The 55,344-nt window shown below is 48.4% G+C and carries 49 protein-coding genes, 3 pseudogenes and 1 riboswitch (1 of these 53 cut by a window edge); of the genes and pseudogenes, 28 read left to right on the forward strand and 24 right to left on the reverse strand.

Annotated elements, in window-relative coordinates; translation table 11 throughout:
* Together AC6EJC_RS20945 and nfsA are read left to right on the forward strand one after the other, a co-directional pair.
* A protein-coding gene (locus tag AC6EJC_RS20945; protein WP_444955629.1) for a heavy metal translocating P-type ATPase crosses the window boundary here: on the forward strand, positions 1-1,417 show its 3' portion. 1,049 nt of this gene lie to the left of the window's left edge; only the last 1,417 of its 2,466 coding nucleotides appear in the window; its start codon lies beyond the left edge, outside the window; the stop codon is at positions 1,415-1,417.
* A gap of 285 nt (positions 1,418-1,702) precedes the next feature.
* Positions 1,703-2,446, forward strand: coding sequence for an oxygen-insensitive NADPH nitroreductase (gene nfsA / locus AC6EJC_RS20950; RefSeq protein WP_444955630.1), 744 nt, complete (start codon positions 1,703-1,705; stop codon positions 2,444-2,446).
* A 181-nt stretch (positions 2,447-2,627) separates the two neighbouring features.
* On the opposite strand, the gene AC6EJC_RS20955 is transcribed toward nfsA, so the two are convergent.
* From AC6EJC_RS20955 to AC6EJC_RS20970, 4 genes are read right to left on the reverse strand one after another with little or no spacing between them, the layout of a single operon-like run.
* The gene (locus tag AC6EJC_RS20955; RefSeq protein ID WP_444955631.1) at positions 2,628-3,470 is read right to left on the reverse strand and encodes a TatD family hydrolase; all 843 of its coding nucleotides are present in this window, start codon (positions 3,468-3,470) and stop codon (positions 2,628-2,630) included.
* Positions 3,463-4,413: an ABC transporter ATP-binding protein gene (locus AC6EJC_RS20960; protein ID WP_444955632.1), complete on the reverse strand. Its 951-nt coding sequence runs from the start codon at positions 4,411-4,413 to the stop codon at positions 3,463-3,465. The genes AC6EJC_RS20955 and AC6EJC_RS20960 overlap by 8 nt, the downstream gene beginning before the upstream one ends.
* Positions 4,414-4,456: 43 nt before the next feature.
* Positions 4,457-5,233 (reverse strand): ABC transporter permease, encoded by a 777-nt coding sequence (locus AC6EJC_RS20965; RefSeq protein WP_444955633.1) that lies wholly within the window; start codon positions 5,231-5,233, stop codon positions 4,457-4,459.
* Entirely contained in the window at positions 5,230-5,523 is a 294-nt protein-coding gene (locus AC6EJC_RS20970; protein ID WP_016818835.1) for an MTH1187 family thiamine-binding protein, read from the reverse strand. Before AC6EJC_RS20970 ends, AC6EJC_RS20965 begins: the two co-directional genes overlap by 4 nt.
* Between AC6EJC_RS20970 and AC6EJC_RS20975 the strand changes: the two genes are divergently transcribed.
* Positions 5,522-6,007, forward strand: coding sequence for a hypothetical protein (locus AC6EJC_RS20975; RefSeq protein ID WP_444955634.1), 486 nt, complete (start codon positions 5,522-5,524; stop codon positions 6,005-6,007). The genes AC6EJC_RS20970 and AC6EJC_RS20975 overlap by 2 nt on opposite strands.
* Positions 6,008-6,014: 7 nt before the next feature.
* On the opposite strand, the gene AC6EJC_RS20980 is transcribed toward AC6EJC_RS20975, so the two are convergent.
* Positions 6,015-7,058 carry an ABC transporter substrate-binding protein gene (locus AC6EJC_RS20980; protein ID WP_444955635.1) on the reverse strand — a complete coding sequence of 348 codons (1,044 nt, stop codon included), beginning with the start codon at positions 7,056-7,058 and terminating at the stop codon, positions 6,015-6,017.
* A 195-nt stretch (positions 7,059-7,253) separates the two neighbouring features.
* Positions 7,254-7,363: riboswitch (TPP riboswitch) on the reverse strand.
* A gap of 268 nt (positions 7,364-7,631) precedes the next feature.
* Between AC6EJC_RS20980 and AC6EJC_RS20985 the strand changes: the two genes are divergently transcribed.
* The 6 genes from AC6EJC_RS20985 (at position 7,632) to AC6EJC_RS21010 (ending at position 15,131) form a co-directional block, all read left to right on the forward strand.
* Complete coding sequence (locus AC6EJC_RS20985; protein WP_134904078.1) at positions 7,632-8,066, forward strand: pyridoxamine 5'-phosphate oxidase family protein; 435 nt, start codon at positions 7,632-7,634, stop codon at positions 8,064-8,066.
* A gap of 222 nt (positions 8,067-8,288) precedes the next feature.
* Entirely contained in the window at positions 8,289-10,391 is a 2,103-nt protein-coding gene (locus AC6EJC_RS20990; protein ID WP_444955636.1) for a bifunctional 2',3'-cyclic-nucleotide 2'-phosphodiesterase/3'-nucleotidase, read from the forward strand.
* 269 nt (positions 10,392-10,660) lie between these two features.
* Complete coding sequence (locus AC6EJC_RS20995) at positions 10,661-11,722, forward strand: EAL domain-containing protein (protein ID WP_444955637.1); 1,062 nt, start codon at positions 10,661-10,663, stop codon at positions 11,720-11,722.
* A 399-nt stretch (positions 11,723-12,121) separates the two neighbouring features.
* Complete coding sequence (locus AC6EJC_RS21000; RefSeq protein WP_444955638.1) at positions 12,122-13,135, forward strand: zinc-dependent alcohol dehydrogenase family protein; 1,014 nt, start codon at positions 12,122-12,124, stop codon at positions 13,133-13,135.
* A gap of 31 nt (positions 13,136-13,166) precedes the next feature.
* Complete coding sequence (locus AC6EJC_RS21005; protein WP_444955639.1) at positions 13,167-14,324, forward strand: SMP-30/gluconolactonase/LRE family protein; 1,158 nt, start codon at positions 13,167-13,169, stop codon at positions 14,322-14,324.
* 18 nt (positions 14,325-14,342) lie between these two features.
* Positions 14,343-15,131, forward strand: coding sequence for an SDR family oxidoreductase (locus AC6EJC_RS21010; protein WP_444955640.1), 789 nt, complete (start codon positions 14,343-14,345; stop codon positions 15,129-15,131).
* A 299-nt stretch (positions 15,132-15,430) separates the two neighbouring features.
* Here the strand turns inward: AC6EJC_RS21010 and AC6EJC_RS21015 are convergent, their stop codons facing one another.
* On the reverse strand, positions 15,431-16,522 hold the full coding sequence (locus AC6EJC_RS21015) for a hypothetical protein (protein ID WP_444955641.1): 1,092 nt from the start codon (positions 16,520-16,522) through the stop codon (positions 15,431-15,433).
* 269 nt (positions 16,523-16,791) lie between these two features.
* Here AC6EJC_RS21015 and AC6EJC_RS21020 point away from each other — a divergent pair, with 269 nt between their 5' ends.
* Positions 16,792-18,492: a glycoside hydrolase family 13 protein gene (locus tag AC6EJC_RS21020; protein WP_444955642.1), complete on the forward strand. Its 1,701-nt coding sequence runs from the start codon at positions 16,792-16,794 to the stop codon at positions 18,490-18,492.
* Positions 18,493-18,715: 223 nt separating this feature from the next.
* Here AC6EJC_RS21020 and pdaA read toward each other — a convergent pair whose 3' ends face one another.
* Positions 18,716-19,513, reverse strand: coding sequence for a delta-lactam-biosynthetic de-N-acetylase (gene pdaA, locus AC6EJC_RS21025; RefSeq protein ID WP_444955643.1), 798 nt, complete (start codon positions 19,511-19,513; stop codon positions 18,716-18,718).
* A gap of 160 nt (positions 19,514-19,673) precedes the next feature.
* Here pdaA and AC6EJC_RS21030 point away from each other — a divergent pair.
* Positions 19,674-19,829: pseudogene (locus AC6EJC_RS21030) on the forward strand (LytR/AlgR family response regulator transcription factor); the annotation flags it as partial.
* A 422-nt stretch (positions 19,830-20,251) separates the two neighbouring features.
* On the opposite strand, the gene AC6EJC_RS21035 reads toward AC6EJC_RS21030, so the two are convergent.
* Positions 20,252-22,054 (reverse strand): alpha-glycosidase, encoded by a 1,803-nt coding sequence (locus AC6EJC_RS21035; RefSeq protein WP_444955644.1) that lies wholly within the window; start codon positions 22,052-22,054, stop codon positions 20,252-20,254.
* Between the two features lie 150 nt (positions 22,055-22,204).
* On the opposite strand from AC6EJC_RS21035, the gene AC6EJC_RS21040 reads away from it, so the two are divergent.
* The 6 genes from AC6EJC_RS21040 to AC6EJC_RS21065 all read left to right on the forward strand — a co-directional run bounded on the left by AC6EJC_RS21040 (position 22,205) and on the right by AC6EJC_RS21065 (position 28,173).
* Complete coding sequence (locus AC6EJC_RS21040; RefSeq protein WP_444955673.1) at positions 22,205-22,879, forward strand: response regulator transcription factor; 675 nt, start codon at positions 22,205-22,207, stop codon at positions 22,877-22,879.
* Positions 22,879-24,309 (forward strand): sensor histidine kinase, encoded by a 1,431-nt coding sequence (locus AC6EJC_RS21045; protein ID WP_444955645.1) that lies wholly within the window; start codon positions 22,879-22,881, stop codon positions 24,307-24,309. Before AC6EJC_RS21040 ends, AC6EJC_RS21045 begins: the two co-directional genes overlap by 1 nt.
* A 59-nt stretch (positions 24,310-24,368) precedes the next feature.
* Entirely contained in the window at positions 24,369-25,286 is a 918-nt protein-coding gene (locus AC6EJC_RS21050; RefSeq protein WP_444955646.1) for an ABC transporter ATP-binding protein, read from the forward strand.
* Entirely contained in the window at positions 25,283-25,999 is a 717-nt protein-coding gene (locus AC6EJC_RS21055; protein WP_444955647.1) for an ABC transporter permease, read from the forward strand. The genes AC6EJC_RS21050 and AC6EJC_RS21055 overlap by 4 nt, the downstream gene beginning before the upstream one ends.
* Positions 25,999-26,727, forward strand: a complete 729-nt coding sequence (locus AC6EJC_RS21060) for an ABC transporter permease (RefSeq protein WP_444955648.1) — start codon at positions 25,999-26,001, stop codon at positions 26,725-26,727. Before AC6EJC_RS21055 ends, AC6EJC_RS21060 begins: the two co-directional genes overlap by 1 nt.
* An 804-nt stretch (positions 26,728-27,531) precedes the next feature.
* A complete protein-coding gene (locus AC6EJC_RS21065) occupies positions 27,532-28,173 on the forward strand; it encodes a sensor histidine kinase (protein WP_444955649.1) in 642 nt (213 codons plus the stop codon).
* Between the two features lie 98 nt (positions 28,174-28,271).
* On the opposite strand, the gene AC6EJC_RS21070 is transcribed toward AC6EJC_RS21065, so the two are convergent.
* The gene (locus AC6EJC_RS21070; RefSeq protein WP_444955650.1) at positions 28,272-29,228 is read right to left on the reverse strand and encodes an L-lactate dehydrogenase; all 957 of its coding nucleotides are present in this window, start codon (positions 29,226-29,228) and stop codon (positions 28,272-28,274) included.
* Between the two features lie 536 nt (positions 29,229-29,764).
* Between AC6EJC_RS21070 and AC6EJC_RS21075 the strand changes: the two genes are divergently transcribed.
* The 3 genes from AC6EJC_RS21075 to AC6EJC_RS21085 all read left to right on the forward strand — a co-directional run bounded on the left by AC6EJC_RS21075 (position 29,765) and on the right by AC6EJC_RS21085 (position 31,786).
* Positions 29,765-30,586, forward strand: coding sequence for a MerR family transcriptional regulator (locus tag AC6EJC_RS21075; RefSeq protein WP_444955651.1), 822 nt, complete (start codon positions 29,765-29,767; stop codon positions 30,584-30,586).
* 143 nt (positions 30,587-30,729) lie between these two features.
* The gene (locus tag AC6EJC_RS21080) at positions 30,730-31,563 is read left to right on the forward strand and encodes a serine/threonine protein kinase (protein ID WP_444955652.1); all 834 of its coding nucleotides are present in this window, start codon (positions 30,730-30,732) and stop codon (positions 31,561-31,563) included.
* A 103-nt stretch (positions 31,564-31,666) separates the two neighbouring features.
* Positions 31,667-31,786, forward strand: coding sequence for a YjcZ family sporulation protein (locus tag AC6EJC_RS21085; RefSeq protein WP_340953961.1), 120 nt, complete (start codon positions 31,667-31,669; stop codon positions 31,784-31,786).
* Between the two features lie 177 nt (positions 31,787-31,963).
* Here the strand turns inward: AC6EJC_RS21085 and AC6EJC_RS21090 are convergent, their stop codons facing one another.
* The 4 genes from AC6EJC_RS21090 to AC6EJC_RS21105 all read right to left on the reverse strand — a co-directional run bounded on the left by AC6EJC_RS21090 (position 31,964) and on the right by AC6EJC_RS21105 (position 36,015).
* On the reverse strand, positions 31,964-32,143 hold the full coding sequence (locus tag AC6EJC_RS21090; protein WP_444955653.1) for a hypothetical protein: 180 nt from the start codon (positions 32,141-32,143) through the stop codon (positions 31,964-31,966).
* Positions 32,144-32,235: 92 nt separating this feature from the next.
* Complete coding sequence (gene gntK / locus AC6EJC_RS21095) at positions 32,236-33,783, reverse strand: gluconokinase (RefSeq protein WP_444955654.1); 1,548 nt, start codon at positions 33,781-33,783, stop codon at positions 32,236-32,238.
* Positions 33,784-33,824: 41 nt separating this feature from the next.
* Entirely contained in the window at positions 33,825-35,186 is a 1,362-nt protein-coding gene (locus AC6EJC_RS21100) for a GntP family permease (RefSeq protein WP_444955655.1), read from the reverse strand.
* 133 nt (positions 35,187-35,319) lie between these two features.
* Entirely contained in the window at positions 35,320-36,015 is a 696-nt protein-coding gene (locus AC6EJC_RS21105; RefSeq protein WP_444955656.1) for a GntR family transcriptional regulator, read from the reverse strand.
* 193 nt (positions 36,016-36,208) lie between these two features.
* Between AC6EJC_RS21105 and map the strand changes: the two genes are divergently transcribed.
* The gene (map, locus tag AC6EJC_RS21110) at positions 36,209-36,955 is read left to right on the forward strand and encodes a type I methionyl aminopeptidase (protein ID WP_023986734.1); all 747 of its coding nucleotides are present in this window, start codon (positions 36,209-36,211) and stop codon (positions 36,953-36,955) included.
* Positions 36,956-37,100: 145 nt separating this feature from the next.
* On the opposite strand, the gene AC6EJC_RS21115 is transcribed toward map, so the two are convergent.
* Positions 37,101-37,598 (reverse strand): CcdC family protein, encoded by a 498-nt coding sequence (locus AC6EJC_RS21115; RefSeq protein ID WP_444955657.1) that lies wholly within the window; start codon positions 37,596-37,598, stop codon positions 37,101-37,103.
* Positions 37,599-37,763: 165 nt separating this feature from the next.
* Entirely contained in the window at positions 37,764-38,240 is a 477-nt protein-coding gene (locus tag AC6EJC_RS21120; protein ID WP_444955658.1) for a disulfide oxidoreductase, read from the reverse strand.
* Between the two features lie 234 nt (positions 38,241-38,474).
* Here AC6EJC_RS21120 and AC6EJC_RS21125 point away from each other — a divergent pair, with 234 nt between their 5' ends.
* A complete protein-coding gene (locus AC6EJC_RS21125; RefSeq protein WP_444955659.1) occupies positions 38,475-39,101 on the forward strand; it encodes a nitroreductase family protein in 627 nt (208 codons plus the stop codon).
* A 105-nt stretch (positions 39,102-39,206) separates the two neighbouring features.
* Here the strand turns inward: AC6EJC_RS21125 and mprF are convergent, their stop codons facing one another.
* Positions 39,207-41,849, reverse strand: a complete 2,643-nt coding sequence (gene mprF / locus AC6EJC_RS21130) for a bifunctional lysylphosphatidylglycerol flippase/synthetase MprF (protein ID WP_444955660.1) — start codon at positions 41,847-41,849, stop codon at positions 39,207-39,209.
* Between the two features lie 214 nt (positions 41,850-42,063).
* On the opposite strand from mprF, the gene AC6EJC_RS21135 reads away from it, so the two are divergent.
* Positions 42,064-42,825, forward strand: a complete 762-nt coding sequence (locus AC6EJC_RS21135; RefSeq protein ID WP_444955661.1) for an AAA family ATPase — start codon at positions 42,064-42,066, stop codon at positions 42,823-42,825.
* 355 nt (positions 42,826-43,180) lie between these two features.
* Entirely contained in the window at positions 43,181-44,404 is a 1,224-nt protein-coding gene (locus AC6EJC_RS21140) for an MFS transporter (RefSeq protein ID WP_444955674.1), read from the forward strand.
* A 66-nt stretch (positions 44,405-44,470) separates the two neighbouring features.
* Here the strand turns inward: AC6EJC_RS21140 and bioC are convergent, their stop codons facing one another.
* From bioC to bioA, 5 genes are all read right to left on the reverse strand, one after another.
* Positions 44,471-45,337, reverse strand: a complete 867-nt coding sequence (gene bioC, locus AC6EJC_RS21145) for a malonyl-ACP O-methyltransferase BioC (RefSeq protein ID WP_444955662.1) — start codon at positions 45,335-45,337, stop codon at positions 44,471-44,473.
* On the reverse strand, positions 45,327-46,058 hold the full coding sequence (locus AC6EJC_RS21150; RefSeq protein ID WP_444955663.1) for an alpha/beta fold hydrolase: 732 nt from the start codon (positions 46,056-46,058) through the stop codon (positions 45,327-45,329). Before AC6EJC_RS21150 ends, bioC begins: the two co-directional genes overlap by 11 nt.
* Complete coding sequence (gene bioF, locus AC6EJC_RS21155; protein WP_444955664.1) at positions 46,043-47,257, reverse strand: 8-amino-7-oxononanoate synthase; 1,215 nt, start codon at positions 47,255-47,257, stop codon at positions 46,043-46,045. Before bioF ends, AC6EJC_RS21150 begins: the two co-directional genes overlap by 16 nt.
* A 67-nt stretch (positions 47,258-47,324) precedes the next feature.
* Positions 47,325-48,044 (reverse strand): dethiobiotin synthase, encoded by a 720-nt coding sequence (gene bioD, locus AC6EJC_RS21160; RefSeq protein ID WP_442436701.1) that lies wholly within the window; start codon positions 48,042-48,044, stop codon positions 47,325-47,327.
* Positions 48,041-49,411 (reverse strand): adenosylmethionine--8-amino-7-oxononanoate transaminase, encoded by a 1,371-nt coding sequence (gene bioA / locus AC6EJC_RS21165; protein ID WP_432421682.1) that lies wholly within the window; start codon positions 49,409-49,411, stop codon positions 48,041-48,043. Before bioA ends, bioD begins: the two co-directional genes overlap by 4 nt.
* A 176-nt stretch (positions 49,412-49,587) precedes the next feature.
* On the opposite strand from bioA, the gene AC6EJC_RS21170 reads away from it, so the two are divergent.
* Positions 49,588-50,640, forward strand: coding sequence for a lactonase family protein (locus AC6EJC_RS21170; protein ID WP_444955665.1), 1,053 nt, complete (start codon positions 49,588-49,590; stop codon positions 50,638-50,640).
* Positions 50,641-50,758: 118 nt separating this feature from the next.
* Here the strand turns inward: AC6EJC_RS21170 and AC6EJC_RS21175 are convergent, their stop codons facing one another.
* Both AC6EJC_RS21175 and AC6EJC_RS21180 read right to left on the reverse strand, forming a co-directional pair.
* Positions 50,759-51,715 (reverse strand): ArsR/SmtB family transcription factor, encoded by a 957-nt coding sequence (locus AC6EJC_RS21175; protein ID WP_444955666.1) that lies wholly within the window; start codon positions 51,713-51,715, stop codon positions 50,759-50,761.
* Positions 51,716-51,989: 274 nt separating this feature from the next.
* Complete coding sequence (locus AC6EJC_RS21180; protein WP_444955667.1) at positions 51,990-52,958, reverse strand: hypothetical protein; 969 nt, start codon at positions 52,956-52,958, stop codon at positions 51,990-51,992.
* Positions 52,959-53,101: 143 nt separating this feature from the next.
* On the opposite strand from AC6EJC_RS21180, the gene AC6EJC_RS21185 reads away from it, so the two are divergent.
* The 3 genes and pseudogenes from AC6EJC_RS21185 to AC6EJC_RS21195 form a co-directional block, all read left to right on the forward strand.
* Positions 53,102-53,575 carry a GNAT family N-acetyltransferase gene (locus tag AC6EJC_RS21185; protein WP_444955668.1) on the forward strand — a complete coding sequence of 158 codons (474 nt, stop codon included), beginning with the start codon at positions 53,102-53,104 and terminating at the stop codon, positions 53,573-53,575.
* Between the two features lie 85 nt (positions 53,576-53,660).
* Positions 53,661-54,293 carry an NAD(P)-dependent oxidoreductase gene (locus AC6EJC_RS21190; protein WP_444955669.1) on the forward strand — a complete coding sequence of 211 codons (633 nt, stop codon included), beginning with the start codon at positions 53,661-53,663 and terminating at the stop codon, positions 54,291-54,293.
* A gap of 34 nt (positions 54,294-54,327) precedes the next feature.
* Positions 54,328-55,242: pseudogene (locus AC6EJC_RS21195) on the forward strand (NAD(P)H-hydrate epimerase); the annotation flags it as partial.
* Here AC6EJC_RS21195 and AC6EJC_RS21200 read toward each other — a convergent pair.
* Positions 55,242-55,344 (reverse strand): annotated as a pseudogene (locus tag AC6EJC_RS21200) (stage V sporulation protein AD); the annotation flags it as partial. The pseudogenes AC6EJC_RS21195 and AC6EJC_RS21200 sit on opposite strands and share 1 nt — an antisense overlap.

The following is a 55,344-nucleotide window of genomic DNA, read 5'->3' on the forward strand; positions in this document are numbered from 1 at the left end:
TGGAGTGGTCGTGGACGGACGTTCGGCAGTGGACGAATCCATGCTAAGTGGTGAGAGTCTTCCGGTTGAAAAAGAAGCGGGTTCTGCAGTTACAGGGGCTACGCTCAATAAAAATGGGGTACTTCGTATCCAGGCTGAGCGTGTGGGTGGTGATACGGCATTAGCCCGTATTATCAAGGTCGTGGAAGATGCGCAGAATTCCAAGGCACCGATTCAACGGATTGCCGATCAGATTTCTGGTATTTTTGTTCCCATTGTTGTTGCTGTCGCTGTGTTGGCCTTTATCGTCTGGTTTTTCCTTGTGACACCAACTGATTTTGCAGGCTCACTGGAGAAAATGATTGCAGTTCTCGTCATTGCTTGTCCTTGTGCGCTGGGATTGGCTACCCCAACGTCCATCATGGCAGGATCAGGACGGGCCGCTGAATACGGTATTTTGTTCAAGGGCGGCGAGCATTTAGAAATGACCCGTTCGGTCAACGCAGTTGTATTGGATAAGACAGGTACGGTTACGAACGGCAAGCCAGAGCTTACGGATGTTATTGTTGGAGCAAGCAGCTTGGCTGAAACGGATTTGCTGCGTTTGTTGGGTGCGGCAGAAAAAAGCTCGGAGCATCCGCTGGCGGAAGCCATTGTAAAGGGGATTGCAGATCGAGGCATTGAGCTGGTAGGGCCGACGGATTTTGAAAATATTCCGGGTTATGGTGTGAAGGCTCATGTGGATGGCAAGCAGGTATTGGCGGGTACACGCCGATTGATGAGCAGGGAAGGCATCGCGATAGATGACTCTGCCGAGCAACATATGAATGAACTGGAAAGCGCAGGGAAAACAGCGATGCTTGTTGCTGTAAATGGCACCTATGCCGGACTAGTGGCCGTAGCGGATACGATTAAAGAAACGTCACGTGAGGCAGTTGCCCGTCTGCGAGCGATGAACATTGAAGTCATCATGATTACGGGTGACAATGAACGAACCGCGCGGGCCGTTGCCGCCGAGGCCGGAATTGAACGGGTGCTGGCGGAGGTGCTGCCTGAAGGCAAGGCTGAAGAAGTGAAACGACTTCAGGAACAGGGGTTGATCGTAGCCATGGTCGGGGATGGTATTAACGATGCACCTGCGCTGGCTACTGCTAATATTGGGATGGCGATGGGTACGGGAACGGATGTGGCAATGGAGGCTGCCGATATTACCCTCATGCGCGGTAACCTGAACAGCATTCCTGACGCGATCGAAATGAGCCACCGGACCATGACTAATATACGGCAAAATCTGTTTTGGGCGCTCGGGTATAACGTGATCGGCATTCCGATTGCCGCTTTGGGCTTCCTTGCCCCATGGTTGGCGGGAGCGGCTATGGCGTTTAGCTCTGTTTCGGTCGTGCTGAATGCGCTGCGTCTGCAGCGGGTGAAACTGTAAATGTATTGATGTATTAGGCAGGACTCCTGCTGTCGGACCTTTGCAGCGAGATAAAGTTTTTATTAGAGCAAGTACGCACAATTTTGGTTTTCTGCGTGCTTGCTTTTTTGTTGTGTTTCAGTTGTTTTAACCCATGCTGTCGACCTTCTCGCGTTAGGTTGCTTATCATTCGTGAAAGTTTCATAATATTTGTAGAGTGCCATGCAAGCATGCAATAACTTCTTCGTACACTCACAGCTTGACGCAGATAAAGAGTTTATATTATGGATTAGGAGTGAGGCAGTCATGAATGATACGATTTCCTTGTTGATGAATCACCGGTCTATGCGAAAATTCAAGTCAGACGCCGTTACCGACGAGCAGCTCGCAGCTATTGTGGCAGCTGGCCAAATGGCTTCCTCGTCCAGCAATGTGCAGGCATATACCGTTATCGCTGTTACAGAGCCTTCTTTGAAAACAAAGCTGGCCGAGTTGGCGGGGGGGCAGGCTTACGTTGAACAATGCCCGGCGTTTCTGGTATGGTGCGCAGACCTGTATCGTTTGAAGCAGGTCACGATCCATCATCAGCCAGGTCAGCCTTCCTATGAAGGGTCCGTCGAAAATTATACGGTTGCGACCATTGATGCCGCGTTAGCTGCACAAAATGCAGCGATAGCCGCTGAATCACTCGGCTTGGGCATCGTCTATATCGGGGGCATTCGTACTAAAATAGCAGAGGTATCCGAGCTGTTAGGGTTACCTGAACTGGTATATCCAGTGTTTGGTATGTGTATTGGTGTCCCGGATCAGGAAGGGGGCATACGCCCACGTCTTCCACTGTCCGGTGTTTTGCATATGAACGGTTACGACAAAAATCAAACGATGAAAGCCGTGGAGCTATATGATCACACATCGTCTGAATATTTGAAGGAACGTACAGGGGGACAACGCTCCACCCCTTGGTCCGAGCAAATGGCGGCAAGATTGACCGAGCCCGCACGTTTGCAGATGAAGCCGTTTTTGGAACAGAAGGGTTTTTTGAAGCAATAAGAGTGGAACAGCGATAAAAATAACTCAGCAACTATACAAGTGGCATGAAGCCATACGCTACTTGAGAAATACAAGAACCTCCTTTTTACGCATGATGGAGTCCCGCGTAAATAAAGGAGGTTCTTTGCTTTTGCTACAATTTGTGGTTGTAACCTTTCAGTAAATAGCCTATATGCCTTTATCAATCAAATAGTGAGAAGAAGCGTCTCGTATTTTCATAAAATAATTGACGTACGGCAGATTCATCTTGATTTGTCAGCTTGCTATACGCGCGAATGACGTCGGCAGTCATCCGTGGATGTGTCTGTTGTCCGGTAAAAGGTCCCTCGAACGACCAGGGGCCGTCTGTCTCTGCCATGATCTGATCAGACGGATACTGTCTTGCCAAACTGCGGATTTCTTCTTCGTACAGGAGATCCGGCGTGAACGAGACATAATATCCGTTCCGGGCCATGCGCTCGGTCGTGGCGGCAGAGCCTTTGAACCAATGGAAATGCGCCTGTGTGACGCCGTGACGTTCCAGAAGGTCGCAAGCAGTATCGGCGTCCTCATAAACGGCGTGCAGGACAATGGGCTTGTTATGCTCGCACGCAAACTGGATAAAACGCTCCAGTAGTGCTATGTAGGGAGCGAGGTCAAAAGGAGTTCCGCTCTGTGAGGCTTCCAGCCGATTGTAATAGGGCAAACCGACTTCACCCACGGCGATCATCTGCTGTACATGTTCGTCCATCCAGTCGAACAAGAGGTCAAGCTCAGCTTGTGGTGGAAGAGCCTGTTCGGGATGAAAGCCGAAGGCCGATCGTACCAGCCCGGGGTGACGCTCAGCTAAGCGCAGATTGGCTCGGCTGGATTCAAGATGCATTGACACGGCGATCACGGCTTCGACGCTGCTATCGGCAAGCGAAGCGAGCAATAGCTCCTGTTGTTCAGGCGGGTAGCTGTCTACATGAATGTGCGCGTCGATCAATGGAGCGGTTGCTTCCGCGTTCAATTTCAATGCAGACAGAATATTCACATCATTCATCACGATTTACTCCATCGTCTGAGGTGTTTTTACGCACGCTTTCAGCGGTGTCGACCTCGCCGTCCAGTTTGTGCTTTTCCTCGCGCATCCAGCTGGTCATGGTCCGCTTCCATTCAATAAAGCGCGGATCGAGGGCGATTTCTTCCCTGCGCGGGCGGGGAAAGGGAACATTTACGACATGCATCACCGAAGCAGGTCGCGCCGACAGCACATAGATGCGGTCGGAGAGCAGCAGCGCTTCTTCAATGCTGTGGGTGATGAACAGCACAGAGCGGCGGTTCTTCTCCCACATCCGTAATAACCATTGCTGCATGTCTGCACGTGTCAGCGCATCAAGTGCACTGAACGGCTCATCCAGCAGCATTAATTCCTGCGGGCTGAGCAGTGCGCGAAGAAAGGCCGCACGCTGTTGCATTCCACCAGATAGCGTATGCGGATACGCTTTCGCGAATTTGCCTAGTCCAACCTGCTCGAGCCATTGCAAGGCTTCTTTGCGACATTCGCGTTCACTGGCGTATTGAGGGTGTGCTGCTGTATCTTTACGTGGTGCATTTTCTTGCCCGAGCAGCACGTTGTCCAGCGTGGTGCGCCACGGGAAAAGGGCGGGCTGCTGCGGCATATAGCTAATATGCCCGCGTTCACCAGTCATGTCCCGTCCGTGCATACGGATACGTCCCTGCTGCGGCTTGAGCAGCCCGCCGATGATGTGAAACAGCGTGCTTTTGCCGCTGCCTGACGGACCGATGAGGGAGACGAATTCTCCCGACTTGACGGTCAGGGATACATCCTGCAGTACAGGCAGTGAGCTTCGTTTTTCGCGGAAGGCGAGGCTGATCCCGTCCAATTCCAAAGCAGGAGGAGCAGTTGAAGGCTTCTGCTGTTCCCCGGCTCGTTGTTCATAAGCCACGTTGTGTGATGATAAGTCAGTCGGATGCAGACTCATACGCGCCACGTCCTTTCTTTGATGTTTTCATTCAATGTGGAAGCTATTCTTGATCCGGTTTCCAGCGAACCAGCCATTTCTCGAGCAGTAAAATAACCACAAACATGAGTAAGCTAAGTGCAACAATGATGCCGATGGCGGCAAAAATTAGATCCGTGCGATAGGCCGATTTTTGCAGCAACATATAATATCCAATTCCTTCACTTGCTCCGATCCATTCGGCAATGATCGCGCCCATCACACTGTAGGTAGCAGCAATTTTGATACCAGAGAATACTTGTGGCAGGGAATGTGGAAATTCCAGCTTCATAAAAATGGCCATGCGGCCTGCACCCGACATCCGCATATAGTTCATCATCATACGGTCCGTCCGTGTCAGCCCGTCCATGGCCGCTACAGCCACGGGGAAAAAGCATACTAAGGTAATGACCATAAGCTTGGGCAGCACCCCAAAACCAAACCACACCATGAGCAACGGACCGAGGGCGATGATCGGAATGTTTTGACTAAGGATAAGCAGCGGATACAGAGCTGACTTGAGAAAAGGGATAGTATGAAGAATAATAGCGATCAACAGTCCCGTTGCTGTCCCTATAGCGAATCCCGCAAGTGTCAGGCGAATCGTGGCCCAAGTATGGGCGCTGAGCAGAGCTGACTGAGCCAATCCTTCCTGCACGATCAGAGATGGGGCCGGCAGCAGCCAGGATTCAACATGAAAATAGGAAACCGCTCCCTGCCAGGCCGCCAAAAAGAAGAGGACCGCCACAAGGGGCGGCCATACGCTTTTCCACCAGGATGCGTTCTTGCCTTTCGAATTCATGGGCGATATTTCTCAGTCAGCTTGTTCATGCTGATACCCTGTGGGTTATGTGCGATTTTGATCTGGGAAATAACGCTGGGACTGCCAGCTTCCGTCAAGGCCTCGTGCATTTCTTTAACCACTTTCAGCAGCTCGTCCAGCTCGCCCTCCATAGTCGTATCCAATGGGTTCACCTGATGCTTGACGCCGGAACGCTGAATGACCTCAATCGCCTTATCTACATAAGGGTAAGAGTCCTCGTTATTAGGAGTTTTAGGGATTACTTGAATACTGAGCAGTGTGTTAGCCATGCGAATTCACCTGTCCTTTATTTTGATTGTTATTAAAAAAATATGGTGGTTTAAGGCGGGGAGACCGCTTCGCGTTTCATTTGATCTTACGATCGCTGTTGCCGTGGGATTCTTTGAATTAAATTTTAAAGGTAAGAATCCAACGGCAAAGGCGAACGCTTCGCTTCTCCAGATTCAAATGAACCGCTACGCTGCCAACCGCCTTAAAGGCATCTTAGTTTTTGATAGGTTGTGTGGCATTTTTACACACAAGCGCATCTGTTTTTGCGCTTTAGATACTATGACACTAAAGAATAACCAAGTGGAACGAGAACGAAGTGGGCGGAATGGTGCTGTACAAGCGTTAGCGTTCGCCTTTGTACCCAGATTTCAACCTCTGGAAATTCATAAAAGAAATCTGGGTACAACAGCGATGGGAAGCACCATCCGACTGCGTAGTGGCGCTTCGTTCACTTCTCTAATTCAGTCTTATTTAGCGTTTTAACAAATGATCAGCGCTTGGGCAAGAAGTCGTTTGTGAAGGCTTTATCCACTTCCAAAGGTTTACTGAGCAACTTGCGTTCGTACATCCAGTCCGAATAGTTTTGCCATACCTCCGCTTTTTGCACGCCCCATTGCGCGGCATCGTCTTGATAACGCGGGCTTAGCCATTTTTGGCTGGCGAGTACCAATTTTTTGTCCAATTCCGGCACAGCTTTGCTTAAGATATCCGCGGCTTGTTCCGGATGGGCGATGGTGTATTCATAGCCTTGTGCCGTAGCATCCATGAACGCTTTGACTAGCTCGGGATCATTTTTAATCGTCTGTTCATTGCTCACAATCACAGGCGTATAGTAATCGAGGCTTTTGGAATAATCTTTTACATACAGCATATCCAATGGCTCACCCCGAAGTTGAGCCTCGATCCCGGTCCAAGCGTAGAAAATCCAGGCAAAGTCAATATCCCGCTTCACGGCTGTAAAGTAGTCTGCATTGCCCATGTTGACGATCTTTACTTTGCTCACATCGCCTTTTTCTGAATCCATGATGGATTTCATGACCGCTTCTTCTACGGGTGAACCCCAACCGCCGTATTTCTTACCTTCAAAATCTTTCGGGCTTTTAATTCCGCGATCTACCGGGGCTGCGAAGCCAGAGGTATTATGCTGAATCACCGCAGCGATGGATACGAGCGGTACGCCCTGCGTACGAGCTTGTGTAACGCCTTCTTGGTAGCTGATACCAAAAGGTGCAGCATTAGAAGCAACCATTTGATCGGCTCCGCCTGAACCGGGTTGAACAATTTGGACATTCAGGCCCGCTTTTTCGTAAAATCCTTTATCCTTGGCAACATAGAGTCCCGTATGATTCGTATTTGGTGTCCAGTCGAGCACGACTTTAACATCTTTGAGCCCCTTTGTCGGGGTGGACGTTTGAGTGTCGGTAGCGGGAGCCGCCTCTTGGGATGTAGGTGGACTTCCGCCGCAAGCGGTCAGGATCAGGGCCATAAGCCACAGACTGATCAGTCCCAGGCTTAACATTTTCATGCGCTTCATTGTTGTGTTCTCTCCTTTTAATTACCCGTTATCCGTCCAATCAGACAGCTTATGTTCCCCATTTTCATAAAAATAACATCTGCCGGACGCTATCTTTCCAACAACCTAATCTTCAACAAAAAAAAGCGCCCCGAGATTCCGGGACGCTTGCGCTTGTATATACCAAAGTAAGGGATGGTCCTATGTAAAAAAAGGCACATCTTGCTTAAGCATTCCTACGCTGGCATTACCCAGATCAGGTTGTAAGGGTCAGTGTCTTGGGACACACTCTCAGCCGGCCGATTCCAGCACCCCTGGCATTGTATGGTTTAATGGGTTCGTTTATTCGGGTTTACTACGACGATTATATGCCTTGAAGGCAGGTCTGTCCAGCATTGAGGAAGAGATGACGGTTCATTTGTCGAACGACAGGGTACACTTTTACTGTGAGCTAGATCTGAAAATGAACATGAATCAATCAGCACCGATCGGGTCATGTTATTTTCAGAACAGCTGCGTAGGTATATTCAGATGGGCTGGTGTCAAATGGCATGGCCGTAGAAATTCTAATTCGTGAAAAGGAGTTGTTGTACTGTGGGTAAAACGGAAACATTGGATCGCAGCCAACTGGAACAAGCCATTGTGAAGGCTTTGGATAACAACAAATTTTGCTCGTTAGGTACGGTAGAGGGTGGCAAACCGAAAGTACGCTATATGGCCCTTTTTAACGATGGAATGAACATTCATCTGGCGACGGATCGCAAAACGCATAAAGTGGATGAGCTAAAGGACAATCCGAATGCTTATCTGCTATTGGGTTATGAAGTTGGCGGTACGAAGGAAGTCGTAGAAGTGGAGGCTACTGTCCAGATTACAGCTGATGAAGGGCTGCGCAAACAAGTGTGGAACGATTCCTTGAAGGAATGGTTTTCCGGACCGGATGATCCCGATTATGTCATTTTGGACGTGAATCCGACTCGTATTGAGTATGTGGGTCAACAAACTGAGCGCCAGGTGTGGAAGAAATAGAAACGAATATAAATGGATAAGCCAGTGAATCTCCGATTCTTTTAGGAGGTTTGCTGGTTTTTTATTTTGTGAGAAAACTAATTATTTTTTCATAAATAATTTAAGTAAATGACTACTCTTTTGTCCGGCGTTGGATTAAAATAGAAATGGTGGGTTCAAAGCTTACATATATGTGCAAAAGTATGTATATGAAGCATACACCTTAATGAGGAGGGGTATATTTTGTTATTTCGTAAAAATTGGTTTAAAGGGTTTACAGCAGCAGTTGTAGCTTGTAGCATGATGGTGTTTTCAGCCGCTCCAACCTGGGCAGCTAGCAATTCTCGCGATAGCGCTACAGTGAATTTGCGAATCATGGAAACAACGGATATTCACGCGTCGCTGATGAACTACGATTACTATTCGGACAAAGAAACCAACGAATATGGCCTGATTAGCACTGCCAGTTTGATCCAACAGGCGCGTAGTGAAACGAGAAACAGCATGCTGTTCGATAACGGTGATTTGTTGCAGGGCAATCCATTAGGCGATTATATGGCCAGAAACAAAACCTTCGAGAAAGAAGGCGGTGTCCATCCGGTCTACAAGATGATGAACTTGATGGGCTATGATGCGGCGACAGTGGGCAACCACGAATTCAACTACGGCCTCGACTTTCTGGAGAAATCGCTCAAGGGAGCCGATTTTCCTTACGTAAATGCGAATGTTTATGTTGATAAGGGGGGGCAAGCTACTAAAAATTATTTTACCCCTTATCAAATTCTTGATAAAACAGTAACGGACGAGAAGGGCGAAGAGCACTCGCTTAGAGTGGGCGTAATCGGCTTGGTCACACCTCAAATTATGCAGTGGGATGAAACCAATTTAAAGGATAAGGTCGTTACGAAGGATATTGTGGAAACGGCGAAAAAGTTTATTCCTCAAATGAAAACGGAAGGTGCTGACATTATTGTCGTGCTTGCGCATACAGGTTATGAGGATGTACCACAAACGCCAATGATGGAGAATGCCGTTAAATATTTGAGCCAGGTGGACGGGATTAACGCTATTCTGTTTGGGCATGCTCATAAATCTTTCCCCGGCCCTGATTTTAAAGAAATGAAGGGTGTAGACCTGGATAAAGGAACCATTAATGGTGTACCGGCTGTGGAAGCTTCCTCATGGGGCAAGGAGCTGGGTATTATTGACCTGAGCCTGGAAAAGAAAAACCGCGTGTGGAACGTAACTAATTCCCAGTCTGAAGTGCGTCCGGTTGTGAATACCACAAATCAGGCTTTGCAGTTTACTCCTGACTTTAAACTGACAGATGCAATCAAGGAAGAGCATAAAGGAACGCTGGATTATATTCGTCAACCTGTAGGAACAACGACTGCACCGATTACCAGCTATTTTGCATTAGTGCAGGACGACCCGTCCATCCAGATTGTGGCGAATGCACAGAAATGGTATGTTCAAAACCATCTTAAAGGAACCGAATACGAAAAGCTTCCCGTATTGTCGGCAGGCGCTCCATTCAAGGCCGGCGGTCGAAACGGAGCTGAGTATTACACCAACATTCCTGAAGGTACGGTAGCGATTAAAAACGTGTCCGACCTGTATGTGTACCCGAACACGGTGCATGCTGTAGAAGTTACAGGGGCTGAAATTCAGGAATGGCTGGAGTGGTCTGCGGGTCAGTTTAACCGCATTGATCCAAACAAAACAGAGGAACAATCGCTGATCAACAAAGATTTCCCGACCTACAATTTTGATGTCATTGACGGAGTGAATTACCAGATTGATGTAACTCAGCCTGCACGATATGATGCCAAGGGAACTATTATTGATTCTTCAGCCCATCGTATCAAGGATTTGCAATACAACGGGAAAGCTATTGATCCTGCACAGAAATTTATCGTAGCGACCAATAACTATCGTGCTTCCTCATCCAAACTGGCCAACCCAGATGGCAAACGAATTGTGATGGCAGCGCCGGATGAAAGCCGTCAAGTCGTTGTTGATTATATCCGTACAAACGGAACGATTAATCCATCGGCAGATGGCAACTGGTCTATTGCTCCTTTTGGTCAGGCAAAGGTTACTTTCGAGTCTTCACCTGATGCCAAAGAGGTGCTTGCCGGAAATCAACAAATTTCATTCTTGAGCAGCGCGGCAGATGGCTTTGCCAAATACAGCTTAAAAGCTGGCGTGAAGCCTAGTGCAGCAACGACTCCTGTAAAGGAAGCTGTGGTTCCTGCAAAAGCAACAGCGAAGCCAGCTGCTAAAACGACCAAACCTGCGGCTGCTAAACCAGCTAAAACAACGAAGCCAAAGGCGTCCAAATAAACTCGGAGTTCTGATTCCACTGAATATCAGAATTGAGCAGCAAGTCTCCTTATCCAAGAGACTTGCTGCTTTTTGATTCTAAGGATAACAGTCCCGAATTTATCATGGGTGTAGAAGGCTTTATTTTTGTCGAATAACACTTAAGTCCTAAGTTATAGCTGAGAAAAAGCTTATTTTTTGTAAAAACACGTAATTATATAGTGCTTTTGTTCTAGTTATCTGTGATATAATGGTGAAAAAATCGGAAAATTGTTCCGAGGAGGACCATTATGACTTGCAGCAATTGCAGCATCATATTACCTATTAAGGATCAAGGATTGCTAAAAATCAGGCATTCCAGGGTGTCGCTTACTCCAGCATTAAATGGCTTGGGTATGCTATCGGAACAAATGAAGCAGGAACAATGGCGTGAGGGCGGCATAATGTTTCGCTATGAGAGCCGTTCAGAGCTGGAACGGCTGGTTAATGGACTGGCTCGTCTGCCGCAGGAATGTTTGAACCATATGGAAGTTGCAGTGACTCGCCTGCATCATATCGAAGGATATGAAGACTGGCTTTTATTTAGCCAACTGCAAGCCAGACTGCAACATCCGGATCTCGTGAGGATTATTAAGGATCAAAGTTTTTCCAGCCATATGCAGCCTATTGTTGACCACAAGCTGAACATTATCGGGTTTGAGTTTTTGCTGCGTCCGTCACATGCAGAGAGGCCTTTTCAGCCTTTCCGACTGTTTGAAATCGCCCGTGAAGCTGGCTTGCATGCTCATCTGGATCGCTCGGCTCGTATTTCCGCTATTGAAAAAAGTGCAACATGCCTTCCAGCGGGAATTAAACGCTTTATTAACTTTCTCCCTTCAACCATTTATAATCCGGCTTATTGCTTGAATCATACCTTTGAGACGATTAATCGGTTATCCATGAATACGGAGGATTTTGTGTTTGAGGTCGTAGAGACGGAAGAAATAGACGACCTTAATTTTTTACATCATATCTTTGAACAATATCGCAAACGAGGAGTTTCGGTGGCATTGGACGATGTGGGGGCAGGTTATTCTACAACAGAGCTTATGAATTGCCTCCAGCCGGATTATGTTAAAATTGACCGCAGTATAATTGACGGATGTCATTGTAACAGTGAACAGAAGCGGCAAATTACAGGGATTGTGGAATCAGCTTATCGTTTTGGCGGCCAAGTGTTGGCTGAAGGCGTAGAGCAGATGGAGGATTTTGAATTTTGTCGTGAAGCAGGTGTGCCACTGGCCCAGGGTTATTTGTTTGGCAAGCCGGAGCCCGGTCCGCCCCCCAATTTTATGCTTAGTAGCGTAATATAGTCAGGAACAAATTTAAGTAGACGTAGTTTATAAAAATTGGAGCTTAAATAAGGCTATCGCATAAGCAAATTCCAATTCTATTGGACAGCGCTTATATCACCATTAATGTAAAAAAAACGCGAGTGCAGAGGTTATTTCCCCCCTGCAACTCGCGTTTTTTGGTCATGCTTGCCCACCTGAGCAAGTTCTAGACAAGCGAAGCCACCCAGTCTCCAATTTTACTTGGTAAGGAATGTTAAAAGCCCGGAAGCAGTTTACGACCGTTTTTATTTTTAAAGTAAAGATTGACGTCTTGAAGACAATTGGATACAGTGTATTATATAAGAAACATTGTTTCTTGCGTAATACGCCGTATCCATACTAGGTGAAAAGTTTAACATTACAGGGAGGACAACCAAAATGAAAGCAGTGCAACTGAAAAACGGTTTTGGCTTTGAAGAGTTAACCTTGACGGAACTTGACATACCGGTGCCGGGACGGCTGGAAGTTCTGATCCGCATAAGGGCAGCATCCCTAAATTACCGGGATTTGGTAATTATCAACGGAGTAATGCCGATCGGCATTCAATTTCCCTTCATTCCGTTATCCGATGGAGCGGGTGAAATTGTAGCTGTGGGCGAAGGGGTGACAAAATTTCAGGTTGGACAAAGGGTAGCGGCAAATTTACAACAGAAATTCATTGGCGGGAGCACCAGAGCGGAGGTCTTAAAGGACAGTCTGGGAGGCCCGCTCAGTGGAGTGGCGGCTGAATATATCGTTCTGCATGAAGAAGGGGTCGTCGCCATTCCGGATCACCTTTCTTGGGAGGAGGCTTCCACCTTGCCGATTGCGGCATTAACCGCATGGAGCATGCTGATGGAATCCGGCGGGCTGCGAGCGGGGGATACGGTGCTCTTGCAAGGAACAGGCGGTGTTTCCATCTTTGGGCTTCAATTCTCTCTGATGGCGGGAGCACGGGTAATTATCACATCGAGCAGCAATGACAAGCTGGAACGGGCAAAGGCTCTCGGCGCATGGCAGACAATCAACTATTCGCAAGTTCCCGAGTGGGATAAGGTGGCTCTGGAGCTGACAGGCGGCGGAGTCGACCATGTCCTGGATGTAGGGGGAGCGGCAACAATGGCGCAATCCATCAATGCACTTCGTACCGGAGGGACTGTGAGCATGGTCGGATTCTTATCGGGCTTGACCATTCCTGAGTTCGATGTCACCAGCATTTTGCAGAAGGCTGCGACGATTCGCGGCAGCCAAGTCGGTAACCGGGAACATTTCGAAAACATGAATCGTGCCATTTCTCGCCATCGTTTACATCCTGTCATCGACCGGGTATTCCCGCTCAGCCGAATCGGCGAAGCCTTCGCACTTTTGGCTGAAGGAAAACAGTATTTCGGTAAAATCGTCGTTCAAATATAAATATTATTCACATCACATAGGAGGCACTCTAATGCCCAGTAAACCTGATTTATCTGTCAAAGATTCTCAAGGAAGAAAGAATAAGAAACCGCGTAAATGGGTACGCAGAACCGGATTATCGCTGCTGGCGGTAATCCTTCTGGGAGTGGTTATTTTTATGCTCATCCCTTCCCCTGTCCAGCCTGCAAAATGGCTTGCACCTTCGGCCCCCTCTTTTGAACAAGCGGGTCCATGGCAACAAAACAACAAACTCAGCTCCGCAGAGCTTGTTACAGATGCCCCTAAGTTTCCGGAATTTATCACCTTTGACAAGGAAGGAAATTTATATACGGGAGACTCCGACGGGAAAATTTATAAGGTTGCCTTTGATACAAAGGGCAATCCGCAAAAGGCCCAGCTATATGCAGATACCAAAGGAACGCCCAATGGACTTATGTTTGACGCAAGTGGAAATCTGATCGTTACGGATGTTAAGAAGGGGCTGCTGTCGGTAGAACCTTCCGGAAACGTGACGGTGTTGGCCAATCAAGTCGACGGCACACCGATCTATTTGGCCAACGAGCTGGATATTGCCAAAGATGGTACCATTTATTTTTCTGACACCTCCAATTATGGCAGTGTAGTCTTCAAAGAAATCGCTGAGAACAAGCCGCATGGACGTTTGCTGAAATATGATCCGGCGACCAAGCAGACGACAGTTCTGTTGGAAGGCCTTTATTTTGCGAACGGGGTTGCCTTGTCTGCGGACGAAGATTTTGTGCTTGTGGCAGAGTCGTATCACTACCAATTGACCCGATACTGGCTCAAAGGGCCGAAGAAGGGGACCTCAGATATTTTTGCGGATAATCTCGCCGGTTTTCCGGATAACATTACGCGTGATGATCAAGGCCGTTTCTGGGTCGGTCTCTTCACGACACGTATTCCCTTTGTAGATCAGATGCATGGAAGCCCGTGGCTGGCTGGAATGATGGCCAAATTGCCTCAATCGCTGCTCAGCGGTGCAAGCGCACCTGTGAAGCATGGGCTTGCTGTGGAGCTTAATCCGCAGGGTAAACTCATCGGAAGCTGGCATGATCCTGAAGGCTCGCTTTATGGGGTAACCACGGCTGTAAACCATGACGGATATTTATATATAGGTACAGCTCCTGGAGGCAGCCAGGGTGTTCATCGCGTGCTTTTAACCAAATAAGCTTGGGGAGGGTTTAACATGATATTGGATGAGTTGAAATTATCCTGGAAAGCGAAGGAAAACCTGGCCGGGAAAGTAGCTTTGGTAACAGGCGCAAGCAGCGGCATTGGGGCATCGATTGCAAAAAAACTGGCAAAGCGAGGCGCGTATGTAGCTGTATTGGCACGCCGTCAGGAGCGATTGGATGAATTGGTTCGCGACTTGCACCAAGAGGAATTGTACGAGGTCATGGCAATACCTGCCGATATCCAAAAAGCTGAAGACGTACAGCAGGCGGTCCACGCCATTCTTGAACGCTGGGGGCGGCTTGACATTATCGTTGCCAATGCCGGCTTCGGGTATCGAAGCCCACTGGCAGAAGTGGAACTGGAAAGATGGGAGGAGCTTTACAAGACGAATGTGCACGGTCTTGTCCTGACACTGAAGTACGGACTTCAGCCAATGAGGGAACAGGCCAAGGGGGATGTTGTCATTGTCTCCTCTATTGCAGCGAAGGAAGTGGTTGCCGGAGGAGGACTATACAGCGCTACCAAGTACGGCGTTAGCGCCATAGCCTCTGCATTGCGTTTGGAGACCAGTACGCAAGGAATTCGTGTAACTGCGATTCACCCCGGGGCGGTGGCGACGGAATTTTCGCAGGTGGCCGGATATCCCGAGCAGGAAATTCGGGCGTTTGCTTCGAGCGTTTTGCCGCTGCATCCCGATGATGTTGCAGAAGCTGCCCTTTATGCACTAGAGCAGCCGGAGCATGTCAATATTCCAGAGTTGACCATTATGCCTTCGAGGCAGGTCCAGCGGTTCAAATAGAGCGATATTTATTCTGACACAAACCGGGTATGGTCATCACCGATGCCGGGTATGGCGGCGAAGAGGAATACGTGCCTTCGCTTGACCATAACCTGCTCAAATGGGTGAGCATGAACCAAAAAGCGCGAGCTACAGGGGGGAATAACCCTTGCACTCGCGCTTTTTTATACTAATGACGAAGCGTGACTGTCCAATAAAGTTTAAAACCAGCTTTGGGACAGCTCCATTTACTATAGAGCAGACCATATCCTGTGAAAATTTTGGCCCCACGTTCGCTCATCCAGTCATCGTGAGCATGGCTATAGTGTGATAACGTATAGACCCAGCGGTGTGGTTGCGCTACCTGCAACCATGAAGCTGAGAGAATAGCTGGACTTGCCGGGAGGGACGCTGATATCAGCCAATCGGCATACCTTGGTATTATCTCGTAGCAAAGGGATACCATATACACGATCATCTACGCGTACAGATCCGGCGAACGCGCCCCCACGTGGATTCGCGTAGATTCGTACGATACGTACCTCGTCACTGTCATTAACGATGGGAATCGTCGCGTTGTATATGGTTCCGAATTGTCCGCGATTATCAAGCGCAGGCCCCAGCTCGCTGCGTGCCCCGGTAAACAGCAGATCGGCAGGAGTCTCGCCGTTCAGCTTTTTGGTGGCACACGCCCGATAGTTGGCGCTCTGCCCCACCACGTACTTTGGCATCCGCGCATTCGTTTCGGAAAAGGACCACACCCCTCGTGGATGCGCCTGTGGTGGAGGTACGGGAGGAAGCGCATCCGTATGAATCTGGCGCAGATCGGTGTGCGTATCCTTGCTGACCACGGTGCGAATCACATAATCCAGTGTACCGTGGCCTTCAGCAAATTCTACTGTGAGGTCATAGATGAATCCGGCCAGCGATCCTTCGGGCAGCTCAAATTCCTCCAGCAGGGCGGTGCCTTTGCCGAATTTATGACGGTCTGCTGGCTTCAGACGTTCCATCGTACCCGCCAAACAGCTTTTGGCAATGGATTGCCCGACATCTATAATCCAGTTGCCATCCTCAGGTACAATCTTAAGAGCACGTTTAATATGACGTACTTCCAGACCAGCAGCGCTTTTGTTCTCTACGGTGATGCCCAGTTTGACAGGGTTGCCAATTTTGTTATAATGCCAGCCGAAAATGCGATGCTTGACCGTCCGGGTTGTGGCTCGAACCACGTCATGCCATAGGGTGGCTTGCTCGGTAGGTACAGTCACATGGGTAAGCGTCTCCGGGTTATCGCTAAGCATCAGGCGGCGTGTTCCCCCCTCAGTGGCTGACTCCACATCCACATGGATATTGGGCGGGATCACAGCAGATTCCACAATCAAATCCTTGGGCTCCTTGGGTCGATGGTTCATATCAATTCCTCCTTTTATTCAAGAATGGCACCGCCTTTGGTTCATGTATATGGGCAGTTCATAAATATAGGTAACGCCAGATCCACTTATACAACCTGTTTTACAAAATATTTTTTTGAAAAATCCTCCGCAGGTTATAGCGGCTCTGCTAATGCGTCGAAACAAGCTTACAAGCCTCTTATTCCCCTTCACCAACGATTCGCATACAGGTATTCCGTGTATCTTAAGAGCATAAGCTTGGATGTATAGAGAAGCTACAGGAGGGAAACATGCTTAAAAAAATATGGTGGAAGGAAGCTGTTGTATATCAGATTTACCCGATCAGTTTTCAGGATTCTGACGGAGACGGAAAAGGGGACTTGCGAGGCATTTTGTCCAGGCTGGATTATCTGTGTGAGCTGGGTATTGATGTGATCTGGATTTGCCCGGTGTATAAATCGCCCAATCACGATAACGGATATGATATTAGCGATTATTATGCCATTATGGATGAGTTTGGAACGATGGAGGATTTTGATGAACTCCTTCATAAGGCACATGAACGAGGCATCAAAATTATGATGGATTTGGTATTAAACCATACATCGGATGAGCATCCGTGGTTTACAGAGTCGCGCTCGTCCAAGGATAATCCGAAGCGGGACTACTACATATGGCGAACAGGCAAAAATGGCGGATATCCGAACAACTGGGAATCGTATTTTTCAGGTTCTGTATGGAAATATGACAAGCTAACAGACGAATATTACATGCATCTGTATTCCGAGCATCAGCCGGATCTGAACTGGGAAAATGAAGAGATGGTGGCCGAACTTTATCGCATGGTAGAATGGTGGTTGAAAAAGGGAATCGATGGCTTTCGCTTTGACGCCATTGCCCATATTGTCAAAGCCGAAGGATTGCCGGATGCTGATAATCCCGACAAACGAACCTTGATGCGGGCCTATCAGCTCTTTTCCAATCTGGAACAGGTACATGTGCTTCTGCGAATGCTGAATGAGAAAGTGCTGGAGCGTTACCCCTTAATGACGGTCGGTGAAACGTCCGGTTTAGGACCGGAACAGGCGCTTGATTATGTGGGAGACCAGCGGCATGAGCTGGATATGGTTTTTCAGTTTGAACACATGTTTATTGATGCACAAGGGCCAGGAACGGAAAAATGGAAATCCAAGCCGTGGACACTGGTGGAGCTGAAAAAAATTATGAGCAGCTGGCAGACAGTGCTTCATCAGGAAGGATGGAATGCCAATTATCTGAGCAATCATGATCAGCCACGGGCTCTCTCGCGATTTGCGAATGATGGACAATATCGTGTGGAATCGGCCAAAATGCTGGCAACCTTTACGCATATGCTAGAGGGTACGCCTTATATTTATCAGGGTGAGGAAATTGGCATGACGAATATCGCATTCCCGTCAATTGATGATTACCGGGATGTGGAAACGTTGAATTATTATGAGCAACAACGGAAGATAGGTGAACCGGAAGAACAGATTATGGCGGCGATCTGGCGAAAAAGCCGGGATAATGCGCGCACTCCCATGCAGTGGAATGCTGGTCCTGCGGCCGGATTTACCGATGGAGAGCCGTGGATGAAAATTAACGATAACTACACGCACATTAATGCGGAGGCAGAAAGAAATAATCCGGACTCAATTTTCCACTATTATCGTAAGTTGATTGCTCTGCGTAAACAACATGAGGTTATGGTCTATGGCGAATACAAGCTACTGTTGCCGCTCGATACGGAGCTGTATGTGTTCACTCGCATGCTAGGACAAGAGCATCTGCTGGTTATTTTGAATTTCTTTGACCGTGATCCGGTGTTCCATTGGCCCGAGGAAGAGGACCTTCCTGTCGCCAATACCGAGCTGCTTCTGTCCAACTACGAGCCGATACAAGGGGAAAATCTGCTTGAGTTGAAGCTGCGCCCTTATGAAGCCAGGGTGTACAAGTTAAGCTTAGAATAGGCATTCTCGCAGTTGAATATGAAGTTCATTTAGAGGATATTTTTGAATTCCCCTTGCCACGGAGTAAATAATTTCATATACAACTTGTATGCCGAGTTCTAAATCCATGTCCGTTTTCTTAAGTTTATTACAACAAGAATGGCGAAGTAATAAAAACACATCCCCTAAAGTGCCATCAGGTCCTCACGAATTTTTCAATGTTTACTTTAGGGGGCTTTACCGCTTAGTGATAATGCTTAACCTTAAGGTTGTCTAGACTTTTAAACTCATACCCTTGCTTGCGTGCCTCGTCGATGATAGAACCAAGCGCCTCGGCATTGTCCTTGGATACGGAATGGAGCAGAATGACCGCTCCAGGGTGGAGCTGACCCATGACTTGACGATAGGCATAGTCTGTTCCTTGCTGAATATTCGTGTCCCAGTCTTTGTAAGCCACAGACCAGAATACGCTCGTATATCCGGCTTCTCGACAGGAAGCCAATGCTTTTTCACTAAAAATGCCGCGAGGCGGTCGGACATATTTCATTTCTTTTTGCCCGGTTAGCTCTGCCGATGCATTTCGTACCCGATCCAGCTCAGACCGGATCTCTGCCGAAGAAATGGTACTCATATCAGGATGGCTCCATGAATGGTTTCCGATAATATGGCCCTCACTCGCCATCCGGCGCATCAAAGCTGGCTGGTCTTTTACAAAATGCCCGGTCACAAAGAAGGCGGCCGGAACCTTCTTGGCCTTCAATACATCCAACACCTTGGGGGTATATCCATTCTCATAGCCATTGTCGAAAGTGAGAAATAATTCTTTTTTAGTCGTATCCCCCAGAAAGATGCCACCCTGTCTTTCGATCAGGTGCATAAAGCCTTCTTGTGCAATGGAAGGCAGCTCGCCTCCCTTACTTTTTTTAAACCCAAAATGATAAGGCTGTCCGTCAACAGTCTGAGAAGCCAATGCGGGTTCCCCAGTAACTGCCAACATCCCCATAACCGCAACGCATAGCCACAAGGTAAATATTCGCTTCATCTATGTTCCTCCGCTTCCGTCCCGTTCGGGTAAGGTGTGTATGCTTCGGCATATCCCTACCATCTGCAACATCGCGCTTATTTATGCAAAAAATGTTCTCATATTAAGATGAACACGGCTGTTGATAATCTTCTTAGCTATCTAACTACTCCTCAAGGCAGTCGGAATGCCGGAGATGAACGGCCTGGAGGCCGCCGAGTGGATTCAACAGTTGGACTCCCATATTCATATCGTCTTTGTGACTGCGGACTCGGAGTATGCTATTGAAGTGTTCGAGCTGCAAGCACTGGATTACTTGTTAAAACCCGTTCATGCGCCTTACTCAGATGATATCTGCGGTCTCAGGTGACGCACCAGTTGTACGTGCAATTGAAAACACAGACGCTACCTGCGTAGACTGCTTGCTGTACTGGCTCAGTTTCGCTCAAAAACCGCTTCAAAGGTATCTCCTTGAAGCGGTTTTTTGCGTGAGTGGAAATATTCACTTTTTGTGTGAATTATCGTGTTTTCGTACGGTATTCTTCATATTTCTGCGAAAGGATCATTTCTTTTTTGTATAGTTTGGATCGAACGCTACTACGGGATATTCAGGTGAGATGCCATTCAGAAGCGGCTGCTGTTTACCTTTAATATATTGACCGAAAAAAGCTCGTACATACGATCTAACTTGTTCCCGGTGGTTTCGCTTTTTTTGCCGTATTCCGTAGGCGCTTTTCATCAGCATTCGCCTACAGAGGCTTATGCCTTTCTTCTCGTCTTGCCGTCGCCTTCTTTCGCAGGCTTCACTGACCGAGCAGGCGTTGCCTTCAGCACAGCGTATCCATAGGGTGGAAGCTCGGCATGCAACCCCTTCGCTCCTGTGGAACACTGGCTTTCGCCAAAGGCTAATTGCCATTCCTGCTCAGGAATATCCAGTTCAAAAACGTGATCCTCATCGGAACGGTTGAGCAGCACGAGCAGCACCTCTTCCTCGCTGCGGCGCTCGTAGGCAAGTGAAGTGCCCTCTGGCTGTGCCTCCAGGAAAGTGATACTTCCCTGATCACGGAGGGCCGAATGTGCCTTACGAAGCGCAATCAGCTCACGGTAAAAGTCGAACAGCTCACGGTCCTGCTTGTCGGTGTCCCACTCCATGCACTTGCGGCAGCCCGGATCGGCATCTCCATCCAGGCCGATCTCATCGCCGTAATAGATGCAGGGCGCGCCTATGTACGTGAACTGGAACAAAGCGGCCAGCCGCATCAGCCGCTTATCATCCCCGCACAGTGTCAGCAGGCGCGGTGTGTCGTGGCTATCCAGCAGATTGAAGGCAACCTCAGATGCCTGCTGTGGATAGCGGGCCAGCTGTCGTCCGATGGCGAAGGCAAAGCTTTGGGCATCGGTCACTTTTTTGACGAAAAAATCATTTACCGCGTAGGTGAACGGATAATTCATCGTTGCATCGAATTGGTCCCCCTGAAGCCATTCAGACGATTCATTCCACATTTCACCCAAAATGTACGCATCCGGGTTGGCCTGCTTGACCGTCGTGCGGAATTCCCGCCAAAAGGCGTGATCCACCTCGTCTGCAACATCCAGCCGCCAACCGTCGATGCCGATCTCTTCAATCCAATGCTTTGCCACATCCAGCAGGTACCTTTTCACCTCAGGATGTTCGGTGTTCAGCTTGGGCATCATCGGTTCCAGCCCGAATGTATCGTAGGTTGGTATATCATCGACTACTTCCAGCGGAAAGCTATGTACGTGGAACCAGTCTTTGTAAGGCGAGGCTTCGCCCTTTTCCAGCACATCAACGAACGGTTTGAAGGTACGCCCCGAATGGTTGAACACCGCATCGAGCAGTACCCGGATTCCCCGGTCGTGGCAGGCTTCCACCAATTTTTTTAACGTCTTCTTGTCCCCGAAATGCGGGTCCACCTCCATATAATCCTCGGTATCGTATTTATGATTCGTCGTCGCCTTGAAGACAGGAGTCATATAAATGGCGTTAATTCCCAACTCGTTCAGGTGATCCAGATGATCTAGAATGCCTTGCAGATCACCACCGAAAAAATTGTCTCTTCGAGGTGTGCCACCCCAGGCCTCTACACCTTCCGGGCTAATGGAGGGGTCACCGTTCGCAAAGCGTTCCGGGAAAATCTGATAAAACACGGCATCCTTCACCCATGCAGGTGGCTTAAGAATATCAATCGGATTTAAAAACGGGTATTGGAACAGACTGTCTGGGTTTTGAGGTTCCTTGGTGGTAAAGTCATCCTCGTTCATCCAAATACGTTCCTCGCCGTCTTCCAGCAAAAATCCATATTTCAGCCGACGGTGAGTAGGCTTTATGGTGCATTCGTAGTAATCAAACCTGCTATCGGTGGCAAATTTGGACATCGGAACAAGCTGTCGGGTGCGATCCCAGTCGTATTTATCTCCAGTAAGAGCGTGAACGGTACTCAGGTCATTCTTCTTCGCACGTAGCCGTAGAAATATCGTTTCATCGTCATAACCAAAAGCCCAATTGCGTTTCGGGTGATGGTATATCGCTTCCAGCAGCATCAGCTAGGCCTCCTTTTTCACGAACATTAGAATTTGAAATTGTGAAGCGTATGTCGTATAAGGTAGTTATTAACCTTTTTGAGTGGGTTATGTACCATAAATGCTATAATGCCCATTACATAAAAGAAAAACGATAAGTAGGTGCCCATGATGAAAACAAATGTGTTATACATCGAAGATGACCAGGATATTGGTGCTTGGACGCATCAGTATTTGGAAGAACGAAATTACGCTGTAGTATGGCTTCGCAGTGGGGATGGGGCTGTGGAAGCAGCCCGTACGTGCCAACTCGTGATTTTGGATGTGATGTTACCCGGTTTGGATGGATTCACCATTGGGAAGCGGCTTAAGAAGGAGTATCCGGAGCTTCCGATTCTTATGTTGTCCGCCCGTACATCCATTGACGATAAGCTGCAAGGACTGGATTTCGCCGACGATTATGTGACAAAGCCCTTTCACCCGGACGAGCTCATAGCGCGTATGGAGATTTTGCTGCGCCGATCAGGAACCGTACCCGAAGAATCCTTACAACTGGGGCATCTCTCCGTGTTCTCTCCTGATAACCGTATTGTGAACCGTGATACCGGGGAGGAAATTACGCTGACAGGCAAGCAATATCATATTTTTGCTTATTTGCTGCGGCATTTGGGCCAGATTATGACGAAGGAGCAAATGTATGAAGCTGTATGGGGTGATCCATATATCGACGGAGACAAAACTTTAATGGTCCACATCCGGCACTTGCGCGAAAAGCTGGAGATTGATCCTGCGGCCCCCCGCATCATTGAGACGATCCGTGGGGTAGGCTATCGGGTGAAAGCATAATGAGCAGGAAGCGCAAGGATTGGAGGAGGCTGCACCCCAGCTTTAGGCCGGGTCAGGGAGGTCGGTTTCGCAGTTCACTGTTGTTCCGTTATTTGGTCATTATTGTGGTTGCTATGATGCTGTTGCCCATTGTGTTGCCTGTTACAGCCTTGATATATAGCGTGTTATTGAATTGGGGGGCGGAGTTCAAGCCTAAAAACGCTTCCTATCCCTCTGCTAGCCATACCGAAAATAGCTGGCATCGCGAAGCTGTAGCTTTGAAGGGAGCCACACCAGAGCAAATCTCAGCCCATCTGCGCAAAATACAACAAAATATGTTCCCTAACTCACAAATATTTTGGGTGGATACCGCAGGTAAAACAAGGTTGGAGCTACCGACACAACCTAACATGCCAAAACAATGGAACGCTGCGCAGGCTATAGCTTTTATGAAGCAAGCAAGCTATGAGGGACCGTTTACGGTAGTAGCCTTTATTGGCGGGGGCAAGAATGATGTGAATCAGGGCTATATGGTGTTAAAAGTGCCCCGTTCGTTCTTTGAACAGCCGCCTACAGATAGTAGCATGTTGATGTACTACCTCTTTTTTATTGTATTGGTTCTGGCAGCTTTTATATTCGTATCTCTTCTGTTTTTTGGAGGCATTCGTCGTAGACTGTTGCAGCTTCAGGCCGCCATGTCGCAGCGAGGAGAGGATGGATTACCCATTCTCGTTACCACCGGACGCCCGGATGAAATTGGCAAGCTGGAGGAAGCGTTTAATCAGATGGTTGAGCAGTTGGCAGAGAGTCGGGGACGTGAGCGTCAGGAGGAAGAGCTGCGGAAGAGACTGGTCGCGGATCTGTCACACGATATTCGGACGCCGCTTACGGTCGTGCGTAGCCATCTGTATACACTGAATGCGGAAAATCTGAGCAGCAGAGGGAAGGAGTCGATTACATTGATGGAAAACAAGCTAAAAGACCTTGGGAGTCTCATCGACAATCTGCTCACCTATAATCTGCTGTCCAGTGGCAAATACACATTGAATAACGAACCGCGTGATATCCTGCGGCTAGTAAGGGAGTGCGCGGCAAGCTGGTATCCGATGTGGGAAAAGGAAGGTTTTGAAGTGGATATCGACCTGCCCGAGCATAGTATGGTGTGGAAGGTCGATGAGCAAGGCTTCCGCCGTCTGCTGGATAATCTCTTTCAAAATGTAGTTCGCCATGCTGCTTCAGGCCGATATATCGGTATTCAAGTACAGAAAGATAACGGGACAGAGGCATTGGTCATCGCAGATAAAGGGCCAGGAATGGAGCAACAGCCCAGTGAAAAAGGAGCCGGGATTGGCTTGGCGATTACAGAATTGCTGGCTCGCGAAATGAATCTGGAGAGACATATTGACAGTTCATCAGCCGGGACCCGAATCCGTTTTTTAAACAAAACTTAAACTCAGAGTTCCCTTGGCTTTAAACTTGGCACGTTACGATAGGTGTCGAGGTGAGGAACTTGAACGAATACATTATTGAAACGAACAGTCTCAGCAAAATATACAAAGGCCGCGCGGCGGTTAACCAGCTGGACCTGAAAATAGGGCGGGGAGATATTTACGGATTTCTCGGTCCAAATGGAGCGGGAAAAACGACAACGATCCGCATGCTGCTTGGACTCATTCGCCCAACTCGAGGAACGATCCGTATATTTGGCAAAGATATTCGCAGACATAAGCTCGATATTTTGCGTAAAGTCGGCTCGTTGGTGGAGTATCCTTCGTATTACGGTCATTTGAACGCCATCGAAAATCTGGAGGCCATTCGCCGTATTTTGAACGTGCCCAAACAGAACATTGCGGAAGTATTGGAGGTTGTTCGGCTGACCAAGCATGCCAAACGTCCGGTCAAAGGCTACTCGCTGGGTATGAAGCAGAGACTTGGTATTGCAGCAGCCCTGCTCGGGAATCCCGAAGTACTTATCTTGGATGAGCCTACAAATGGCTTGGACCCGGAGGGTATCCAGGAAATGCGCACATTGATTCAGGCGATGCCTAAGGAACGGGGAATTACTGTGCTGGTATCCAGCCATCTGTTGAGCGAGGTGGAGCATATGGCGAATACCGTGGGCATTATCCGTGAAGGAGAGCTGGTCTTTCAAAATACGATTCATAATCTCCGTCAGGAATCTGCGGGGGGGATTCGGATCGTAGTGTCGGAACCGGAAGCAGCCCAATTGATTGCACGTGAACAGGGCTACCATTCGGTGAAGGACGGGGCGGCGCTGGATTTTGAAAACATGAATGATGCGGCTGTTGCGCTGCTGGTCAGAAGATTGGTCGAAAATACGCATGCCGTATACCGTGTGGAGGAACGTCGCAAATCGCTGGAGGATATGTTCATGCAGGTGGTGGGCAAAGGAGGGGCTTCTCTATGATGCTGCGGGCGCTGACTGCGGATCTGCTCAAAGCGCGCAGAAAGGGAATCTGGTTCTTGGTGTTTCTCGGTCCCCTTGGGCTAGTGGCGATGCAGGGACTGAACTTTGGACTCCGCTATGACTATCTGATTCCGCGATACAAGGGCCATTTGTGGGAATCCTTGATGGATAACATCGCTATGTTTGTCCCCCTTGCGCTGGTGCTAGGAGCCACCATGGTCGCTTCCATGTTGGCGAATGTGGAGCATACGTCTAATTCCTGGAAGCAGCTACTGGCCTTGCCGATTTCCAAATTCAGCGTCTATATGGCCAAGCTGACGCTGGCGATCTGGATGCTGTGTGTGTCCTGTGTACTCCTGACGGCCGGAACGTGGGGACTGGGCATGCTACTCGGTTTCGGGGGAGAGCCGGCGCCGATTGGAGAATTACTACGGCTTGGGTTTTGGCCTTTAGGTGGCACGCTGCCTATGCTCGTATTGTTGTTGTGGCTAACGGTCACGTTCCATAATCAGGCGCTGCCTGTAACACTGGGCATTACGTTAGGCATTGGCAGCTTGTTTGCTTCACAGCTGTCTGAATGGTTTCCACTGGCTTGGCCGCAATTCGCATGGATTGCACCTCAAGCGTGGATGTTTGCGTCCGTCGGGTGCGGAACGGGTGTGCTTCTCAGCCTGCTGACAGCGGCCCATTTTAGCCGAAAGGATGTGGCGTAATGTTCGGAGGATATGTACGGCTGCTTTCTGTCGAACGTATGAAAATGGCCAAATCGCCCGTCTGGCTGCTCGCGCTCGTCAGTCCGGCGATTGCCGTCCTGATTGGCTTGCTGGCGAACCCGGGAGGGAACTGGCAGGTGTTGTTGTCTGCCATGCTTACAGTTCATGCGCTGCTGTTCATGCCGATGCTGACCGCCGTGTTTGCATCTCTTGTCTGCCGATTCGAGCATGGGGGCGGCGGTTGGAAGCAACTGATGTCATTGCCATTGTCCCGCACCAGTCTGTACGCGGCCAAGCTGACGATCATTATGGCCTTGGTCGGATTGACCCAGCTACTGTTTGGAGGGGCGCTGCTGGGTGTTGGAGCTGTGCAGGATATGAACGGACCGATTCCTTGGGCAGTGATCGCTCAAAGTCTGCTCGCGGGCTGGGTTGCCTGTCTGCCGCTGGCTGCCCTGCAGCTTATGGTGTCTTTTCTGTGGTCCAGCTTTGCTGCACCGCTTGCGTTGAATTTCGTTTTCACCGTGCCGAATATTTTGGTCGCTAATTCTCAGACCTACGGTCCGTACTATCCATGGACACAGCCTTTATTGGCGATGATGCCCAGTGGAAGAGACAACTTTGGGGCGTTCATGGTGCCAGTTGATACACTGTTGACGGTTGTGCTGGGTAGCTTTGTCGTGTTTGCAATTGCGGGTCTGACGGTATTTCGTTATAGAGAGATATAGGGCAGATGTAGGAGGTTAGCTTTCTGTTAGATGGGGCTCACCTCCATCTGCTTTAATCTTTTCATTCTTACGGATCACTTATCTTAGAAAGGGATATGGAGCTGTTTCAACCTCTAGCTCGAGAGGTTATTCTAAATGAAGCATAGGTAATCAGGGCATACATAATACCGTATAACGCCCATGCGTCCAAGTTGGATTTGAAGGTGGCTATACTTGTTGTTATAAACAGGAGAGGAAGTAAAAGAGCGATCCCTACAGCCAGCAGAACCCTCAAATGAAGAATTGAACAAATAACCCCAATTATAATAGCGACTAGAGGACAGATGAGCAGAGTGGGAAAAAGTGGATTCAGCTGGTGAAAAACTAAATAAATCATATGAACACCTCGCTTTGAAGAGAATGTGTAACTCAGTAGCTAGTTTGTACCAAAGAAACGAACCATTTCTTTATTGGAGCGATAACTTAAGGGAATGACAGCCTCCTCGGCACCTGTCTTTAAATTGTAGCGTCGTATTTCTCTGACTCTATCCATAGGATTCTTTTTAACAAAATCATAGAGTATGTCTATGGAATCTCCCGAAATATGGGTACCCGATATATACCCTCTTTCAGCCTCCTTTTTTTGAATAAACTCTTTGCTTTGTTTTAATTGGATTTTTTCTGTGTTCTTTAAGAAAGAATCCATACAACACATTAATTTTTTATTGCAGTACAAATAATTATTGTCTATTCTCTGTTATTGGTTTATTGATCATTAATTTATTAGTTATCTATCTATTTTATAACATAATCGAAAAGTTTAGATTGATCGAAGAAAATGTACAATTGCTAAGACAAATGGAGTACCAGGACACAACTTATGAGAAGACCGCCAATTCATTTAAAAACATCAAGCGGATTATACACGATACGAATAACCATCTCCTGTTTATAGTTAGATGTATCGAGGAGGGAAGATTACACGAGGCCTTAGGATATATCAATCTAACTCTGGACAAAATAGATACTTCGTATCATAGAGTAAGTACTGGAAATCTGGTTATTGATGCACTGGTAAGTAATACATTAAATATTGCACAGGATAGCGGAATACAGGTAAAATATAAAATTAATCTTCTGGATGTCAATTTGAAAGTTGAGAGATATGATCTCTGTGTCGTGTTGGGAAATATACTGGACAATGCAGTTGAAGCAGCAAAATTATCAGATCAGATAGGTAATAAGAGCATAGAGATTATTATTTTTTCTAATAATCATACACTATTTATCAATGTTATTAACATGATGAAGGATTTCACCTGTAGCTTGCATACGAAAAAACAACAGCCCGATTTTCATGGAAACGGGTTAACTAACATTCGAAAGATTACGGAGAAATACGAGGGGAATGTAAGCATTGAGGCTATTAATCACAGGTTTAATATTATGGTCACTCTGCAATTTTAAAAAGGATACCGTTTATTGGAGAAAGTGAAATTTATGAGATACATTACACCGGATTGAAGGAGAAATATTACAGCTCAATCCGGCGTAATGCACGTTTCTTACACTAAGCCTGAAATGGCACGAATATTATTGCTGATAAGGCGGCAAGAGGCATCAAACTTAGCTTGCTCTTCAGGGCTTAGCTCCAGCTCGATAACCTCCTGAATTCCTCTGCTGCCGATGATCGCCGGAACGCCCGTGCAGACATCGGTGTGCCCGTACTCTCCGTCCAATACGGCAGAAACCGCTATAATTTTACCATCGTCATTCAAAATGGAACGGGTAATGTACGCCAGCGCATTGGCAATACCAAAATAAGTGGCACCTTTGCGGGTGTAGATCTCCCAGCCTGCATCCCTTGTTTTACGGGCAATGTCATCTAGATCGACGTGGCTGAATCGTTCCTTATGCTGACGCAAAATGTGCAAAAGCGGCTTGCCGCCAATCGTGACGTGTGACCAGGCGACGAATTGGGATTCGCCATGCTCGCCAAGGGCATACCCCTGTACGCTGCGTGGGTCTATGGAAAATACCTCGGAAAGCAACGTCTTGAGTCGGGACGAGTCAATAGAGGTGCCTGTGCCGATGACCTTGTTGCGCGGTAGACCGGATATACTTTGCACCAGATAAGTTACAATGTCGACAGGATTAGCGGCAATGACGAAAATACCGTCGAAGCCACCCTCCATAATGGATGTTACAATTTCTCTGGTGATAAGCACTGCGTCGTCCAGTACAGACAGGCGGTCTTGACCCGGCTTCGGGTTGGCTCCAGCCGTTATAATCACAACGTCCATGTCCGTGCAGTCTGCATACGTGCCTGCACGTACCTTGGTGCGTGTGGACGTAAAATCCATACAGTGGGACAGATCCAGTGCATGGGCCAAAGCCCGATCATACGTGCGGTCAATCATCATGATTTCGTCACAAATGGACTGATTGACCATTGAGTAGGCACAGCTCGAACCGACCATTCCCGCGCCGACAATAGCTACTTTCCTTGCCTTCCCCTTCATTTATGTTTCCTCCTCGTTCCAGCGAACGTTAATATGCTACAAATTATGTTTGAAACCCATTTTACGTTACATAACATAACATATTGCTGATCTTTTGAAAATATCCATTTTTTTGCCTCCATTCCGGAAAATTAAAAATGGACTGTGGATAGAGGTGATTTTTTAGGATTTATTATAGAATAAACGCGACTTATCAATATTTTTACTGGATCATAGGAGAGAATGTTTCAATTTCCTATTAAGGTGACCTTGTATAAATTATAACATGAACTATATCAATGGAAGGAATGGTGCCATGGAAATATTGAAAGTATGACATTTATGTGACGTTCCGTAAAGTAATCTCAAGGGTATACAGAATGGGAGCATTCTCAGCATTGTCGCTTCTTGTATTTTTATACAATCTTCGGTTATGACAAAGGTTCTTAGCAGTCCGCAATATTAGAACATTTTTGCCAAAGGGTTTCCAATGGATTCCGCGAATTCTACATATACAAGCTTATTTCTTTCCATACCATCCGGGGAGGTAATGATTAATGGAAGAAAGCAAATCGACGACGGAAGCAGCAAAACAGTTGGGAATCGGGGCGAGTACCCTTCGCAAATATGCAGCGGCGCTGGAGGAGCAGGGCTATATGTTTCAGCGTTCCGCGAATCAATCGAGGATGTTCAGTCCAGAAGATGTAGAGTGCTTAGGAGTAATGCGGAAGGCGTTGCGTGAAGACCATTTAACAATGGATCAGGCAGTACAGGCGGTGCTTGAAAGAGTAACGGCACCTTTCCAAATCGAGGATGAAGGAGTCCGCTTGCCACCCGTCTCGGATGCAGAGTCACTGACCGCAACCTGGGAAGAAATATTGGCGGCGGCTGAGAGCAGGGATGAGACGGTCATACAGGCACAAGCTGCTGCTACTGTTGAACTGGCAGGGTTACAAGATGAAATGAACGCGCAGGAACTGTCAGAGGAACCAATGCAGCTACAGCCACAGGAACAGTTCCAGACTTTGGCGTTAACCATTGAACATAGAATGGAGCAAGCACCCGTATCTGTACAAATGCAGGAGCCTATAGAGCCACAAGAACTGACGCAGATGCAGGATATGGTGCAAAGCGCTTTGTTGGAAATGCGGACTCGCTTGGAAGAGCTGGAAGCAGAACAAAGCCGTTTGGTGGAAAAGAATATCAGCCTGTCTAATCAGCTGGAGGACCAAAAACGCTGGATGAAAGAAAGGGTCGACGAGGAACGGGATCGGCAGTTAATCACCAATTTGCGTACCTATCAGGGCAGACAACGCAAATCTCGCGGTTCGTTGCTGTCCTGGCTCGGTTTGACACCGCGCAGACGAAGAGAGGCATAACGATCATCTTTTCTGATAAGACCATCAGACCTACCCGGTTCTGATGGTCTTTTATCGTGGATGGTATAATAATGGAATACAAGAATACTAGAACAAGTCGCATAGGAAGCGTTGCTGCGGCATGTATAGGAAAGGATATTAGTATGTTTGCTTGGTTGCGGAACGCTTATGAATCATGGATGGATTACCCGAAACAGCCTGGTGACTTGATGAGCGGACGTTATCATGTTCGTTCGCTTTTAGGCATGGGTAGCTATGGTCTGACCTACCTCTGTCTGGATCGGCACAGCGGACAGGAGGTGGCGGTCAAACTGCCTAGACCGAGCAAACGGGCGAAGGCAGTTCAGCTGCTGCAGCGTGAGGCTGATATTATGCGGCAGATGGACCATCCCTATATCCCAAAACTGCTCGAAACGATGGAGCATTCGAACGGAATGTACCTGGTCATGGAATATATCTCGGGTATGACGCTGGAGGAGCTTATATTTGAAGAGGAGCGTTCTTTTACAGAACGGGAATGCATCGTCTATATGCTGGACCTGATGGAGCGAGTATTGCATGTGCATGAACGGGGCTATATCCATCGGGATATCCGCATTCCCAATGTGATTCACCGTGAGGGGAAGCCTTACCTGATCGACTTTGGTCTTGCTCTGGCGGTGGGAGAGCGACAGGAGGATGTATTTACCGAATCCATGTTGGAAAAGCGCGCACCTGAGCGACAAGATGTCGCCGTCTACAGCGATTTGTACGATGTCGGACATTTAATGCTTTTTATGCTGTATAGCAGTTACGAGCCTCAGCCGGATCAACCGCCGGGAAGCTGGCAGGAAGAATTGAAACTGAGTCCACCTGTGCGTCATATGCTGGAGCGTCTTTTTCAAATTCGGACACGTTATGAAGATAGCCGACAGTTTATGCAGGAGCTGGAGGAAGCATTGTTGCTGCTAGAGGTAACCCATAACGTTAGTCCATAAAAATAAACAGGCATTCGCCGTAAAAATGGGGGAATGCCCCCCTTACGCATTTGACCAGGTCTACATACAATGATTCTGTAAATGAGCGAAGGGAGTGTTGTAAATGAGTCATATGTGTGGGGTAGGCGGTATGGGTTACGGCGTAGGAGCCTGGACCTCTGTAGGAGCGATTCTGGTTCTGTTTATTTTGCTGGTAATCATCTCTAAAACCCTGTTTCTGTAATGTCGGTCATAGCCGATTTCCTGTAAAATGCACAGATGTTGCCCTGCATAACGAAGGGCGCACAACAATAAAGCGAAGGCCCTTGATGAGATGGGTCTTCGCTTTATAGGGTTTGAAGGAGCCTGTGGCATCCTTCTTGTGTTACGTTGTATTCCGTCACTGCTTCTTGTTGTTTGGCTAGGAACTAGAGTAATGACGGCGTTTATCCTTGTAATATCGATGTCCGTTGTGGCTGTTCTTGTAACCGTCTGAAGAAGAATGGCGTTTACGTTCGTAATAACGGTCTGAGCTGCTGTATCGCCGCTTTTGAGAATGAGAGGTGGAATGTAGCAGGCGGTGCAGTAATTTTTTGAGCATCGTCTAATCCTCCTTCTTATCCTGTCCCGCTGTTATAGACAGGTTCTTATAAAACGGTAATACGCAACAGCGTTGGAACAGGTTGCACTAATTTAAGATTGTAAGGACTTGGCCTGAAATTCCGCAATATCCTTGAACTCTTCTTCGAATTTACGTGAAATGCGGATATAAATTGGCAGTAAATCGCGATAAATATCCACGTGTTCTGCTACAGGTTTGTGCTGGTGTGTGGTACCGATCATACCGGACACAGCATCCAGCGAATCAATCCGTCCCAGCGCGTGCAAGCCTAGAATAGCTGCGCCCAAGCATGAGCTTTCCAGACTTTCGGGGATAATGACTTCCTGATCGAAAATATCCGCCATGAGCTGTCTCCATAGCTCCGAGCGTGCAAATCCACCAGTGGCGTGAATGACTGACGGTCTGTCGATGACCTCTTCCATGGCGAGCATGACTGTGTACAAATTGAACAGCACACCCTCCAGAGCGGCCCGAATCATATGCTCTTTTTTGTGACGCAGGGACAGACCGAAGAAGGAGCCGCGTGCATTCGGGTCCCACAGGGGCGCACGTTCACCGGATAAATACGGAAGAAAGAGCAGACCGTCGGAGCCAGGACGTACCTGTTCCGCAATTTGGGTCAGCACATGATATGGATCAAGTCCCAGCCGTTTGGCGGTTTCCACCTCGGAGGCTGCAAATTCATCCCGTATCCAGCGGAACACTATACCTCCGTTGTTCACCGGGCCACCGATGACCCACAGCTTTTCGGTCAATGCGTAACAGAAAAAGCGTCCCTTGGCATCGGTCAGCGGCTTATCAACTACGGTACGGATGGCTCCGCTGGTGCCGATCGTGACAGCGACGACCCCAGGCTTGATCGCATTCACGCCAAGATTGGACAAGACGCCGTCGCTGGCTCCGATAACAAAAGGAGTCGTCTCCAGCAGGCCCATGTCATGCGCATAGGTCGCGTTCAGCCCTTTCAGCACATGAGTTGTCGGTACCAGCTCGGATAGCTGTTCCTTCGTCACACCTGCAATACGCAGCGCTTCCTCGTCCCAAGCCAGCTGCTGCAAATTCATGAGGCCGGTAGCGGATGCAATTGAATGATCCACGACATATTGCTGGAACAACCGGGCGAAGACGTATTCCTTAATGGAAATAAATTTGTACGTCTGTGCCGCAATGTCTGATAAATCCCGTGTAATCCACATCAGTTTCGTCAGTGGTGACATGGGATGAATAGGTGTCCCAGTGCGTAAGTAAATATCGTGTCCGTTGTATTCATGTTTGAGCGCTTCAGCCCATTTGGCGCTACGGTTATCTGCCCAGGTGATGGAGGCGGTCAGTGGTTTTCCGTTCTTATCCACCGCCAGTACGCTGTGCATGGCCGAACTGAAGGAGACGAACAGCACATGCTCGGCTGGCACTCCGCTTTGTTTCATGACCTCTTGCACCGTCGTCACGACAGCTTTGAAAATATCTTCCGGGTCCTGTTCTGCCGCATCCGGCTCAGGTGTATGGAGCGGGTAGCCTGCATGATGCTGGGCGGCAATATTGCCGTTTTCTTCGAAAAGCACCGCCTTGGTACTGGTCGTACCGATATCGACGCCGATCATATATCGGGTGTCTGTCATATTCAATCTCCCCTTCACTTACTGTTATTAGCTCATTATCGTTAAATTAACACACTCAGCAGCATAATCAAACCGAAAGCGACCAATGAGAGGATGGTTTCCATAACGGTCCATGATTTTAGAGTCTGCGGAACCGTCATATTGAAAAATTCTTTAATCATCCAAAAACCGGCATCATTCACATGAGACAGGATCAGCGAACCTGCCCCTGTAGCAAGGACGACCAGCTCGACATTCGCGCCAGGTGTGAGTGCCAGCACAGGCGCAACAATACCGGAGCCTGTCGTCATCGCGACCGTCGCGGACCCGGTGGCTATACGAATGAGCGCAGCGACCAGAAAAGCAAACACGATCACATTCATATGCGCCCCTGTAGCGACCGCAGCTATGGCCTGACCTACGCCGCTATCAATCAATACCGTTTTAAATGCACCGCCGCTGCCGATAATTAAGATAATGGAAGCAGTTGGTGCCAGACATTCGCTGGTAAAGCGGGACAAGTCCTCTTTCTTCAAGCCACGTGCATATCCAAGCGAGAAAAAAGAGAAAACAGCCGCAATCAGCAATGCCATAACCTCATCACCAATGAATTTGAAAAATAAAGTGAGTGAATGTGTATTGGTCGGGTCTACGATTTCAGCGACCGATCCGCTAAGCATGAGAATAACAGGCAGCAAAATGGTGAACAAAGTAATCCAAAAAGGAGGCAACGACCGTCCTGTCGTATTTCTGAACTGCTCATCCAGCCTCTCGGAAGGTCTGACCATGATTCTTTTGCCAATCCAAGCGCCGAAGACCGGGCCTGCAATAATGGCGGATGGAATGCCGACGATGAGTGCATATCCTATCGTACGTCCGATATTGGCGTTAAAGGCTTCAATCGCGATCATCGGAGCCGGGTGGGGTGGCAAAAGACCATGTACCGTCGATAGTCCTGCCAGCATCGGAATACCGATTTTCAGCAGAGACATATTCATTTTACGGGTAACCGTGAACAGGATGGGAATTAACAAAATAATACCAACCTCAAAAAATACCGGAATACCCACGATAAAGCCTACGATCATCATCGCCCAATGGACGCGTTTTTCACCAAAACGTTCCATGAGTGTGGTGGCGATGCGTTCGGCACCGCCGGATTCCGCCATCATTTTGCCGAGCATTGTGCCTAAACCGATCACGATGGCGATGGAGCCGAGCGTACTGCCGAGTCCCTTGGTGATGGAGGCAGTGACTTCATGTCCCGGCATCCCATTAACGAGTCCGAGAAATACCGACGAAAGCAGCAGTGAGACGAAGGGATTCCATTTGAATTTGGCAATCAGCAAAATCAAAAGAATGACGGTAACTAGCGCCCATATGAGCAGTGAAGCGTTATGGCTCAAGCCGAATAATGTGTTCATGAAGTAATGCCTCCTTATTCATATATGTGTAGATATATGTATACTTGTCGACAACTTTAGTTTAAAAGAGAACCGCGCCAGCTAGAAAACGCATAAAGCGCGGTACATCGGCTCTTTGTCACGTATGTTGCGGCTAGGACAATGTCTTTTGGTAGGGAGACAGGACGCTGTCGTTAACCGCGTTGCGGGTGTCTCGGTAATGATCCTCAATAAATCCGGCCAGCTCCTGAGCATTCCCTTGGTTTAAAGCGTTTGCAAAGGTGCGGTGTTTGTGAATCGTGACTTGGGATTCTTCGATGTTGGACGCAAATCGTTGTTCTGTCGCAGCTAGCATGACCGTCAGGATCAGTTGTCTCATGCCGTTCCAGGTATGAAGAATACGGGTATGACCAGCTTCCAGAACCAAAGCCTCATGAAAATTAAAATCCTGAAGAGAGAATTCAGCGACATCCCTGTGCTTGAGAGCGACTTCCATTTTGTCAATCATCTGATTTAAAGCGGTCACCAACTTGGTATTATCGCTATGTACATACCTTTGCACAACAAAATGCTCAATCAGCATTCGCACGTCGAATAACTCCTCCATATCACCAGGTGTCATGCCGATGACAATCGCCCCCATGCGCTCCAAGCGAATAAGCCCGTCGACAGAGAGTACTTTCAGGGCTTCACGCACAGGAGAACGACTGGTACCAAAATCGGCAGCAATCTGATTCTCAGATAGAACAGTGCCGGGTGTCTGCATGCCGCGTATAATCTGAAGCCGAAGTTCACAAGCAATCCTTTCCCCAAGCGATGCACCCTGTAACCAGGTTGTTGGATATTTCATAGGATACTCCTATCTTGGAAATGATTTTGCATATTTGTATACAAGTTACGGAGTATTATATACCCCGTTTAAGACCCTTGTAAACGGTGTTAACTGACATCGGTTCCATTTCGCTGCTTTTAGCGTTACAATAGAAGCAGAAAAAAGAAGCAGTGAAAAGTGGAACGAACACGGAAAAGAAGGAGACCGTTTAATGATTATCATTAAAACCAAAGAACAAATTGAAAATATGAAAAAAGCTGGCGATATTTTGGCTGCTTGCCACCGGGAAATTGCCAAAATGATCAAGCCAGGCATAACGACACTGGAAATTGACGCCTTCGCTGAATCATTTATGAAGAAGCATGGCGCAACACCAGAGCAAAAGGGTTATAACGGATACCAGTTTGCAACTTGTGGCTCACCTAACGATGTGATTTGCCACGGCTTTCCGAACAAGACACCGTTGAAGGACGGGGACATCGTGACGATTGACATGGTTGTGAACCTGAACGGCTGGCTGGCAGATTCCGCTTGGTCATATGCAGTGGGTAATGTGTCTGAGCAGGCACAAAAGCTGCTGGACGTTACCAAGGAATCTCTGTATAAAGGGATTGAGCAAGCTGTTATCGGTAACCGGATCGGAGATATTTCCCATGCGATTCAAACCTACGCGGAAGCGGAAGGCTTCTCGGTCGTACGCGAATTTATTGGGCACGGCATCGGGGAAGAAATGCATGAGCAACCGCAGGTTCCGCATTACGGACCTCCGCACCGTGGACCACGCTTGAAAGAAGGTATGGTCATTACAATTGAGCCAATGCTCAACACAGGCACATACCGCAGTAAAATTGATGCGGACGGCTGGACCGCACGCACGTTGGACGGCGGCTTGTCTGCGCAATACGAGCATACGCTGGCCATTACAGCAGACGGTCCGATCATTTTGACCCAGCAATAAAAGCAGACATCAATTTTACGGGAATGCATAATGTTGCCCCTAATAAACTAAAAAGACCAAAAAGGCACGGCCTCCTGTCGGGAGAACGTGTCTTTTTGGTCTATACAGCAACATGCGAGCATGCATGTAAAAATCCATTTGATAGTTAAATGCGGACTTCCGTCTCGTTCGGAACGAACTGACGATATTGAAAATACATACGAAGCCGCCAGTGTAACAAGGTCCCGAAGGCTAGTATGAAAAATAGCCCTGCTGTCTGCGGAATGGTAATGTAATGCTGAATAAATTCATGCAGCAGCAATCGGACGATCAGCAGGCTGATCAGGATGAAAAAGAAGGTACGCGAGCGTTGCACGAAAACCAGCCCTTCTTGCAACTCAAATTTGGTGCTGCGGATCAGCGGGTAGGAAAAAATAAACCAGCCGACCAGAAAAGCGCCTAGAGCCCAAAGCCAGGGAACCCGTACCTCCGGCACAACAAACATCATAAAACCGGTGCTCATGCCGAGCGGAGGGATGATGATTTTTTTGGCATTAACCGGGCGATGACCTGTCTTCATACGGATAAAAATAGCCGAAACAGCGATTAAGATCATACCGAAGGTTGCGCCATATTGCAGAAATGGGGTGCTGATATGAAACATGGACTGGGCCCCCTCTATAAGGAATATAAGCGTTATTGGACAGACTGCAAACCTTTTACATTATACCACATATGCAATGGATATATTTAGTTACAGTCTTTCCTCCAGCAAGCGGATTATACGCCTCTTGGTGGTAACTGGCCCCATAATCGGGTCTCTTTCATCTTATGCGAGTTCTTTTGCTTGTACCTCTCCCACAGCTGATTTTTTCTCCTGGCTCATGATATAACCCATCGCTGCAATAATAAGGATAAAGGCAATGAGTGCGAGAAAAGGAATGGTGATAAAATCGAACCAGTTCAGGTAATCTTGTTCACAGGATACTCTGCCACAGGAAGTTGAAGTTTGCGTGGCTGCTTTGGCGGCTGCATGGATACGCTGAATGGTAAAATGATAGGCCGAAATCGCGCCTCCAATGATAGCCAGCGGCATGACATAACGGCGTATCCCCGTATCCCCTCGAAAATATGCGATTCCGAGCATAAGGGTCAGGGGATACATCAGAATGCGCTGAAACCAACACAGCTTACAAGGCTCATACCCCAAAATTTCGCTGAGATACAGACTGCCCAATGTGGCCACACAAGCTACAGCCCAGGCGGCAAACAAAGCAATGTCCGTTTTTTTAAAAGATCCAATCATAGTAACGCTCCTTTTTTAATTCAAATGAGAACAAAATGAACTCACCCGTGTCTTGTCCCATCGGCGGGCATCTGCCGATATGAATGTCTTATCCGTATTGTACTGTATTTTGAGTGCAGGGTCATACTTAAACATATTGACATCATTCACTATCATTTTTATAATTGCAGTAGTTTGGGAAGTTAATAAGGATTTAAGTTAGATATATATTAAGAAATTAGGAGTGTGCCCAGAATGTCGAGCAGCAAAAAAAATGAAACCCTATCTGTTATTAGTGAAAGACACGCGGTAAAAAGCTATGTTAAGGATTTTAAATTGCCAGAGGAAGATTTGGAGGCTATTTTGACTGCGGCGATAGAAGCTCCTTCCGCTTGGAACCTTCAACATTGGAAATTTCTCGTCATCGAAAGCGAAGCGGACAAACAAAAATTGCTGCCTATCGCCTACAACCAGGGTCAAGTATTGGAAAGCTCCGTTACGATTGCTGTATTGGGTGATTTGGAAGCGAACCGTAACGCCGTCATTTATGATCAAGCGGTAGAAGCAGGTGCACTGCCAGCGGAAATCCGTGACGCATTGGTAGGTCAAATCAATGGCGCGTATCAAAACCCGCAAGTAGCTCGCGATGCAGCGATCCTGAACTCTGCTTTTGCTGCACAAAACATTATGCTGGCTGCTAAATCTCTGGGCTACGACACTTGCGCTATGGGCGGTTTCATTCCTGCACAATTGATCGAGCAATTCAATATTCCAGCACGTTACCTGCCAACCATGCTTATTAGTGTAGGTAAGGCACAAGTGCCGGCACGTCCATCAGGACGTTTCCCACTGTCTGAAGTGGTTGTAAAAGGCAGCTTCTAAGAAGATTTGAGAATGTAAAAGGGTGTCCCTGCAACCGTCATGGTTGGGGAACACCCTTTTTTTATATCGTGTTAGACTGTCAAAATCCTTTTGTTTAGCCTTCGTTTAGTCCGAGCGTTTGGACACGAGATATACCAGCTCCAGCGTCAGGATCGGCAGAAAGACAGAAGCCGGATATGCCAGATAGCGCGGCTCCCATTGCGGCTTGAACTTATCCTTAAAGCGCCGAAGCCCCTGAAAACCGTAAAAATGCCCCCCGTATTGAAAAACGAGTCGAGCCAGCTTTTCCTCGCGTAATGCCTTTTCGCTTTGTCCTACCTGAGACAGTGGTGCCATGCCCAGATTAAATGTCGTATACCCACTCTCCTTGGCCCACTCAATGACCCGTGTAAATAAGTAATCCATCGTGCCATTTGGCGTATCAGGCAGATGGCGCATCAGGTCAATGGAGACCGTCCGTCCATGATCGTAGGCAGGGGCCATCGTAGCGAAAGCGATGACCTTCCCTTCAGAGTCCTTTAGCAATGCAATCGGAGCCAACTGAAGATAGGGTTCTTTGAACCAGCCGAGTGAATATCCCTTCTCCTTGCGCCCGTCCAGCCAAATATTGGAAACATGACGCATCTCCTCAATCAGTGACGCCTCTACAGGCGGCTGGATGATTTCGAACGAGTAGCCTTCGCGGTCAAAGCGGTTTTTGGCGCTGCGTAGCGCCTGATTGCTTTTGCCCGTCAGTGTAAAGGATTCCAGCGGCACCAGCGCTTCCTCGCCCAGTTTGAAAAAGCGATAGCCGTTCTCGTGATAGATGGACAAATACTCCGGTGATGCCTGATAAAATACAGCCGTCAACGCATACCGATCTGCGAACCGTTGAAATTCCTGAATGGCTTCACTCACACGTTCTTTTGGACCGAGTGGGTCACCTAATACAATCAGTTTGTCCCGGCTGCGCGCATAGGGAATGACCACCTGTTCATTCTTGGTCCAATACAGATATTTATCGCCCAGAAAAAGCATATGAGAAACGAGATTACCACCCTGCCGTTCCAAAAATTCTTTTAGCTTATCCAGCTCCTGCTCGTCGGGTAGATTGGCGATGCTACGCTGAGGTCGAAGAAAGAAATATACCGTTAGGAATACCCATGCCAAAATCAGACTAAACACGGCGGTAACTCCGTAATCGCTGCGGTTCATAAAAAAGTCCAGATGGACCTTGGCATGCAAATGGCGCATAAAAGGAGTGTTGGAGCCAGCCCCAATGATAAAGTAAGCCCCGGTTACGAGTAGAGATAATCCACCCCATATTAAAATGTTGTGCCGATTCAGCGGTGCACTGACCCGATAAAACCGCGAACGCGAGATCCATAGCATTAACGCCACAAACAGTAGGAATAAGGCTTCTTCAAAATCTAGACCTTTAGTGAAGGTGAAAATAGCTCCTGTCAGCAGCAGTATCAATGTCAGCCGCAATGCTCTGCGAATACGCAGAGAGATTCCGTGGGACAGGACGACAAGCATAATCCCGATGATGACCGAGATTTCATGCGACAAGCGCATGACGGGCAGGCTGAGCAAATGCTCAGCAAAACGTAGCCGATATAACAGACCGGGCGTAGCTGCCGACAAAAGAAGCACCACGCCGGAGATGAGTACCAGCTTACCAAGCGCCCATACCCCTAGATCGGCCAAAAACCGGAATTGACCAGGCCAGCCCCATACCTTCTGCCAGGCATTAAGGGAGTAATCCCAGCCCGTCTCAGCTAGCTGATTCAGGCGCTCGTTACGTGGAATCATTTCCAGCGCGGCTAATACCAAGCCGATGAGCCACGGGATGATGTAATAAAAGACCCGAAAGACCAGCAGCACAGCCAGTGCCCGATCTGAGTTGGCTCCCGCCATTTGCAGCCCGAGCAGGGCAATGATGTCGAATGCCCCGACCCCTCCGGGTGCAAGACTGATCAACCCGGCAATCGCGGCTATCACATAAATGCCGAACACAGCATGCATGGGCAGTTCATGGAGCAAGTGCGAACCGATCCATGCAAAGGTAAGACCGGCCAGCAGCCATTCCAGCAGCGAAGCGCCAATGGAGGTGGAGATGGTGGACCAGGAAAGCTGTCCTTCTCCCTTGTTGAACCATGTGGCATACTGTTTGGAGCGCTGCATGATCAGAAATAGCGGCAGGTACAATGCCATTCCCCACAGTGCCCAATGAAGCCAAGGATGAGCATCCAGCACAGGCTGTACCGGATACAGATGGACAATGGCCCCCCAAGCCAGCAAAGATAGTCCGGTAATGACGACCGGCGAAAGAAATACGACGGCAGAGGTGATGACACCTAACGGCACACCGCTTTTTTTATACAGTACGGTGCGAAGTCCCGCCCCTGTAAAGCCTGCAAAACCAAAGACATTATTGAAGGTATTGGAGATCCAGGCGTAGCGAAATGTCGTCCCAGGCTTGACCTGAAGCTTGAAATGGTGCCTGATGACATAATCGTATGCGCTCATAGCCGCCACGGCTGCCAGTGAGAACAAGCCAATTTCGATGAGAAACGTGGCATCCATTCGCCGCAGCTCATGAAACATACGCGCCAGATTAAAGTCATTTAGTTCTCGTCCGGCCTCCCATATAATAAAAGCCAGTACAGCCAACGGTAGCAAAATACGTGTCAATCGCTGCCTGTAGATGGTCATCAAGAACTGTACGATTTTAAAGGATTGGATCGGTTTGTGATTTGACTTCATAGATTCACCTGCTTGAAAAAGAATGAAATAAAAACTGATCATGCACGAAGACTTCATGCCCACGATAAACAGGCTTTATATATTATACCTGTAATAATTGCTCGAATAACAACAGAAGGGTTACGAAAATGGGATTTCAGATTGATTGCTGTAAATAATTCCAATATAATGATGAAAAAACTAGTCATTTGCTTGGTGATGGAGCTGAACTGAAATGAGTATATGGGATCGCAATCTTTTTATACGTCGATTGGAATTGTTGTGGCCTCCAGACGCTGACAAGAGCCAATATCCTTTTAACTTAAAAGCTCTCCATCAGTGGAATGAACTCAAATTTCATCCTTCCGTTACCTATATTATTGGAGAAAACGGTGTAGGTAAATCGACGCTTATGGAGGCAATCGCAGTTGCGTGGGGATTTAATCCAGAGGGTGGCACCAAAAATTTTAATTTTTCTACACAGGCCACACATTCCTCGCTGCATGAGTATGTCCGACTGGTGAGAGGGATAGATAAGCCGCGGGATGGCTTCTTTTTCAGGGCCGAGAGCTACTATAACGTGGCGACTCATATTGACGAGCTGGATCGAGAAGGAAGAGGTCGCCCCATTCGAGACTCCTACGGGGGAAAATCGCTGCATGAGCAGTCGCATGGCGAGTCTTTTTTTGCAGCATTTGTGCATCGCTTTGGCGGGCAGGGATTGTATATTTTGGATGAACCGGAGGCGGCGTTATCACCTTTGCGCCAGATGGGCATGCTTGCACGTATTCACGAACTCGTACAGCAGGGTTCACAATTTATCATTTCTACGCATTCCCCGATTTTGATGGCCTATCCCGACTCCATCCTGTATCATCTGACACATGAAGGAATCGAAACCCGGACGCTGGAGGAAACCGATCATTTTATCATCACGAAACAATTTCTGAATAACAAGGAAAAGATGATACAGGAGCTATTCGAAGATCCCCAATAAGGAATAGGGGAGCTCGTTAGCGGGGAGTATGCGGTGACTCGTTTTCAGGGAGATCGGGAACGACTGAACACTATTTATGATGACCTGTTTGCTTGGTAGGATCGTAATGGCTATGAGCGTAATACTGCGCAGGGGGCATATTGAATCGAGTCGAATCGGTTGAAGCCTGTGAATCCTTTATGAGAGGGACAACCCCGTCATTTCGGGTTGTTCCTTTTTGCTGTCCTGTTGGAGGAAACATTCAGGGTTATCGGAAGTATTTTATGATTGTTATTTGCTGTCCGCTCTATTAATATAATGGAGAGTTTTGCAGAAATGGTTGCAAAATAAGATTTTCGTATACGAAATAAAGAAGCTGAGGAGGACAAAACGCAACATGTCAGATTCACAACAGTTAAAAATGGGACCGCTGGTCATTTTGATGATTAATATGTTTATTGCCATGCTGGGAATCGGCCTCATTATTCCGATCCTCCCCAAGTTTATGAGTTCTTTGGGAGGCAGTGGTGAAACGGGAGGTTATTTGGTTGCCGTATTTGGCTTGACCCAATTTCTGTTTTCGCCGTTAGCTGGAGAATGGTCCGATAAATACGGACGTAAAAAAATGATTATTATCGGTTTGGTAATCATGACGGCGTCCTCTGTATTGTTTGCTATTGGGGAATCATTGACGATACTGTATATTTCCCGTTTGCTGGGAGGCGCGGGGGCTGCCTTTATGATTCCACCGATGATGGCTTATATTGCCGACATTACAACGGTACACAATCGCGGTAGAGGAATGGGCTTACTGGGCGCGGCCATGTCTCTTGGTTTTGTTATCGGCCCTGGTGTGGGCGGCTTGCTGGCGGATATCTCAATACGCACGCCTTTATATGTTTCGGCTGGCGTATCGGGCCTGGCTGCGCTGATCTCATTGATTTTGCTGCCCGAAACCTTGTCGTTGGACAAGCAGCTTAAATTTCGGAATGTCAAGGTCAAGCGCGATAATGTGATTAAGCAGTTTGCACTTTCATTCCGCAAGCCGTATTTTATGCTGTTGATTATGGTATTCACGTTAACCTTTGGCCTGACGCATTTTGAAACGATGTTTCCTTTCTTTGTGACGGGCAAGTTTCATTACAATGAGCGTGATATTGCTATCATTATTACAGTAGGCGCGCTTGTCGGAACCGTGATTCAAGCTGTGGTAATTAGCCCGATGTTGAACCGTTTTGGCGAAAAAGGTGTCATCATCGGTTCCTTTCTGTTTTCGGCGATTTCCCTTGTACTTATGCTGCTCTCCGGCAACTTTTATTATGTACTCGGGGTATCACTCATCTTCTTTACCGCTACGTCGTTGCTGCGGCCAGCCATTAATACTGCTTTATCCAAAATAGCTGGGGATGAGCAGGGAGTTGCAGCCGGGATGAACAATGCTTATATGAGTATTGGTAATATTCTGGGACCAGCGCTCGCGGGTACATTGTTCGAGGTGCATATCAATTTGCCGTACATTTTTGGAGCGGTCATTCTCATTCTTAGTTTGGGGCTGGCTGTAAAATGGAACAGCAGAGATACTCAAACCACAGCGGTTTAATATTATTGAAAAGCAGGACGTTTCTTGAACGAAACGTCCTGCTTTTTTGATTTGTGACCTTAAAGATCATTCAGTTGTTGATGCCTGAATAAGTATAATATCATAAGTCGCTGCAACACCTTCCGGCGTGCTGAAACGATCTTCATACTCTTTATACAGGCTGGTGAACAGACGCCGTGACCCGAGACTGCCGGAAATAACGGCTTCTGAAGTACTAGCTCCCAGCGCTTTTACAGATAATAGAAAATCCCTTGGTGAAGCGTATTCTTCCGTTAACAGCTTACATTTATATTGAATATTGGAGAAACCAGCTGTTGTTAATGAATCTTTCCATTGATTTGCAGATTGAAACGAGAGTCCGTGCCTCTGGGGCATCATATCTTCAGCACGGTAAACCTCTTCAAAAGCCGTATGCAACTCGTGGAAGGTACCTGGCCCGAAGGTTGCGAATGCGAGTACCCCTCCGGGGCGAAGCAGTCGGTAAAGGTAATTCAGTGTTTGCTGCGGCTGGCTCAACCATTGGAAACAAGCGCTGGAAACGATGAGATCGAACGAAGAGGCAGGAGTGTTGGCTGCCCATACTTCGACATCGGCAAGCAAAAAGTGAATATCAGATGATGGTCTATCGTTCGAGCCTGCAGGGTTTGCAGTACTCAGCACACGCTGTTCAGCGGCCAGAATCATTGCAGGTGCAATATCCAGCGCAGTAATAGATGAGTGCAGCCATCTGTTCATCAAAATTTCAGTTAGAATACCGGTGCCACATCCGATCTCAAGCATGCTGAGTTTGTTGGAATCATCGGCATTTGTTTGTTGCATAAGAAATTCTGCAAGCATGTCCGCCATGGTGCGCTGCACATGGGCATGAGTATCATACAACCCTGCCGCGCTGTGGTTAAATTGCCGTGCAATAGTTGCTTTTCTACTGATCATGCCACCAACTCCTAATTAATTCAGCCATAGGTGCCTCCCTTCCCAAAAACGGAGCATGTCCGCTATCGGGTATGGCTAGTAGTTTTGCCTGAGGCAATTGCATGAGCAACTCCTCTGCTGCCTCGTAAGGGCAAATCTGATCTTCGGTACCGTGTATAAGAAGAACCGGACAATGAATTGCCGGAAGTCGAGAGAGGCATTCCACATGACGGAGGGTTTCAAGCCCCGCGATGAGTGCCGGAGTTGTCCAGTTGCCTATGAGGGAACGATGGTTCCTGAGATCCGATGCTGTTTCCAAGTCCGTAAACATCATCTGACTGAATTTGCTCTCTATAGCCTGCCGATCTCTTTGGAGCCCGGTAATCATCTGCCTAACATAGATGTCTGCCCAGCCGCGATTCTGTTGTTCTTTAGGACGGGTAAACCTGGCTGTTGCTGAAAAAAGTACAAGTCCATCTGCCAGTTTCTGATCCGCGAGTTTCAATGCCAATAACCCGCCCAGTGACCAGCCTCCTATCAGAAAAGGACCGGAGCATGAGGAAAGCAGACCTTTCGCTGCAGTTTCGGTCAAATGCAGTATCTCCTCGGAGGAAGCGGCAGCGCTGTAATCTACAGAAATATGATGAAAATCAGGGAGAAGCCCGCGAAGCTGATCAAAGACCTTATTCGACATACTCCACCCGGTCAGCCACAGGATGGTGCCACCTAATTCTGACGGCATGATTCCAAAACCCCCAGTTGAAGTCCTAGTCTGCAAATTTTCGTAACGGCATCTGTCAGCTCCTCCAGGGAATGTACAGCCGATAAAGAGAAGCGAATTCGCGCAGTACCCTCGGGTACTGTTGGAGGACGAATGGCTATCGCTGCAATACCTTCGTTTTCCAGAGCACTGCTAAATAGCAGAGCCTCATGATTATGTTCTAGGATCACGGGCACAATTGCAGAATCTCCGTTACCGATGTTAAAACCCGCATCACATAATGAGGAACGAAAAAATTCGCTTGCCGCGATCAGCCGTTCACGACGCCAGTGTTCTGTTTGTATCAGCTTCAATGCTTGGGCAGCCCCAGCTATAAGAGAAGGGGGGAGTGCCGTTGAATAGATAAGCGGCCTGGCCTTATTTATCAGCCATCTGATGAGCGTCTCGTTTCCACAAACATAAGCTCCGTAGATCCCAAACGATTTGCTGAGCGTTCCCATATGAATATCCACATTACTTGTTACCCCAAGTGCAGAGATCAATCCCTCGCCACGTGAACCGTAAATCCCTCCGCTATGTGCCTCGTCAACCATCAGCAGAGCATTATACTCCCGTTTGAGCGCAACAAGGTCGATCAGGCGCGCCTGATCACCATCCATGGAAAAGACTGCGTCCGTCACGATTAGCTTCCGCCGTTTATCACGGAATTTATGCAATAAGGCACGCAAATGCTCCATATCGTTATGGCGATACCGTGCATGCTCGGCGCGGCTCAAAATAATGCCGTCGACTATGCTGGCATGGTTGAACTGGTCGCTGAATACCACATCGCCGCGGCCCACAAGCGCGCTAATGACACCAACATTGGCTGTATACCCGTTTGCGAAGACAAGTGCCGCATCACAGTTTTGCCATTCTGCCAACGCTTTTTCAAGCTGTGCATATGGCTGCCGATTGCCGGTTACAAGCCTGGAGGCACCGGCGCCGGCTCCTTCCTTGAGGAGTGCATCACGCATCGCTTCAATAATGGCAGGATGCTGGGCAAGCCCCAGATAGTCATTCGAGGACAAGTCGAGTAGTGCTCGTCCGCCATGCATCACATAACCAGGACTTTCGGAGATAGGGACATGGGTATGCAAGCGGCGTTCCATTGATGCGTGGTGTAATGCCTCAAGTTCTTTTTTCATCCAAAGGATGATCATCACCGCCTTGTAGAGCATCTAATTTCATTTCCATTTCAAAGCCTGAGACCTCAATTGTTGTTATGTCCATCATTCCCCGAGAGGATTATATGGACAATGCTTGCCTGATCGGTGCTAATTGAATGGTTCTTCGAACAGAATGGATAAGCATCTCGGTATTTGCCTCGTCATGTAAGTATGGAAAATGTCCAAGGACCTTCAGGCCGCCGCTGTAGCGTTCGATGAGTTCTGTATTTGTCACGGCACTTGGATCATCCAGGGCGTCAATACATTCGCTGTTGTTCATAATGATGCCTACAATCGGGATTCCGCGCTGCTGTAAGGAGGAAATGGTCAAAAGTGTATGATTAATTGTACCCAGACCGGATCTGGCCACGATCAGAACGGGTACGTGAAGCATAGAAATCAGGTCAATCACCAGCGCGTCATCGGTCAGCGGTACAGCGACCCCGCCTGCCCCTTCAATAAGCAGTGCTTGATAACGTTTGATAAGTGGTTCTCCTGCGGCGATAATCTCCTTAAGACTAAGCGTCACACCCGTCTGCTTGGCGGCAAGCATTGGGGCCAGCGGTGCTTCGAACGTAAAAGGTGCTACAGCCTCGGGGCGTTCACAGATGCCTGTGCTTTGCAGCAGACGTTCGGCATCCGTTGCTCCGCTGCCAAGAAGGCCGCCGGACTGCACCGGCTTCCAGACACCTGCATTCAGGCCTTCTGTACGCAGCGTAGCGGCAAGCGCCGATGTCACAATTGTCTTCCCAACACTGGTATCCGTACCGGTTATAAACATTCCCCGTAGTGTGCTCATGTCGTTAATCCATTTTCGGTGACGTCAATAATGGATGCTGCCAAAATATCTGTCATGGCATCCAACTCATCCTCTGTGCTAGCAAGAGGGGGGATAAATACGACAACATTGCCAAGCGGTCTTGTAAGCATTCCAAGTTCTCTTGCACGCTCGGCAGCGCGAACTCCGATCCGATCTGCCCAATCGTATGGCTCGCGTGAAGCCTTATCACGTACGAGTTCGATCCCGATCATCAGACCCTTTTGCCGAATTTCACCGACATGTGGCCGTTCTTTAAGTGCCATAAGCTTTTGCTGGACCAATGAGGCCTTTGCTATTACGCCTGTTAGCATATCCCGCTCCTCGATTCGTTTTAGACTGGCTAAAGCAACGGCACAGCCAAGTGGGTTTCCAGTAAAGGAGTGTCCGTGGAAAAATGTTTTTTGCTCTTGATAATCGGCATAGAAGGCATCGTATATCTCGTCAGTCGCAAGTGTCGCGGCGACGGGCAAGTAGCCGCCAGTGAGTCCTTTGCCGACAACCATCAGATCAGGCGAAACGCCTTCCAGATCGCAGGCAAACATGGCTCCTGTACGACCGAAGCCTGTTGCAACTTCGTCCGCGATGAGAAGTACGTGGTGTTTACGGCAAAGCAAGGCCATTTCCCGCAAACAGCCTGGCGGCATGATAATCATTCCTGCCGCTCCCTGCACGATCGGCTCCACCATGAGAGCTGCTATTTCATCCCCACGAGTCTCAAGCAGATTGCGTAAAGCGGTTAAAGTAGACTCCATTGCACCCGCTGCGCTGCCTTTGTGGCGGTAAGCATAAGGATAAGGAATGGTCTCTGTGGGAAACAACATAGGTCGAAACACATCATGATACAGGGGAATCGCGCCGACGCTGACTGCCCCGATTGTATCCCCATGGTACGCTTGATTCATCGTAATAAATGTCTTTTTCTCATGTACTCCGCGGTTGTGCCAGTATTGAAACGCCATTTTGATTGCGATTTCAACACCAGTTGCTCCTGAATCGGAGTAAAACACTTTGTTTAAACCCTTGGGGGTGATTCTCACCAGCTTCTCAGCCAGTTCGATGGCAGGTATATTCGCCATTCCCAGCAGTGTAGAGTGGGCGACCCGATCTAACTGATCAGTGATTGCCTGATTCAGTTCCGGTACATTGTGCCCGTGTACATTAAGCCAAACAGACGAGAATCCGTCATAAAAAGACCGACCCTGGATATCATACAGTTTGACACCTTGACCACGTTCAATAATAAGAGGGTCCAACTTGTTGTAATCTTTCATTTGAGTAAAGGGAAGCCATAAGTGCGCCTTATTCATGGCGGCGAGACGTTCATAGTGCGTAATGATGATCACCATCCTTCGCCAATCTATTATTTTAATTGTCAACCAAATTGAATTTAATGTGGTTGACAATTAACTTTAACAATATAACAAAACGAAAAGTTTGTGTAAAGAGAATCAAAGTGCACTTTGGAGTCGATTATGGGTAATAATGCAAGACAACGCAGCAATCGGAGGGAGGCGTAAGCTGAATGAATGAACGAAGTGAGCAGTTATTTTATACAGGAACTTATGCGTCTCGTGAGGAAAGAGGAATTTATGTATGTGCTTTGCGTATAGAAAACGGTGATCTGCGTATTATCGGAGGTGTGGAAGGGATTGATAGACCTTCTTTTCTGGCACTACACCCGGATGGGGCGAAGCTGTATGCTGCCAGTGAAACAGAAGAAGGTGAGCTGTTTGCGTATCAGGTGAATACCCAGACGGGGGAATTACATCCTCTGGATCGAAAAGGGACGGAGGGAGCGCATACTTGTTATGTCTCCGTGACAACGGATGGACGATATGTGCTGGCTTCTAACTATTCAGGTGGCAATGCCGTTGTATTCTCTGCGACGGAGGCTGGAGGGTTGGGAGACATGTCGGGGCAGGTTCAGCATACCGGCTCAGGTATTCGACAGGACCGCCAGGATGTGGCACATCCGCATTCGATTATTCCGGATCCTTCAGGGCAGTATGCCCTGGTATGCGATCTGGGGCTGGATCAGATTGTGGTATACCGTTTGACGGAGGATGGGAAACTGGTGACCCATCGTGAAATAGATTTGCCACCCGGTTCCGGTCCGCGACATCTGGTTTTTCATCCTTCGCGTCCCTATGCTTTTGTCGCCAATGAGTTGAACAATACCGTCGCTGTGTTTGGTTATAACGAACGTAATGGTGAGCTTACATTGCTGCAAAGCCTGTCTACACTGCCAGAAGGCATTATAAATGTAGAAAATACAGCCGCAGATATTCGGATTACGCCCTGTGGACGCTTTTTGTATGTGTCAAACCGGGGCCATAACAGCATCGTGCTGTACCATGTCGATCTGGACAGCGGCAAGCTGAAGGCGGTTGAATGGGTCGAGACTTTCGGCAGTACTCCGCGTAACTTCAACATCCTGTCCGGTTATCTGGTAGTGGCGAATCAGGATGGAAACAACATCGTATCCTTTGCCATCCATGGTGATGATGGACGGCTGACCCGAACGGGATTTGTGCTGGAAGTTCCTTCACCTGTATGTATTGAACCTGGACGCTAATCACATAGCGCATGGCAAAAGAGTACGTAAAAGAGGATGAAAAATAAAACACGGCGCTTTGTCTCCCATGAAAGGCATGGGCAAAACGCCGTGTTCAGGTCTTGAAGTGGTCTAAAAGCTATTTGCTGCTATCGCCAGCTTCTACCGTTGCTGTTTTGGTATGGTTTTCCGCAGGTTTGTAGTACAAACGGAACAGGATATCCTGATTGTAGTTACCAAATCCGGTACCGAACAGGGTAACCCCTCCAACATGCTGGGCATCATCCAGTATGGCAATGCGGAATTTCCATTGCTTCTGATCAATCAGCACTTGGTTTAAAGTCACGTCGGATATCTGCTTGCCATCCATAAAGGTACCCTCGGACGTAACACGAAGTCTTTTAAGCAGACCGTATTGATTGATAAAATCAGGCCACCATGCAGGTGTGTATTTACCACGGTTATCTCCGAAATCCCCTGGGCTGGTCCATGTACCCAAATTCACATCATTTAGGAAAAAAGTGATGTCTGAAGGCCAATTATCATTGGTAAAAGGGGCCTCGGATGATAGTTCCATCGAAATTTCCAGTTCCTCAGCTTTTTGGCTGGACAGTAGGAAATTCGGCACCTTATAATCCATATATCCTTGGCTAAACCACAGAATTTTGGAATTGAAGCGCTCAGGGTCCAAGAACGAACGAGGCTCATCGAATTCTCCGATGATCTTTTCGACGGTGGCCAGTCCGCAGGTCGCCTGAATTTCAAAATCTGTAAAGTGTCCGACGGAAATCTCCGTCTGATGGAATTGCCGTACATCCTGCTGATAGCGTGGCATAGCGATTTCAATTTTGTCCGTTGCCAGTGAGCACACTTTCTGAACCCCGCCTCGTCCTGGCAGCATTTTGGTCGAAATAATGGACGCTCTCTCCAGCTTCTTGACATGCATCGTCATAATCGCACTGCTGAGTCCCAACGCTTCCGCCAGCTCACGTATATTCATAGGCTTCTCCGCAAGCAGAACAATCATGTTCAGCCGAACCTCACTGGCCAGCGCTTCATAAACGGGAAGTGATTTTTCAGAAATGTCCAGTTGCATAGTTCCTCCAATTCTAACGCACATCATAAATTGATGGTAGTTTAACATATATGGATTTTTTTCAATATTCATACATAAAAAACGATATGATTTACATTTATATAAACAATATACCCTTTCCTTGATCGCCGGCACAAGCCTAACCCCTCAAAAAGTCCAAAATTGTTCAAAAAACAGGACACCCCATAAACTCTTTCTTTTGGTTGTTGGGATGTCCTGTGGTGGTATGTGATTTGCAGGGTGGATACGGAATAGAGTCATGCGCCACTGGCGTTTAGGACCGGATATGTTCTTCTGCCAAAGAAGAGTCTGCTGTTTTATCTTTGTCTGCTGCTTGTAAATCCTGATGTTGAGAAGCATCGGCCTTCATCAAGCCGGGATGACCAACATAAGGACGATCACTGCGCGAGCGGCCTCGGGTAAGTCGGAAGCCAATCAAGAACAGCACAAGCTGTACAGCCAGTATGTAGGGAGACGCTTCCGGTCCGATCCATTGAAAAAGGGCGACAGCGGCGATTACCATGCATAACAGGCTTGTTGGAAAATGGGATGCCGTCACGTCCAGATCATTTTGTCTGCGCAGGGTCATCAGCCGATATACATACAGCAGGGCGATCAAGCCGGAAACGAACCTCATCCATGCACACGCTATAAGCCATGAGACAGATTGTGCAGTGTCGGGCAGACTAACATCGACAGGGCTGGAGGCTATCAGTTCCACAACTAGTCTTGAGATCAACCAGACGATTCCTGCCAGCGCCAACGGGCCGGCTGCTGGGCGCAATAGCTTCCACAATGCCGTTCCCCAGCCTGGAGCATGAGATTCCAGCAGAACAAGACGCCGTTCCTCGATAAGTTTGTTCATTTCACGCTCCAGTGATTTAAGAAGTAATTCTCTGCGGAACGTATCACATTCCCGGAGGGATGCTTGAACCTGCTCTTGAAGGTGAGGGGTTAAATAGGGAGCAGCCTTGGCTTCCTGAAGAGCATGGATGAGTCCGTTCTGGTGTTGCTGCTTTTCGCTGTTATTGATACTGTTCTGGGTAGAGGTTTGGAGATAACCAGCTAACCGTCCATAGATACGCAGCGATTCCTGTAATTCTTCCAGCCGCTGCTGGCGCGAATTTCGAAGCTGGGCTGCACTGTGAACATACAGCCATACCAGCAAGGACAACGCCAGCAGGAAGGCAATCAGACCGGGTGAGATATATGCAGCTAACGCTGCGAAGTCCGTCGGGGACACCCGCAATCCCTCCTTCCATTGTTCTTTCTACACTATTGCACAGACCACACAGGCATTTCAAGGGCTTGTATACCTCTGACCAAGATATATAAAGTATTTTTTGGTAAAATAGACAAGATTACAAGCAGGAAGAGGAGATTCGCATGAATAAAAATATAGAAATTGCAACAGAACAACATAAGACATCGAATCAACCGTACGGGCAGCTTAGCGTAGAATACGCCATTCCATCCGTCGAGGAGTATCGGGCGTTACGCAAAGAAGCTGGTTTGACACAAATCACGGAAGAAGCGGCAGCCAAGGGCCTGCCGAACAGTCTATTTGCTGTGACGCTGCGGCTTGGGCAGGAGTTGATCGGAATGGGCCGGGTCAGCGGTGATGGGGGTGTTTTTTTTCTGGTTACAGATATTGCAGTCAAGCCTTCCCATCAGGGGAAAGGCTATGGGCGTAAGCTTATGGAAGAGATTATGGAGTATTTAAGACGGGAAGTTCCGGCGGGCAGCTTTGTGACGCTGATCGCGGATAAGCCGGCTGACCGCTTGTATGCGCAATTCGGATTCCAACTGGTCAGTCCAAGGTCGGAAGGGATGTACTGGCGCCAGTCGGGCGGGCTGTAAGCTGATATGCTGTACGGGTTTAAGCTGGAGATAAAACGGATAAATAATAGTAAGTAGATTATAGACAGGAAGAAGGCATATTTATATGAAAGTTATTATTTTTGGAGCAACAGGAACAATTGGTCAGGCGTTAGTAAAGGAAGCAATCAAGCGCAAGTATAAGGTAACGGCGGCGGTGCGCGATCCGCAACGTGTGACCGAGCAAAGTGAATATTTGACGGTTGTTCAAGCGGATATTCTAAATCCGAATTCCGTTACGGATGTGGCCAAAGGGCACGATGCTATCATTAGCGCGTACGGTCCCAAGTTTGGAGCCGAGGAAGAATTGCTCGAAGCAACTCGTTCTTTGCTGGAAGGAACTCGGCGTTCCGGCGCGGAGCGCATACTTGTCGTTGGTGGAGCGGGAAGTCTGAAAACAGAAAACGGTGAACGCCTAATGGATACCGCTGAATTTCCAGAGGAAGTAAAGCCGCTGGCGGCTGCGCATGCTGCTGCACTGGAGCTGTACCGCGCTGCGGATGTAGACTGGACATATTGTAGTCCTGCCGGAATTATTGAGTTGGGAAAACGTACAGGACAGTTCCGTATTGGTTTGGATCATTTGGTGGTTGACGAATTAGGTCATAGTCGTATCTCGGTCGAAGATTATGCAGTAGCCCTGATTGATGAATTAGTAGAAGGAGAATTTGTCAATTCTCGTTTTACGGTCGGATATTAATAAACAGGGATGGCAATACGGGAGGCGAAAAAGCATGTATATGGTGACCGCCGAAGAAATGCGGCAACTGGATCGGTACACGATTGACAAGCTGGGTATCCCGGCCCTTATCTTGATGGAAAATGCCGGGCGCGCGGTGGCTGACGAGGTATTGAAGCTTTGTGCTGAGAGATTGTTAGGGGCGCAGAGGATAGAAGAGGTCACCCACACAGGACCGGGGGATATACCGGGACATGGCGGTATTATACGGACGGAGTCGTGGAGCCAAGGGCGACATGACGTACGGGAACCAGAACACTGGTATATCCTCGTAGGTAAAGGCAACAACGGCGGTGACGGACTGGTGGCAGCCCGCCATCTGACGGATGCAGGCCTGCGCGTCACCGTTGTGTACGTCGAGCCGCCAGACACGCTGCGCGGCGAAGCGGCTGCGCAGCGCGATATTATCGCGGCTTTGGATATCCCGTTTATCCTCTATGGCCGGGATACCCTCGACCTGCGCGGCGCCTCCGGCATCGTCGATGCCCTGCTGGGCACGGGCACGCAAGGCCCGCCGCGCGAACCATACGCCTCGCTGATCCGCGAGGCCAATGCCAGCGGCGCGCCACTCGTGTCGGTAGACGTACCTAGCGGCCTCGACGCCGACACAGGTGCGCTGCACGAGCCGTGCATTCGTGCAAGTGTCACCGTATGCCTCGCCTACTTGAAGCGTGGGCTCGTTCAATTCCCGGGCGCCGGGACCGCAGGTGATGTGGTGGTACGCTACATCGGTATCCCGCCCGGCCTTGCCCGTGAGTGCGGCGTGCAGCTGCGGCTCCTGATCCGCGACACGTTGCGCGACGCGCTGGACGTGGATGTAAGCCGCAGCCGTGTGCCGGACGGGCACAAGGGCACCTACGGCCACGTTCTTGTTGCAGCCGGAAGCCTGCGCATGAGCGGCGCGGTCCTGCGAAACGATCGCTGCACCGGCACCAGTTACGGTATATTGGGCAGTTGGCGGCTTTTGTGAACCGTATTCTGTCGGATACCGGAACTGCTTCTCTACGCTTGA

The organism is Paenibacillus sp. TY11 (assembly GCF_059772165.1).

Bases quoted from the DNA above. Each gene is read 5' to 3' on its own strand.
- nfsA (WP_444955630.1), top strand. From the start codon at position 1,703: ATGAATGATACGATTTCCTTGTTGATGAATCACCGGTCTATGCGAAAA.
- AC6EJC_RS20955 (WP_444955631.1), bottom strand. From the start codon at position 3,470: ATGAATGATGTGAATATTCTGTCTGCATTGAAATTGAACGCGGAAGCA.
- AC6EJC_RS20960 (WP_444955632.1), bottom strand. From the start codon at position 4,413: ATGAGTCTGCATCCGACTGACTTATCATCACACAACGTGGCTTATGAA.
- AC6EJC_RS20965 (WP_444955633.1), bottom strand. From the start codon at position 5,233: ATGAATTCGAAAGGCAAGAACGCATCCTGGTGGAAAAGCGTATGGCCG.
- AC6EJC_RS20975 (WP_444955634.1), top strand. From the start codon at position 5,522: ATGCGAATTCACCTGTCCTTTATTTTGATTGTTATTAAAAAAATATGG.
- AC6EJC_RS20970 (WP_016818835.1), bottom strand. From the start codon at position 5,523: ATGGCTAACACACTGCTCAGTATTCAAGTAATCCCTAAAACTCCTAAT.
- AC6EJC_RS20980 (WP_444955635.1), bottom strand. From the start codon at position 7,058: ATGAAGCGCATGAAAATGTTAAGCCTGGGACTGATCAGTCTGTGGCTT.
- AC6EJC_RS20995 (WP_444955637.1), top strand. From the start codon at position 10,661: ATGACTTGCAGCAATTGCAGCATCATATTACCTATTAAGGATCAAGGA.
- AC6EJC_RS21000 (WP_444955638.1), top strand. From the start codon at position 12,122: ATGAAAGCAGTGCAACTGAAAAACGGTTTTGGCTTTGAAGAGTTAACC.
- AC6EJC_RS21005 (WP_444955639.1), top strand. From the start codon at position 13,167: ATGCCCAGTAAACCTGATTTATCTGTCAAAGATTCTCAAGGAAGAAAG.
- AC6EJC_RS21010 (WP_444955640.1), top strand. From the start codon at position 14,343: ATGATATTGGATGAGTTGAAATTATCCTGGAAAGCGAAGGAAAACCTG.
- AC6EJC_RS21015 (WP_444955641.1), bottom strand. From the start codon at position 16,522: ATGAACCATCGACCCAAGGAGCCCAAGGATTTGATTGTGGAATCTGCT.
- AC6EJC_RS21020 (WP_444955642.1), top strand. From the start codon at position 16,792: ATGCTTAAAAAAATATGGTGGAAGGAAGCTGTTGTATATCAGATTTAC.
- pdaA (WP_444955643.1), bottom strand. From the start codon at position 19,513: ATGAAGCGAATATTTACCTTGTGGCTATGCGTTGCGGTTATGGGGATG.
- AC6EJC_RS21035 (WP_444955644.1), bottom strand. From the start codon at position 22,054: ATGCTGCTGGAAGCGATATACCATCACCCGAAACGCAATTGGGCTTTT.
- AC6EJC_RS21040 (WP_444955673.1), top strand. From the start codon at position 22,205: ATGAAAACAAATGTGTTATACATCGAAGATGACCAGGATATTGGTGCT.
- AC6EJC_RS21045 (WP_444955645.1), top strand. From the start codon at position 22,879: ATGAGCAGGAAGCGCAAGGATTGGAGGAGGCTGCACCCCAGCTTTAGG.
- AC6EJC_RS21055 (WP_444955647.1), top strand. From the start codon at position 25,283: ATGATGCTGCGGGCGCTGACTGCGGATCTGCTCAAAGCGCGCAGAAAG.
- AC6EJC_RS21060 (WP_444955648.1), top strand. From the start codon at position 25,999: ATGTTCGGAGGATATGTACGGCTGCTTTCTGTCGAACGTATGAAAATG.
- AC6EJC_RS21070 (WP_444955650.1), bottom strand. From the start codon at position 29,228: ATGAAGGGGAAGGCAAGGAAAGTAGCTATTGTCGGCGCGGGAATGGTC.
- AC6EJC_RS21075 (WP_444955651.1), top strand. From the start codon at position 29,765: ATGGAAGAAAGCAAATCGACGACGGAAGCAGCAAAACAGTTGGGAATC.
- AC6EJC_RS21080 (WP_444955652.1), top strand. From the start codon at position 30,730: ATGTTTGCTTGGTTGCGGAACGCTTATGAATCATGGATGGATTACCCG.
- AC6EJC_RS21085 (WP_340953961.1), top strand. From the start codon at position 31,667: ATGAGTCATATGTGTGGGGTAGGCGGTATGGGTTACGGCGTAGGAGCC.
- AC6EJC_RS21090 (WP_444955653.1), bottom strand. From the start codon at position 32,143: ATGCTCAAAAAATTACTGCACCGCCTGCTACATTCCACCTCTCATTCT.
- gntK (WP_444955654.1), bottom strand. From the start codon at position 33,783: ATGACAGACACCCGATATATGATCGGCGTCGATATCGGTACGACCAGT.
- AC6EJC_RS21100 (WP_444955655.1), bottom strand. From the start codon at position 35,186: ATGAACACATTATTCGGCTTGAGCCATAACGCTTCACTGCTCATATGG.
- AC6EJC_RS21105 (WP_444955656.1), bottom strand. From the start codon at position 36,015: ATGAAATATCCAACAACCTGGTTACAGGGTGCATCGCTTGGGGAAAGG.
- map (WP_023986734.1), top strand. From the start codon at position 36,209: ATGATTATCATTAAAACCAAAGAACAAATTGAAAATATGAAAAAAGCT.
- AC6EJC_RS21115 (WP_444955657.1), bottom strand. From the start codon at position 37,598: ATGTTTCATATCAGCACCCCATTTCTGCAATATGGCGCAACCTTCGGT.
- AC6EJC_RS21120 (WP_444955658.1), bottom strand. From the start codon at position 38,240: ATGATTGGATCTTTTAAAAAAACGGACATTGCTTTGTTTGCCGCCTGG.
- AC6EJC_RS21125 (WP_444955659.1), top strand. From the start codon at position 38,475: ATGTCGAGCAGCAAAAAAAATGAAACCCTATCTGTTATTAGTGAAAGA.
- mprF (WP_444955660.1), bottom strand. From the start codon at position 41,849: ATGAAGTCAAATCACAAACCGATCCAATCCTTTAAAATCGTACAGTTC.
- AC6EJC_RS21135 (WP_444955661.1), top strand. From the start codon at position 42,064: ATGAGTATATGGGATCGCAATCTTTTTATACGTCGATTGGAATTGTTG.
- bioC (WP_444955662.1), bottom strand. From the start codon at position 45,337: ATGATCAGTAGAAAAGCAACTATTGCACGGCAATTTAACCACAGCGCG.
- AC6EJC_RS21150 (WP_444955663.1), bottom strand. From the start codon at position 46,058: ATGCCGTCAGAATTAGGTGGCACCATCCTGTGGCTGACCGGGTGGAGT.
- bioF (WP_444955664.1), bottom strand. From the start codon at position 47,257: ATGCTCTACAAGGCGGTGATGATCATCCTTTGGATGAAAAAAGAACTT.
- bioD (WP_442436701.1), bottom strand. From the start codon at position 48,044: ATGAGCACACTACGGGGAATGTTTATAACCGGTACGGATACCAGTGTT.
- bioA (WP_432421682.1), bottom strand. From the start codon at position 49,411: ATGGTGATCATCATTACGCACTATGAACGTCTCGCCGCCATGAATAAG.
- AC6EJC_RS21170 (WP_444955665.1), top strand. From the start codon at position 49,588: ATGAATGAACGAAGTGAGCAGTTATTTTATACAGGAACTTATGCGTCT.
- AC6EJC_RS21175 (WP_444955666.1), bottom strand. From the start codon at position 51,715: ATGCAACTGGACATTTCTGAAAAATCACTTCCCGTTTATGAAGCGCTG.
- AC6EJC_RS21185 (WP_444955668.1), top strand. From the start codon at position 53,102: ATGAATAAAAATATAGAAATTGCAACAGAACAACATAAGACATCGAAT.
- AC6EJC_RS21190 (WP_444955669.1), top strand. From the start codon at position 53,661: ATGAAAGTTATTATTTTTGGAGCAACAGGAACAATTGGTCAGGCGTTA.